The organism is Pseudonocardia broussonetiae (assembly GCF_013155125.1).
Taxonomy (GTDB): Bacteria; Actinomycetota; Actinomycetes; order Mycobacteriales; family Pseudonocardiaceae; genus Pseudonocardia; species Pseudonocardia broussonetiae.
The window spans coordinates 1,751,513-1,807,264 of the sequence record NZ_CP053564.1 but is presented as its reverse complement, the minus strand read 5'-3'; the positions used below and the strand labels follow the sequence as shown (position 1 = coordinate 1,807,264).

The following is a 55,752-nucleotide window of genomic DNA, read 5'->3' as shown; positions in this document are numbered from 1 at the left end:
ACCTGCGCGTCGACTTCGAGGACGGCTACGGCCCGCGCCCCGACGACGAGGAGGACGCCGCCGCCGTCCGGGTGGCGACGACGCCGACCGGCACCCCGTTCCACGGCATCCGGTTCCGCAGTCTGGAGGCGCTGTCGCGGCGGCGCGCGGTGCGGACCCTGGAGGTGTTCCTCGGGGCGCTGGGCCCCGTGCCCGACGGGTTCGTGCTGACGCTGCCGAAGGTGACCGCGCCCGAGCAGGTGACGGCGCTGGTCGCGGTGCTGGAGCGGCTGGAGACCGAGCACGGGCTGGACCCGGTGCGGTTCGAGGTCCAGGTGGAGACGCCGCAGTCGGTGCTCGGGCCGGACGGGACGTCGCCGCTGCCCCGGGTGATCGCGCTGGCCCAGGGCCGCTGCACCGGCCTGCACTACGGCACCTACGACTACTCCGCCTCCCTCGGCGTCTCCGCGCGCTACCAGAGCACCGAGCACCCCGTCGCCGACCACGCGAAGGCCGTGATGCAGGTGGCCGCGGCGGGCACCGGCGTCCGCGTCGCCGACGGCTCCACCAACGTCCTCCCGGTCGGGGGCCGCGAGCAGGTCCGGGCGGCGTGGGCGCTGCACGGGCGGCTGGTCCGCCGCTCGCTGGAGCACGGCATCGCCCAGGGCTGGGACCTGCACCCCGGGCACCTGCCGAGCCGGTTCGTCACCGGTTTCGCGTTCTACCGCGAGTCCTTCCCGGAGTCGGCGGCCCGGCTGCGGGCCTACCGCGAGCGGGCCGACTCCGGCTTCCTCGACGAACCGGCCACCGCCCGCGCGCTGGCCGGCTTCCTGCGCGCGGGCCTGGACTGCGGGGCGCTGGACGAGGCCGAGGTGGGCGCGGCGACCGGGGCCGACCGCGCCGACCTCGACCTCCTCAGTGCTCCGCCGGGACCTCCGGCTCCTGCTGCGTGAAGTGGTTGAACGCCAGGTTGAGCAGCACCGCGACGATCGCGCACGCGCTGATCCCCGACTCCAGGATCTTGTGCAGCCAGTCGGGGATGTTCTCGTAGACCTCCGGCACGGTGATCGGGATCATCCCGATGCCGATGGAGCTGGCGACGATGAGGATGTTGGCGTTGGTGAACTCGACCTTCGACAGCGTCCGGATGCCCGCCGCCGCCACCGACCCGAACAGCACGATGCCGGCCCCGCCGAGCACCGGCAGCGGGATCGCGTTCATGACGCGCCCGAGCACCGGGAGCAGGCCGAGCAGCACGAGGATCGCGCCGCCCGCGGCCACGACGAACCGCGACCTGATCCCGGTCATCGCCACCATGCCGACGTTCTGGGCGAACGCGCTGATCGGGAAGCCGTTGAACACCGGGGCGACCGCGGTGGCGGCCATGTCGGCGCGCAGCCCGGCCGCGATCCGCTTCTGCGGCGTCGGCGTCCCGAGGATCTCCCCGACGGCGAGGATGTCGGCCGTCGTCTCCGCCATGATCACCAGGATCACGACCGTCATCGAGACGATCACGCCGATCGAGAACACCGGCGCGCCGAACAGGAACGGCTGCGGGAGCTGGAAGATCGGGCCGGTGCCCACCCGGCCCCAGTCGACCCGGCCCATCAGCGTGGCGACGACCGTGCCGAACACCAGGCCCAGCATGACCGCGAGCCGCGACCAGGTGCCGCGGCCGAACCGCGCGATCACCAGCGTCGCGACGAGCGTGACCAGCCCGAGCAGCAGGCTCAGCGCCGACCCGAATTCGGGGTTCTCGACCATCGCGCCGGACGCGTCGCGGACCGTCGGGTTGCCCCGGATCCAGCGCAGCGCCACCGGGAACAGCGACAGCCCGATGATCGTGATGACGCACCCGGTGACGACCGGCGGGAAGAACCGCACGAGCCCCGCGAACACCGGCGCGATGACGAACCCGATCAGCCCGGCGACGATCACCGCGCCGAAGATCGTGGCCAGCCGGGTGGCGGGGGCGCCGATCGAGGCGTCCGTGGCGACCGCCGTCATTGTGCCGACGGCCGCGAACGACACGCCCTGCACCAGCGGCAGCTTCGACCCGACGTAGGGCAGGCCCAGCGACTGCAGCAGCGTGCCCAGCCCGGAGACGAACAGCGCCGCGGTGACGAGCGTGGCCGACTCGGCCGGCGTCAGCCCGGCGGCGGAGCCGATGATCAGCGGCGGCGAGACGACGCCCGCGTACATCGCGAGGATGTGCTGGAGGCCGTAGAAGAAGGCGGTGCCGACGGGGACGCGCTCGTCCTCGGGCGCCACCACGACGTCGGTCGCGGCCATCAGACGAACCCCGCGATCCCGGCCCACGCGGCGTCCTCGGCGGGTGCGTCGTCCTGCACGACCGCCGCCTCGATCAGGCCGTAGGGGCGGTCGGCCGCGAACCAGACCTCGTTGGGGTTGTCCATGCCCCACGGCGAGAGGTCGACGAGGAAGTGGTGCTTGTTGGGCATCGAGAACCGGATCTCCGCGATCTCCGGGTGGGCGGCCAGCACCCCCTCGCCCATCGCGTAGAGCGTCTGCTGCAGCGAGAGGCTGTGCGTGAGCGCGAACCGGTCGAGCAGGATCTGGCGGACGCTCCCGTGCGCCTTGTCCCAGTCGACGTCCGTGCCGAGGTAGCGCCAGCGGGCCGTCACCGCCGTGGCGAGGATGCGGTCGTCGGTCTCGACCAGCGAGGTGTACGGGACGTCGGGGAAGCCGTGGAACTCGCTGCCGGTGCTCTTGAGCACGACCAGGTCGGAGATCCCGGAGATGACGACCTCGTGGTCGCCGGTCTTCGTGACGACGGTCGTGCGCGTCTCGCCGGAGCCGCGGTGGAAGGCGTGGTCGTGCTCGCCGCCCTCGCTGGTGACGATCCGCTCCCAGCTGTGCTGCGCCACCTCCTGCCGCGCGCCCGTGACCTGGTCGAACCCGTCGACGAAGTGCCGCGCCATCCGCAGCGCGAAGTCCTCCACCGCGCCGACGCCGCCCAGGCGCGCCAGCGCGTACACGGTGTTCTTCTGGGTGTCGGTGGCGATCACGGCGCTGTTGTCGCCGGTCTCGTGCGTGGCCGCGAAGTCGCCGCGGAGCTGGCTCGTCACCGTCACGTCCGTGATCCGGTGGCGCGGACCGGAGCGGTCGACGTGCACCATGCGCACCTCGGCCTTGCCGTACTGGTTGACCCCGAGCGAGATGCCCATCCCCGTTCCTCCCCTGCCGCGTCCGTGAACGGTAGGTCGCCGACCGCCCCGATCGACCGGATGTCACGAGGTCGTGCCACCTCCGAAACACGGTGATCGGGGAAGATGTAGCGATGCGGCTGGACACGTTCAACGCGCTGCCCGTGACCGAGGCGGTGACCAGGCTGACGGGGTGCTGCGCGTCCCCGGAGTGGGCGGGTGCGCTCGCCGCGGGGCGCCCGTACCCGGATCTCGACGCCCTGCTCGCGCAGGCCGACGCCGAGCTCGCCGTCCTCGACGGGTCCGAGATCGACCTCGCGCTGGCCGGGCACCCGCGCATCGGCGAGCGCCTCGACCCCGACGACGCGACGCACGCGTCCTCGCAGCGCGAGCAGTCGGGCGTGGCCACGGCCGACCCGTCCGTCCTCGCCGCGCTGGCCGAGGGCAACCGCGCCTACGAGGAGCGGTTCGGGCACGTCTACCTGGTGTGCGCCGACGGCCGCTCCGCCGAGGAGCTGCTCGAGGTGCTGCGGGAGCGGCTGCGCCACGACCCGTCCACCGAGCGGCGCACCGTGGTCGCGGAGCTCGCGAGGATCAACGAGATCCGGCTGAGGAGGCTCCTGGAGTGAGCATCTCGACGCACGTGCTCGACGCCGCGCTGGGCCGGCCCGCGGCGGGCGTCGCCGTCGTCCTGGAGCACCCGGACGGGGAGCGGACCACCGGCGTCACCGACGACGACGGGCGCGTCGCGGCGCTCGCCCCGGGCGCGCTGCCGGGCGGGGTCTACCGCGTCCGCTTCGACACCGGCGCCTACTTCGCCGCCACCGGGCAGCAGGGCTTCTACCCGGAGGTCGTCGTGGCCGTGACGATCGACGCCGACCGCGCCCACACGCACGTCCCCCTGCTGCTCTCGCCGTTCGCGTACTCGACCTACCGCGGGAGCTGACTGCGGCCCTCGGCCTCGCCCAGCACGGCGTCCGACCAGCCCGGGTGGGCGGCCACCGCCGTCGCCAGGTCGCGCTGGGCCGTCACGGCGCCGGTGCCGACCGCGGTGGCCAGCGAGCCCCCGCGGGCCAGCGGGGTCAGCGACCACCACGGCCCGGCCGCCGCCTCCTCCGGGTCGGCGCCCCACACCAGCACCTCGGTGCCCAGCACGCGGCGGCCCGCGAGGTGGGCGGGCGAGGTGTCGAGGTCCTGGGTCTGCACCAGCAGCGGCCCGGACGGGCCGGTCACGCGCGTCGCGCCCCGGTAGCGCCCGGCCGCCTCCCCGGTGCGCCCCGCCACCAGCACGTCCCGCGCCCGCAGCCGCGCGGCGTCGTCGAGGACGGCGGTGAACTCGGTCAGGTGGTCGGCGCGGCGGGTCACGACCGTCGGCTCGGGCAGGTACTGCACCGACGCCCCGGCGCCGATCTCCAGGCGCACGGCGAACCGGCTGCCCCCGGGCGCGGCCAGCGCGACCGCCGCGGCCACGCCCGTCAGCACCAGGTGCGCCCCCGCCGCGACGACGACGTCGAGCTCCACGTCGTCGCCGCCCAGCGGCGTGGCCGCGGAGCCCACGAGGTGCACCGTGAGCGCCTGCGCCCGGCCCGCGGCCGTGCCGCGCCGGGGCAGCAGCGTCAGCGGGGCCTGCGAGCGCAGCTCGCGCACCGCACCGTCGGCGGCCACGACCAGCCGCGCCCGGGACCGCACCTCAGACGACCGCCCCGCGCACCGCCGCGACCTGCGCGAGCACCCACTGCGCCACCTCACCCGCCGTGGGGTCGGCCACCAGCGACTGCGTGACGACGGGCAGCGCCCCGCGCACCCGCGCGGCGTCGCCGGTCATCACGGCCATGTCGGCGCCGACGAGCGGGGCGAGGTCGACCTTGTTGATGACGAGCAGGTCGGCGGTGGTGACGCCGGGCCCGCCCTTGCGCGGCACCTTGTCGCCGCCCGCCACGTCGACGACGAAGATCTGCCGGTCGACCAGCCCGCGGCTGAACACGGCGGTGAGGTTGTCGCCGCCGCTCTCGACGAGCACGAGGTCGAGGTCGCCGAAGCGCTCCTCGAGCAGCTCGACGGCGTCGAGGTTGGCGGTGATGTCGTCGCGGATCGCGGTGTGCGGGCAGCAGCCGGTCTGCACGGCCTCGATCCGGTCGGGGGCGAGCACGCCCGCGCGACGCAGGAAGTCGGCGTCCTCGGTGGTGTAGATGTCGTTGGTCACGACGGCGAGGCGCAGCCGGTCGGCGAGGGTGCGCGCCAGTGCCGCGACCAGCGCGGTCTTGCCGCTGCCGACCGGGCCGCCGATGCCGATGCGCACGGCGCGGCCCGCCCCGTCCGGCGGGGTGTGCGGGTCGGGCTCGACGACGGTGGGGTCGAGCGAGTGGCCGTGGCCGTGGCCGTGGTCCTGGTTCTCAGCTGGCAAAGAGACGCACCTGCTCCCGGTGGTGGTGGACGTGAGCCTGGGCCATGAGGTCCAGGACGGGGGCGCCCGGCGCGGGCAGGCCGGACGCGGGGCCGGGCGCGGCGCGCACCGCCTCGTCGACGACGCCGCGCAGCACCGCGCCGAGCCCGACCACCACCGCGTTCACGGCGAACGGGTCGAGCCCGAGCAGCCGGATCGCGGCCGACGCCGGCCCGCTGACGGCGAGGTAGCCGACGCACTGCGCGGCGTCGGCGGGGGTGCCGCCGTCGGCGCCGACCACCGCCCCGGCCAGCAGCGCGTGGTGCGGGCGGGGGTCGACGGCGCACAGCGCGTCGAGGGCGGGCGAGGGCCAGGCCAGGCGTGCGGCCCGCAGCGTCGCCCGCCCCTGCGCCCGGGACGCGGTGCGCTGGGCCGGGGAGGGCGTGCGGGCGTCGAGCTCGGCGTCCAGCTCGGCGAAGGCCGCCCGGGTGGGCTCGACGGGGGTGGGCGCCGCGAGGCAGGCCGCGGCCGCGAACGCCGCCGCCACCAGACCGGCCGTGCGCAGGCGCCCGTCGAGGAGGGCGGCGAGGCCGTCGACGTCGTGCACCAGCCCGCGCGCCACCGCCTCCTCGACGCCGCCGGAGTGCACGTGGCCACCGCCGGGGAAGCGCGCGTCGGCCAGGGTGAGGGCCGCCAGGGTGGCCATCAGGTGGCCCCGGGACGAACGTCACCCCTGTGGGTGCGGAACCTTCCGCGCCCGCGGGACGTCCTCCTGGTGTGACCACCATCGACCTGCCGCGCTCCGGCCGTCTCGCCGTGGTGGCCCTCGTGTGGACGGCGGCCACCCTGTTCGGCCTCGCCGTGGCCGCGACCACCCGCATCGGGCCGACGGTCCTGGAGCTGTCCTACAACCACGGCGTGCACCTGGGCGACGTCCTCGCGTTCGCCGGCGCCTACTCCTTCGCCGCGATCCTCACGGCGCTGGTGCTCGACGGACCCCGTCATCAGGAGCACGGGCATCAGAACAGGCTGGGACATCAGAAGAGGAAGTAGCGCTGCGACATCGGCAGCTCGCTCACCGGGGCGGGCTCCACGAGGTCCCCGTCGATCCGCACGGCGAACGAGTCGGGATCGACCCGCACCGCCGGCGTCGCGTCGTTGCCGATCATCTGCGCCTTCGTGACGCGGCGGGTGTCGGCCACCGGGACGCCGGGCTTGCGCAGCTCCAGGTGGTCCAGCCCCGCCTCCAGGGCCGCGGCGGACACGAAGTTGCGGCTCGTCGCCGACGCCACCGCGGGCGACGCCCCGAACATCGGACGCGCGAGCACCGGCTGCGGCGTCGGGATCGAGGCGTTGGCGTCGCCCATCGCGGCCCAGGCGATGAACCCGCCCTTGAGCACGAGGTGCGGGCGGACGCCGAAGAACTTCGGGTCCCACAGCACGAGGTCGGCGAGCTTGCCGACCTCCACCGAACCGATCTCGTCGGCCATCCCGTGCGCGATGGCCGGGTTGATCGTGTACTTGGCGACGTAGCGCCGCGCCCGCACGTTGTCGGCCGCCCCGTCGCCGGGCAGGGCCCCGCGGGCGGCCTTCATGACGTGCGCGGTCTGCCACGTCCGGATGATCACCTCGCCGATGCGCCCCATGGCCTGGCTGTCGGAGCTCATCATCGAGATGGCGCCCAGGTCGTGCAGGACGTCCTCGGCCGCGATCGTCGTCGGGCGGATCCGGCTCTCCGCGAACGCCAGGTCCTCGACCACGCCGGGGTTGAGGTGGTGGCAGACCATGAGCATGTCGAGGTGCTCGTCGATGGTGTTGACGGTGTGCGGCCGCGTCGGGTTGGTCGACGACGGCAGCACGTTGGCCTGCGCGACGACCTCGATGATGTCGGGCGCGTGCCCGCCGCCCGCGCCCTCGGTGTGGAAGGCGTTGATCGAGCGCCCGCCGATGGCCTCCAGCGTGGACGCCACGAACCCGGCCTCGTTGAGCGTGTCGGTGTGGATCGCCACCTGCACCCCGGACGCGTCGGCGACCCGCAGGCAGGCGTCGATCACGGCGGGCGTGGTGCCCCAGTCCTCGTGCAGCTTGAACCCGCCGGCCCCGGCGCGCAGCTGCTCCCACAGGGCGTCGGCGCTGGTGGTGTTGCCCTTGCCCATCAGCAGCACGTTGACCGGCAGGTGGTCCATCGCCTGCAGCATCCGCCCGATCGCGCGGGGGCCGGGCGTGATCGTGGTGGCCTTGGTGCCGTCGGCGGGGCCGGTGCCGCCGCCCGCGAGCGTCGTCAGGCCGCTGGCCAGCGCGGTGTCGACGAGCTGGGGGCAGATGAAGTGGACGTGGCAGTCGATGCCGCCCGCGGTGAGGATACGGCCGTTGCCCGCGATGACCTCCGTCGACGGCCCGATGACGAGCTCGGGCGTGACGCCGTCCATGACGTCGGGGTTGCCGGCCTTGCCGATGCCGACGATCCGCCCGTCGGTGATCCCGACGTCGGCCTTGACGACGCCCCAGTGGTCGAGGACCACGGCGCCGGTGATCACCAGGTCGGGGGCGCCCTGCGCCGACGTGCGCGCCGACTGCCCCATCGACTCGCGGATCACCTTGCCGCCGCCGAACAGCACCTCGTCGCCGGAGCCGGCGCCGCGGCTGCGGTCCTCGGTGACCTCGATGAGCAGGTTCGTGTCGGCCAGCCGGATGCGGTCGCCGACGGTGGGGCCGAACAGGTCGGCGTAGCGGCCGCGCTCGATGCTCGTCATCGGGTCGGCTCCGCAGGATCGAGGGGGCCGGCCCACTCGGGCCGCAGCCCCGGCACCACGCGCGCCCCGGCCAGCGGCACGAGCACGACCTCCCGCTCGACGCCCGGCTCGAACCGCACCGACGTGCCCGCCGGGATGTCGAGGTGCGTGCCCCACGCGGCCTCGCGGTCGAACTCCAGCCCGGGGTTGACGGCCGCGAAGTGGTAGTGCGAGCCGACCTGCACGGGCCGGTCGGCGGCGTTGACCACGACCAGCGTGGTGCGCTCGCGCCCGGGGTTGAGCGGCACGTCGCCGTCGCCGGGGAGGATCTCGCCGGGGATCACGCGGCTCCTCACGCGACCGGGCTGTGGACGGTGACGAGCTTCGTCCCGTCCGGGAAGGTGGCCTCGACCTGCACCGAGTCGAGCATCTCGGGCACGCCGTCGAGCACCTCGGCCCGGCCGAGCACCGTGCGGCCGCTCGACATGAGCTCGCTGACGGTGCGCCCGTCGCGGGCGCCCTCGAGCACGTGGTCGGTGATCAGCGCGACGGCCTCGGGGTAGTTCATCCGCAGCCCGCGCTCCCTGCGGGCCCGGGCGACACCGGCGGCGACGTGCACGAGGAGCTTGTCCTGCTCCTGCGGGCTGAGGTACATGGCGGTCATCCTCACCGGACGGTGTTACCGGCAGGTGCCGCTGGTGTTGCGCCTACCGGCGCCCCGGCAGCCGGCCCAGCAGCCCGTCCCAGGGCGAGGGGCGCAGCCCGCGGGGCACCCGGGCGGCGGGGTCATCGGTCCCCGAGGTCGTCAGCTCGGGCGGCAGCCAGGTCGCCGGCAGCGTGCCGGCGTCGGGCAGGTCGTCGGACCAGCGGTGCAGCGGGCCGTCCAACCCGAGCGAGCGGGCGACGAGCTTCCGGTACGCGGGCCCGAACCAGCTCCACGCGACGGGCCGCGCCGGCAGCCCGAGCCAGGACCCGCCGAACGCCAGGGGCGGCTCGGACCGGGTGACGTAGAGCTGCCGCCCGGTCCACGTGAGGTCGCGCTCCACCGCCGCGGCGGCGTAGAACGCGCCGGCGGCCTCGGCCAGCGCCACGAACAGGGCGAGCGCCGACGCCCGCAGCGCCGGGTCGGCCAGCGCGTCGCGGTCGAGCGTCAGCGAGTGCGTCCGCACCGGCCCGCGCCCCGCCGCGGAGGCCAGCGCGCCCTCGTAGCAGGGCCGGGCGGCGCGGTAGTAGACCGTGTCGTCGGCGTGCGCGGCGACGAACGCGGCGTCGCCGTCGACGTCCAGGCGCAGCCGCGGCGGCTCGGACGGCCCGAAGCGGACCGGGAGCGCGGCCGGGAGGTGCGCGCGGCACAGGTCGAGCCAGCGCTGCGCGAACCCGGCGGGCAGGGCGTCGCCGCGGCCGTACCAGCGCAGCTGCACGACGTCGACGAGCCGGTCGCGGCCCGGGCGGGGCCGGTGGGTCCGCCCGGCCGACCACAGCCCGTCGGCCGGGTCCTCGACGATCCCGGTGTCCCCGGCCAGCGCCCGGCAGAAGGCGACGGCCCGCTCGACGCCCTCGGCCGCGCTGCCCTGCACCACGACGTCGACGCGCCACCGGCAGGCGTCGAGCACGTCGGCCAGCTCCGGCACGTCCGACGGCTCGACCTGCTGGGGGACGTCCCCGGGCTCCACGGGCTCGGGCCCGACGACGTCCGCCACGTACTCCCCGCCGAGGAGGAGCAGCCCGCCGCCGTCGGCGTCCGGGCCGTCCAGCTCGACGTCCGCGGCCCGCGCGGCGGCGGCGAGGTCGGGCCGCTCCGGGAGGTAGACGCTCAGGTCGTGGGACACGCGGCCATCCTGCTACCCCGCCACGGGAGGTCGCCGGGGCCGTCAGATCGCCATCGCGCCGTCAGATCGCCATGGCGCTGCGGACGTCGCCGACGGCCGCGGTCCCTCCCGACCCGTCCGCGGTGACCCGCCCGGCGGCGAGCACGTAGTAGCGGCCGGCGGCCCCGAGGGCGAAGCCGACGTGCTGCTCCACCAGCAGGACCGACAGGCCGCCGCGGCGGGTCAGGTCGAGGATCGTCTGCTCGATCTCGGCGACGACCGACGGCTGGATGCCCTCGGTGGGTTCGTCGAGGATGAGCAGCCGCGGCTCGGTGACCAGCGCGCGGGCGATCGCGAGCTGCTGGCGCTGCCCGCCCGAGAGCAGACCGGCGCGGCGCCCGAGCAGCCCCCGCAGGGCCGGGAACAGGTCGAGCGCCTCGTCGACCAGCGCCGCTCCCCGCGACCGCCCGTCGGCCACGAGCTGCAGGTTCTCCATCGTCGTCATCTGCCCGAAGGACTGCTGGCCCTGCGGCACGTACGCGAGGCCCCGCCGGACCCGCTGGTGCGGCGCCGTCCCCGTGACGTCCTCACCGTCGAGGAGCACGCGCCCGGACCGGACCGGCAGCAGCCCGACGGCCGCGCGCAGCAGGGTGGTCTTCCCCGCCCCGTTGTGGCCCATCACCGCGGCCACCCCGTCCGGCGGCACCACCAGCGACACACCGTGGATCACGTCGGTCCGGCCGTACCCGACCTCGACGTCGACGAGCTGCAGCACTAGGACACCTCCCCGGCGTCGGCGAACACGATCCCGGCCTCCTCGGCGCTGTGCCCGGGGCCGAGGTACACCTCCTGCACGCGCGGATCGGCCTGCACCTGCGCGACGGTGCCCTCCGAGAGCACCTTCCCCGCGTGCAGCACCGTGACCGAGGTGGCGAACGCCCGCATGAAGTCCATGTCGTGCTCGACGACCACGACCGTGCGGTCGGCGGCGATGCGCTGCAGCAGCCGCCCCGTCTCGTCCTTCTCCTCCGCGCTCATCCCGGCCACCGGCTCGTCGAGCATCAGCAGCCGCGCGTCCTGCACCAGCAGCATGCCGATCTCCAGCCACTGCTTCTGCCCGTGCGCGAGCGTGCCGGCCGGGGCGTCCGCGAGGTCGGTGAGGCCGACGGTGTCCAGCGTCCGCTCCACCTCCTCCGGTACGACGGTGCGGCGGCGCAGCAGCGACAGCGCACCGCGCCGCGACCCGGCGGCGATGTCGAGGTTCTGCAGCACGCTGAGCTCCTCGAACACGGTGGCGGTCTGGAACGTGCGCCCGACGCCGAGCCGGGCGATGCGGTGCACCTTGCGCCCGACCAGCTCCTGGCCGTCGAAGCGGGCCGACCCGGTCGCGGCGACCAGCCCCGACACCGCGTCGATCAGCGTCGTCTTGCCGGCGCCGTTGGGCCCGATCAGGAACCGCAGCTCGCCCGCGAGCACGCTCAGGTCGACGCCGTCGACCGCGACGAACCCGTCGAAGGCGACGGTGAGGCCCGAGAGCTCCAGGTACTCGGCCATCAGCTGCCTCCGGTCGGGACGGGCACCCGGGGGGCGGCCGCGGGTGCGGGGGGCCGGCGCCGCCGGTCGAACCGGTCGCGCAGGTCGCCGACCACGCCGCCCAGCGAGGCGAGGCCGCCCGGCAGGAACGCGATGACGAGCATGAACATCAGCCCCTGGATGTAGGTCCAGCCCGACGGGATCGACTCCGAGAGCGTCGTGCCCGCCCAGGCCACGGCGATCGCGCCGAGCACCGGGCCGAGCAGCGTCGTGCGGCCGCCGATGGCCACGCCGATGAGCAGGCCGATCGACGGGACGATGCCGACGTCGTTGGGCGAGACGATGCCCACGATCGGCACGAACAGCGCACCCCCGACGCTCGCCATCACCGCGGCCGTGACGTACGCGAACGTCTTGACCAGCGCCGGGTCGTAGCCCAGGAAGCGGACGCGCTCCTCGGAGTCGCGGCACGCGACCAGCAGCTCCCCGTAGCGGCTCACCATGAGCTGGCGCGCGACGGCGACCATCACCAGCAGCGCGCCCGCCGCGATGAAGAACAGCAGCCGGCGGTTCACCGGGTCGTTCAGGGAGAACCCGAGGAAGCCCTTGAAACCGTTGAGGCCGGTGGAGCCGCCCGTGCCGGTCGGGTTGCCGATGAGCAGGATCGCGAACGCCGCGGCGAGGGCCTGCGACAGGATCGCGAAGTAGGCCCCGCGGATGCGGCGCCGGAACGTCGCCAGCCCGAGCAGGCCGGCCACCAGCGCGGGCAGCAGCACGATCGCCACCAGCGTGAACGCGGGCGAGCGGAACGGCTCCCACCACCCGGGCACCCCGTTGGAGCTGATCAGCGCCATGAAGTCCGGGACGCCGCCCGGTCCCGCGTCCCCGAGCTTGAGGTGCATCGCCATCATGTAGGCGCCGAGCCCGAAGAAGACGCCCTGGCCCATCGTCAGCATGCCGCCGCGGCCCCAGGCCAGGCCGATGCCGACCGCGACCATCGCGTAGCAGAGGTACTTGCCGAGCAGCCCCAGCCGGAACGACGACAGCAGCGCGGGCGCCACCACGAACAGCAGCACGGCACCGACGACGAAGCCGCCGAGCACCACCCACCGGCTCTCCAGGATCCGCTTCACGCGAGGCTCCTCGTCCGCAGCTTGTAGATGCCCTGCGGGCGGACCTGCAGGAACGCGATGATGAGCGCGAACACGAGCACCTTGGCGATCGAGGCGGTGGTCGTGTACTCGATCCACGACTGCACGACGCCGAGCAGGAACGCGGCGATCACCGCACCCTTGATCTGCCCGATCCCGCCGACGACGACCACCAGGAAGGCGTCGACGATGTAGGACGTGCCCAGGTTCGGCGAGATCGAGCCGACCAGGGTGAGGGCGACGCCGGCCACCCCGGCGAACCCGGAGCCGATGAAGAACGTGAGCCGGTCCGTCGCGCGGGTCGAGATGCCCGAGCTCTCCGCGAGCTGCCGGTTCTGCACGGTGGCGCGGATGCGCCGGCCGAGCGGGGTGAACCGCAGCCCGGCCGCGAGCGCGAGGAACGCGGCGATCGCGAGGCCGAGGATGAACAGCCGCGACCGCGGGAACGCGAAGCCCAGCACCTCGACCGGGCCGGCCAGCCACTCCGGCGCGACCACGTCGACGCCCGCCGTGCCGAACACGTCGCGGGTCAGCTGCTGCAGGACGAGCGAGACCCCCCACGTCACCAGCAGGGTGTCGAGGGGCCGGTGGTACATGCGCCGCAGCAGCGTCGCCTCCAGGACGACGCCGAGCACGCCGCCGACGACGAACGCGACCGGCAGCGAGACGAGCAGCGACACCCCGGCCGAGGAGACCACCTGCTGCACGACGAACGCCGTGTAGGCGCCCGCCATGATGAACTCGCCGTGCGCCATGTTGATGACGCCCATCTGGCCGAACGTGAGGGCCAGGCCGAGCGCGGCCAGCAGGAGGACCGACCCTCCGCTGAGCCCGTTGAACACCTGGGTGACCAGGATCTCCATGCCGATCGCCTTCCGTGCCGGGGAGGGGGACCGCGGCCGGCCGGGGTGCGCCCCCGGCCGGCCGCGCCGGGGTCAGCCGGCCAGTCCCTCCGCCCACGGGTAGGAGGTGAGGTACGGGTCCGGCTCGATCGGGGCGCCGGAGGACCACTCGGTGTTGATCAGGCCGTCCGGCGAGATGCGCCCGATCAGCGCCGTCTTGGCGATGTGGTGGTTCTCCCCGTTGACGGTGACGGTGCCCTCGGGAGCGTCGAAGCTGACCCCGTCGGCCGCGGCCTGGATCGCGGCGACGTCGAACGAGCCCGCGGCCTCGACCATCCCCTTCCACAGGAACAGCGACGTGTAGGCCGCCTCCATCGGGTCGGAGGTGACGCGGTCCGCGCCGTAGAGGGTCTGGAAGTCCGACACGAACTGCTTGTTCACCGGGCTGTCGATGGTCTGGTAGTAGTTCCAGGCGACGAGCTGGCCGGCGATGTTCGACGCGCCGATGCCGCCGACCTCCTCCTCGGCGATCGACACGCTCAGCACCGGCATCGCCTCGGCCGTGAGGCCCAGCGACTGGTACTCCTTGAAGAACGCGACGTTGGAGTCGCCGTTGAGGGTGTTGAACACCGCGTCGGCGCCCGCGTCGCGGACCTTGGCGACGATCGTGCTGAAGTCGGTGTAGCCCAGCGGGGCGTACTCCTCACCCTTGATCTCGATGCCGTTCGCCTCGGCGTAGGCCTTGATGATCCGGTTCGCCGTCTGCGGGAAGACGTAGTCGCTGCCGACCAGGAACAGGCTCGTGACGCCCTGCTCCTTGAGGTAGTCCAGGGCGGGCACGATCTGCTGGTTGGTGGTGGCCCCGGTGTAGAAGATGTTCGGCGAGGACTCCAGTCCCTCGTACTGCACCGGGTAGAACAGCAGCGCGTCGTTGCCCTCGAAGACCGGCAGCATCGCCTTGCGCGAGGACGAGGTCCAGCCGCCGAAGACCGCGGCTACACAGTCGTCGCGGATGAGCTTCTCGGCCTTCTCGGCGAAGACCGTCGGCTCGGAGGCGCCGTCCTCGGCCACGATCGTGAGCTGCTTGCCCAGGACGCCGCCCGCCCCGTTGATCTGGGCGGCCGCCATCTCCAGGGAGTCGTAGACGGTGTTCTCGCTGATCGCCATCGTGCCGGAGCGGGAGTTCAGGAAGCCGATCTTGATCTCGCTCCCCGAGGTGTCGACGCAGGACGCGGCGGCCGCGCCGGAGGCGTCGTCGACGCGTGCGCCGCACGCGGCGAGGAACAGGCCCGTCGAGAGGGCGACGGCGAGGAGCGCGGTGCGACGCGCGCGGACCGTGGACAAGTGAGCCTCCAGAGGCTGAGGTCGGCCGTGGGATCCCCGGAGCCCGGTGGCGGTGACGTGCGGTGGACGGTGCCCGCACTCGTGGAAAACTAGGAATCGGTTGTTTCGCCCACGAACGGATGTCGTGAACACCGGTGTCCCGAACGGGCGGGCCGGGAGGGTCCGCGGTAACGCGATCGTCACCGTGTGACGGTCACGACACCCCGGAGAGTGACCTCGCGGCCGGTCCAGCGCCGCCGCAGCCACCGGTCGTGACTGGCGACCACCACCGCGCCGGGGCTCGTGCGCAGCGCCTCCTCCAGCTCGTCGCACAGGGCCGGGGAGAGGTGGTTGGTGGGCTCGTCGAGCAGCAGGAGCTGCGGGGAGGACGCCACGAGCAGCGCCAGCTCCAGGCGCCGGCGCTGGCCGACCGACAGGACGCCGACGGGCCGGTCGAGGTCGCGCGGCGCGACCAGGCCGAGGTCCTGCAGCGGGACGGCGCCGCCGGCGGCCTCGTAGTAGCGGCGCGGCGTGCGGTCGGGGTCGGGCAGCCCGACGTCCTGCGCCAGCATCCCGATCCGCAGCCCGCGCCGCCGGTGCACGACGCCCGCGGCGGCCAGCCGACCGGCCAGCACCGCCAGCAGCGTCGACTTCCCCGAGCCGTTCGGGCCGCTCACCAGCACGCGGTCGGTGGCGCCGACGTCGAGCGCGTCGATCACCAGCCGCCCCGGCACGCGGACCTCCCGCAGCGCGGCGGCCGGCCCGGGCGCGGCGTCGCCGACGGTCGCGGTGAAGCGCAGCGGCTCGGGCGGGCGGCGCACCTGGTCGCGGTCGAGCTCGTCGAGGCGGCGCCGGGCGTTGCGGACGCGACGGGAGACCTGGCTCTGCACGCGGCCGCGCTTGAACCCGTAGAACATCTTGGGCTGGTTGCCGCGCGGGCGGCCCGGCGCGACCTCGCGGGCGGTCACCGCGACCGAGCGCCGCAGCTCGGCCAGCTCCTCCTGCTCCTCGGCGTAGCGGTGCTCCCAGCGCTCGCGCGCGGCGCGCCGCGCGGCGAGGTAGGCGGAGTAGCCGCCGCCGTGGCGGGCCGGGCCGTCCACGGCCGGGTCGAGGTCGACGACGTCGGTGCACACCGCGTCGAGGAACGCGCGGTCGTGGCTGGCCAGCACGACGACGCCGGGCAGCGCGCGCAGCGTCTGCTCCAGGAACGCGGCGGCGTCGTCGTCGAGGTGGTTGGTCGGTTCGTCGAGCAGCAGGGCGTCGGGCCGCCGGACCAGCAGCGCGGCGAGCCCGACGCGGCTGCGCTGCCCGCCGGACAGGGAGTCCAGGCGGCGGTCGCGGGCCACGTCGGCGAGGCCGAGGCCGTCGAGGGTGCGGTCGGCGCGGCGGTCGGCGTCCCAGGCGTCGTGGTCCTGCGCCCACTCCAGCCGCTCGGCGTACTCGTCGGCGCGCTCGGGCAGGGCGGCGGCGAGGACGTCGAGGGCGGCGAGCGCGGCCCGGGCGTCGCGCAGGGCGTCGTCGAGCACGTCGGTGACCGTGGCCGAGCCCGGCCAGGGCAGCTCCTGGTGGGCGAAGCCGAGGTCGGCGGGCCGCTCGACGGTGCCGGCGTCGGGCTCCTCGACGCCCGCGAGCAGCCTCAGGAGCGTCGACTTGCCTGCGCCGTTCTCCCCGATCAGCCCGATCCGGCGGCCGGGGGCGGCGGTGAGGGAGACGCCGTCGAGGACGACGCGGTCGCCGTAGGCGCGGACGAGGTCGTGGGCGAGGAGGGCTGAGGGCATGGGTGCGCACCACCGGGGAGTTCGGGTGACGGGCAGCCGCCGGGCCGGGCCGCGGGCGGGTGCGGGGTGCGCTCAGCTCTCCATGTCGCGGCCGACGGTGCCCGACGCTCCGGGCCCGGCGCAACGGGTTTCCGCGCCCGGATGCGGCCATCCGGGTGGACCCGCGACCGCTCCGGAACCCGTGTGACGGTCCCCACGTTCCCGGGCCGTGCATCTCCTCGTGCGCTTCCTCCTGGCCCCGCTCGCCCGGCTGCTCTGGCGGCCCGTCGTCCAGGGCGTCGAGCGCCTGCCCGCCCGCGGCCCGCTGATCCTGGCGGCCAACCACCGCGCCGCCGTCGACACCGCCGTGATCGCGCTGACGGCGCGGCGGCCCGTCGCGTTCCTGGGCAAGGCCGAGTACTTCGTCGGGCGCGGGATCCGGGGCCGGGCGCTGGCGCGCTTCCTCACCGCGCTCGGGTACGTGCCCGTCGACCGCGCGTCGGCCCGGGCCGGGCTCGACGCCCTGCACGCGGGCCGGTCGGTGCTGGAGGCGGGCGGCGCGTTCGCGATCTACCCGGAGGGCACCCGGTCGCTCGACGGGCGGCTGCACCGCGGCCACACCGGCGTCGCCACGCTGGCGCTCGACACGGGCGCGCCCGTCGTGCCGGTCGCGCTGCTGGGCACCGAGCGGGTGCAGCCGGTCGGGAAGCGGTTCCCGCGCCTGCGCCGGGTCGTGATCCGCTACGGCGAGCCGCTCGACTTCTCCCGCTACGACGGCCTGCAGAGCGCGCCCGCGATCCGCCGCGCCGTGACCGACCAGATCATGGACGCCATCGCGACGCTCTCGCAGCAGGAGTACGTCGACACCTACCACGAGCGCCCCGCCGCCTGAGCTACCAGCGGACGGCGTCGAACAGGGCGCGCAGGCGGGCGGCACGGGCCGGGTGTCCGGCGCCGGCCCAGGCGATCCGGCCGAGCAGGTGGTCGCGGAACGCCGGGTGGCCCGCGCGGTTCTGCGCCTCCGGGCCGGTCCGGGCGCAGTTGTGCAGCAGGGCGCGCAGGGCGTCGTAGTCGGTGCGGGCGACGGCCGGGTGCGCGTTGACGACGAGTCCGGTGACCCGCTGGCGGTGGTGCGCCGGGGCGATCCGCGTCTTGTCCGGCCGGACCCGGAAGCCCTCCTCGGCGGCGATCGCGGTGACCCGGGCGACGAGGCCGTGCGCGGGCAGCCGGTCTCCGGAGAAGACCAGGTCGTCGGCGTAGCGGCCGTAGCGGGCGCCGAGCGCGCCGGCCAGGCCGTGCAGGCGGCGGTCGAGGGTGTGGGCGAGCAGGTTGGCGACGGCCGGGGAGGTCGGCGCCCCCTGCGGCAGGTGCGGGTGGGCGAGGCGGTCGAGCAGGCGCCGGCGCGCGCCGACGTCGCCCCCGGCCGGGGCCGCCCGCCGGACGGGCGCGGGCGTGCTCGTGACCAGCAGCCCGGCCAGCGCCGACGCCACCGCGTCCGGGTAGCCCGCCGCGCGCAGCAGCCCCGCGACCCGCGCCCCGGACACGTGAGCGAAGAAGCCCTCCAGGTCGAGGCGGACGACGGTCGCGGCCCCGGTGTGCTCCGCGGCCAGCGTGTGCGGGGAGCGGCCGCGGACGAACCCGTGCGCGGCGTCGTGCACGGGGATCCGCGCCAGGACCCTGCGCCCGACCCGGCGCTGGAGCTCCGCGAGCCGCGGGGCGGGCGTCTCCAGCAGCCGGGGCGTGCCGGAGCGGGAGGTGGTCCAGCGGCGGCGGTAGTGGTGCAGCGGGCCGTCAGGGGTGCGGTGCAGCCAGCCGCCGCGGTCGGCGAACCAGTCGAGCTCGCCGGTCCGCAGGTCCAGGCCGCGGGCGAGCGCGTCGAGGCCCGTCCACGGCTCGACGGGCCAGCGCCAGGCGACGTCCGACGGCGGCGACTCCGGGACGACGTGACGCCGCCGGGGGCGCGCGGCCAGCAGCGCGGCCACCTGCGCCCCGACCCGCTCGGGACGCCCGGCGGGGGCGCGCGACCAGCGGGCGAGCAGCGCCGCGACGACGTCGCCGACCTCGTCGGGCCCGCCCCACCCCCGGCACCCGGCGATGCGGGTCGTGAGGGCGTCGACGGTCCACGGCCCGGGCAGGAGCGCGGCGAGGACGTGCGGTTCGGGGGCCACGGTCAGGCGGACCCGGTTCCCCGGGCGATGCAGCGGCCGCGGACGACCGGTGTTCCCGTCGGCCGCGCAGGGGAGGCATGCCGTACCTGCCCGTCCTGCGTGGGACGCCGTGCCGCACTGAGGTGGTGCACCCCGGGGTTGCCCCGGAGCCACGAGACCCGCCGTCGGGGCCGGGTGCTCGCCGTCTCGACCGCGCGCCGCTGCATCGGCGGCGACGCTACCAACGCTGCATGAGAACGGGCTCGCACACAGGCCGCGGGGCTCGCACACAGGGCCGGACCTGTGTGCGAGCCCCGGGAGGTGTGTGCGAGGTCAGGGGCGGACGAGCAGCCAGTCGACGGTGTGGCGGTACCAGGTGCGGCGCTCCAGCGGACGGGGGTGGGCCACGCCGTCCGACACCGCCGTGAACGGCTCGCCGCCCACCTGGACCGCCCGCCCCAGCGCCGCGCCGCGGCCGGAGCGGGAGCCGGGTGGCACCGGGATCGTGGTGCCCGACGGCAGGCCGGTGCCGCGGCCCGCGCGCACCGCGACGCCGCCCGGCCCCGCCGCCACGACCAGCCGGGGGGTGCGCCCGCGCAGGACCAGCACGTCGTCGCAGTAGCACTCACCGGTCAGGTCGCGGATCTCGCCGGCGCCCACGAGCACCCCGCCGGTGTCGTCGCGCACCAGGGGCACGGGCGAGGCGACGCCGGTCAGCGCGAGCGCCGCGGCGTCGCGGGGCAGGCCCCACGCGCGGGCCGCGGCCGAGCGCCGGGAGGCCGGGACGTAGGCGACCTCGACGTCGAGCCGCTCGGTGCGCAGCAGGCGCAGCACGACCGCGGCGAGGTCGGCGTCGGTGCCGTGGACGACGAGCCGGCCCGGGTGGTGCTCGGCCAGCACGGGGTCCAGGGCGTCGCGCCCGGGCCGGGCGGGCAGGGCCACGGTGGGCACCTCGCCGAACGCGGGCACGCGACGACTACCGTGCAGCGGGAGCCGCCGCTCCGGGGCGCAGGTCACCACCAGTGCTGTCGAGTCGATCGTGCCCACGTGATCGGTTACCCTCCCGCCGCCACTCTGCTCGAGATCGTCGCTCGAAGAACTGGAGTCTCACATGCCCGCCATCGTGCTGATCGGCGCCCAATGGGGCGACGAGGGCAAGGGCAAGGCCACCGACATCCTCGGTGATCAGGTCCAGTGGGTGGTGCGCTACCAGGGCGGCAACAACGCCGGCCACACGGTGGTGCTCCCCGACGGCCAGAACTTCGCGCTGCACCTGATCCCGTCGGGCATCCTGACGCCCGGGTGCAAGAACGTGATCGGCAACGGCGTGGTGGTCGACCCCGGCGTGCTGCTCACGGAGCTGAAGGGCCTCGAGGACCGCGGCGTCGACACGAGCGGGCTCCTGATCAGCGCCGACGCGCACTTGATCATGCCGTACCACGTGGAGATGGACAAGGTCACCGAGCGGTTCCTGGGCAAGGCCAAGATCGGCACCACCGGCCGCGGCATCGGCCCGGCCTACCAGGACAAGGTCTCGCGCGTCGGGGTCCGCGTCGCCGACGTGCTCGACGAGAAGATCCTGCACCAGAAGGTCGAGGCGGCGCTCCACCTCAAGAACCAGGTCCTGGTCAAGGTCTACAACCGGCGCGCGATGGACGTCGACCAGGTGGTCGACTCCGTCCTCGAGCACGGCCGCGCCTTCGCCGACCGCATCGCCGACACCCGCCTGCTGCTCAACCGGGCGCTGGAGGGCGGCGAGACGGTGCTGCTGGAGGGCTCGCAGGGCACGCTGCTCGACGTCGACCACGGCACCTACCCCTTCGTCACCAGCTCGAACCCGACCGCGGGCGGCGCGTCCGTCGGCTCCGGCATCGGCCCGACCCGGATCACGCGGGTCATCGGCATCCTCAAGGCGTACACGACCCGCGTCGGCTCGGGCCCGTTCCCGACCGAGCTGCTCGACGCCATGGGCGAGCACCTGCGCAAGGCGGGCGGCGAGGTCGGCGTCACGACCGGGCGTCCGCGCCGCTGCGGCTGGTTCGACGCCGTGATCGGCCGCTACGCCGTGCGCGTCAACGGGATCACCGACTTCTTCCTCACCAAGCTCGACGTCCTCTCCGGCCTGGAGACGGTGCCGGTGTGCGTCGGCTACGAGGTCGACGGCCGCCGCGTCGACGACATGCCGATGACGCAGTCCGACGTGCACCACGCCGTGCCGGTCTACGAGGAGCTCCCCGGCTGGTTCGAGGACCTCTCCCCGTACCGCACGTTCGACGAGCTGCCGGCCACTGCGCGCGCCTACGTCGAGCGCATCGAGGAGCTGACCGGCGCGCCGGTCAGCGCGATCGGCGTCGGGCCCGGCCGGGACCAGACGATCACCCGCGACGTCTAGGTCGTGAGTGCGAACGGGTCAGTTCGCGCAGGCCCCGGTGTCGACCTCGTCGCCGAGGCGGGCCTGCGGGTTCACCGACGCCGCGACCTGCTCGTTGGTGAGCACGAAGCCGGTCTCGCTGTCGTCGAGCGCCGCGCCGAACACCACGCCGATGACCTGGCCGTCGCGGTCGATCATCGGGCCGCCGGAGTTGCCCGAGCGAACCACCGCGCGGACGGTGTAGACGTTGCGCGACACCGTGGCGTCGTCGTAGATGTCGGGGCCGTTGAGCGTGATCTCCTGGCGCACCTTGGCCGGCGACGGCGTGAACGGCCCGTCGAGCGGATAGCCGAGGATGATCGCGTCCTCGCCGACCTGCGCGGGCTGCGGGCGGAAGGCCAGCGCCGGGGCGTCGAGCTCGGGGATGCGCAGCACCGCGATGTCGACGGCCGGGTCGTAGAGGACGACCTCCCCGGCCAGCTCGACCGGGTTGCCCCGCCGCCCGATGACCTCGACCCCGACCTCGTCGGTGCCCGCGACGACGTGCGCGTTGGTCATCACCAGGCCGTCGCCGATGACGAAGCCGGTGCCCTCCAGCGCGCGCTGGCACGACGGCGCCCGGCCGCGGACCTTGAGCACGCTGTCGGCGACCTCGGTGACGACCGGGCTGCCGGCCAGCGCCGGGTCGGGCGGGCCGACCTCCTCGATCGGGGTCTGGTCGAACGAGTCGAGGATCCGCGGGAAGCCCGACGTGTCGAGCAGCTGGCGCAGCTCCTCGGGGAGCGCGCGGGCGCCGGCCGGCATCACCGAGTCGACGACGCGCAGCACCTCCGACCCCCGCACGCCCGACGCGAGGCCCGGGAAGCTCGCCGAGGCCAGCGGCAGCGCCACCAGCCAGGCCGCGATGACGACGGTGATGGCCTGCAGGACCGAGCCCAGCGTGGAGTCGACGCGCAGCGTGTTCTCGCCGGTGATGCGGTCGCGGATGCGGCGGCCGAAGAACACCCCGGTGGTCTCGCCCAGCGCCACGAGGAGCACGACGACCACGATGCTGACGACGATCCGGGTGCTGGTGGACTCGATGCCCGCGGCCAGCAGCGGGGCCAGGCGCACGCCGAGGACCGCGCCGCCCAGCACGCCGACGAACGAAAGCAGGGCGACGGCCATCCCGTGGCGCCACCCGGACACGCCCGCGACGAGCGCGAGCGCGATGACGATGAGGTCGACCCAACTCACGACGGTCTCCTCATGCTTCGGCGCGGGCCCGCAGCCACGCCTCGTCCAGATCCAGCACCCGGGACGGCTCCCAGGGCCGCGCCCAACCACCCAGATCCAACAGCGCGGACAATAGGCCCCCGGTGAAGCCCCACACGAGCAGGCCCGCGACCAGGAAGCCGGGGCCCGTGTAGCCGCTCGGATGGCCCACCTGGATCCGGTTGGCGGGGTCGGCGAGGGTGGCCAGCGGCACGCGGACGACGGCCGCGGTCTCCCCGGCGTCGACGGCGTGCACCGCGCTGGGCCGCTCCCACTGCGCCAGCACCGGCGTGACGACGAACCCCGACGGCGGGATGTAGAGCTCGGGCAGCAGCGCCAGCGGGAGGACGCCGGCGGGGTCGAGGCCGGTCTCCTCCTCGGCCTCGCGCAGCGCGGTGGCCACCGCGTCGGCGTCGCCCGGGTCGGCGCCACCGCCGGGGAAGGCGACCTGGCCCGCGTGCTCGCGCAGCGTGCTCGCGCGCTCGACGAGCAGCACGTCGGGCCCGTGGTGCTCGTCCTCGGCCAGCAGCATGAGCACGGCCGCCCGGCGGCCGCCCTCGGGCGGCGGGATGCGGTGCCGGCTCAGGGTGAAGGCGTCGACGTCGCGGACGGCGTCGACCAGCGGGCGCAGCGACGGCGCGGCCTTCTCGGGCCGCAGCGCCCCTCCCGGCTCGTCCACCCTCACGACAGCGCCGCCACGGCCGCCGCGACGGCGTCGGCGTCGGCGAAGGGCACCGGCGGGTCGACGCGGGCGACCGAGCCGTCGGCGCGGGCCAGGAACGAGTAGGGCAGGCCGGGCGGCACGTCCAGGGCCGTGCGCAGCGCGGAGCCGGTGTCGAGCGCGGACGGCAGCTCGACGCCGAGGTCGGTGAGCAGGCGCAGCGCGGCGCGCGGGTCGTCGTCGACGTCGACGAGCAGCACCGGCACCGACCCGGGCCGCGCGGCGTACTCGGCGAGCGCCGGCAGCTCGTCGCGGCACGGGCCGCACCAGGACGCCCACAGGTTGAGCAGCACGGGACCGCCCGCAGCGACCGACCCGAGGTCGACCGGCCCCTCGGCGCCCAGGCAGGCGACCGTGACACCGGCGAGCGGCCCGCCGGCCGGCGCCGACGCCGGCACCGGGCACGGCGGCAGGGCCGCGGCGGCGCGCAGCGGTGCGAGCTCGGCGTCGGGCACGGCGACGGCCTGCGGGGCGACCGGGCCCCCGGCCGGCCCCCCGGCCGCCGCGGGCGCCTCGGGCGAGCGCGGCCACAGCGCGAACACCGCCAGCGCGACGAGCAGCACGACCACCGCGGTGGAGACCACCTCCGCCCGCCCCGGGCCGGTGCGCGGACGGGTCACGGCACGTCCTGCTCGATCGCCGACGGGGTGGCCGCGGCGGCGTCGAGGCCCGCGGGGGAGTCGGCGGGCGCCGGGGCGGGCTCGCCGTCGTCGGCCAGGCCCACCCGCGCGAGCAGGAACGGCCGCGACGGGCCCTTGACCAGCTTCGCGGCCTGCACCGGGTCGGTGGGGCCCTCGCCGTAGGCGGGGCAGTCGGCGGCCAGCGAGCAGGCGCCGCAGGCGGGCTTGCGGGCGTGGCAGACGCGGCGGCCGTGGAAGATCACGCGGTGCGACGTCATCGTCCAGTCGCGCTTCGGCACGAGCGCGCCGATCGCGTGCTCGACCTTGACCGGGTCCTCCTCCGCCGTCCAGCCCCAGCGGCGCACCAGGCGTCCGAAGTGGGTGTCGACGGTGATGCCGGGGACGTCGAACGCGTTGCCGAGGATGACGTTGGCCGTCTTGCGGCCGATGCCGGGCAGCGCCACCAGCTCGTCGAGCGTGTGCGGCAGCTCGCCGCCGTGCTTCTCCACGACCGCGGCGCCGAGCCCGATCAGCGAGCTGGCCTTGTTCCGGAAGAAGCCGGTGCTGTGGATCATCTCCTCCAGCTCCGCGCGGTCGGCCTCCGCGTAGGCCAGGGCCGTGGGGTACCGGGCGAACAGGGCCGGGGTGACGAGGTTGACGCCCTTGTCGGTGCTCTGCGCCGACAGGATGGTGGCGACGGCCAGCTCCAGCGGCGTCCGGAAGTCGAGCTCGCAGTGCGCGTCGGGATGGGTGTCGGTGAGCTCGCGCAGCATCCGGCCGACGCGGCGCGCCCGGCCCAGCGGCGGCTCGCCCTCCGCCACGCGCTTCGCGAGCGCGGCCGCCTTGCGGGTCGTGGGGGAGGAAGCGGTCACCCGACGAGCCTACGGCGGGCCCCCGACACGCCGACTCGGGTCACCACCACCGAACACCCGGACACGATCGGGTATCGGATACCGCCACACCGACCCCGGTCCCGCGTAACAACGGGCTGTGCGGGAACATCTCTCCTGATATGACTGCCTGGCTCTCCGTCCTCGTTCCGCTGCTCGTGATGTTCTTCGCGCTCGGCATGGAGCGCGTGGAGTCCAAGCTGCGTGAGTCCACCGTGCGTCCGGAAGAGCTCGAGGAACTGCTCGAGCGCCCCCGTCCGGACGAGGTCCGCGCCCTGTTCCGGCAGGGCACCGGACGCGCACTGGAGCTGTTCCGGTTGCGCAACCGCGCCCCTCGCGGCCGCAAGCCGGAGAAGCGCGAGAAGGCCGCCTGACCGTCCTCCGGACACCCCGGACGGGCCATCGGGACGGCGTCACGAACCCCAAGTAGCCCGGACGTGCACGGAAAACGACCATCGCGACGTCACACAGGGTGGGCGCACCCCCTAGACTGGCGCGCCGGTGATCCGCCGCGGGGCAGCGGCCGGGACGAGGAGCGGTGAAGTGGACGAGATTCTGATCCGCGCAGGCATCTTCCAGGGGGTCGAGCCGCACGCGGCCGACGCGCTGGCGCAGGCGCTGGAGCCCGCGGAGTTCCCGCGAGGGCACGTGATCTTCGCGGAGGGCGAGCCGGGCGACCGCCTGTACATCGTCGGCACCGGGAAGGTGAAGATCGGCCGCAAGTCGCCCGACGGCCGGGAGAACCTGCTGATGGTGGCCGGCCCGTCCGACATGTTCGGCGAGCTGTCGATCTTCGATCCGGGGCCGCGCACGTCGTCGGCCACCGCGGTCACCGAGGTGCGGACCTACACGATGGACCGCACGGCCCTGCGCGAGTGGATCGGCAAGCGCCCCGAGATCGCCGAGCAGCTGCTCCGCGTGCTCGCCCGGAGGCTGCGCCGCACCAACAACATGCTCGCCGACCTCATCTTCACCGACGTCCCCGGACGCGTGGCGAAGTCGCTGCTGCAGCTGGCGCGCCAGTTCGGGTCGCAGGAGTCGGGGCTGCTGCGCGTCACGCACGACCTCACGCAGGAGGAGATCGCGCAGCTCGTGGGCGCGAGCCGCGAGACCGTGAACAAGGCCCTCGCCGACTTCGCGCACCGCGGCTGGCTGCGCCTGGAGGGCAAGAGCGTGCTCATCCTGGAGCCCGAGCGCCTGGCCCGCCGGGCCCGCTAGACAGCTCCGCCGAACGGCACTCCCGGGACCCCGGGGGTGCCGTTCGTCGCGTCCGCGGCAATAAAGTAGTACGGGCGTGCCAGTTCGTGCGATCCTGGTCGGCGTGTCCCCCTCCACCGCCCTCGCCGACTACCGCGCCGCCCTGACCGCCCCCGGTGCCCTCGTGCCCGCGCTCGCCTCCGCGCTGGCACGGCTGCCGATCGCCATGACCACGCTCGCGGTGCTGCTCTACGTGCAGCGCACGACGGGGTCCTACGCCGTCGCCGCGGTGGTCTCGGCGGGCACGCTGGCCGGGGAGTCGCTGGGCGCGGTCGCGCAGGGCCGGTGGATGGACCGCACCGGGCCGATGCGCCCGCTGCTGCTGACGGCCGCGCTCTACGCCGTCGCCGCGACCGGGCTGGTCCTCGCGATCGAGGCGGACGCGGCCGTCCCGCTGCTCGTCGGCGCGGCCGCGGTGTCCGGGCTGGTGCGCCCGGCGATGCCGGGGGCGTCGCGCGCGCTGTGGGCGCGGCTCGTCCCGGCCGGCCCGCGCCGCGACGCGGCCTACAGCTACGAGGCCATCAGCCTCGAGACGTTCTTCATCCTCGGCCCGGCGCTGGCCGCGTTCCTGGTGACGGCGCCGTGGCCGGGCACCGCGCTCGCCGTCGCGGTCGCCGGGATGGTCACGGGCACCACGGTCTTCGCGCTCAGCCGCCCGGTGCGCACGCAGGCCCCGTCGGAGGGCGGGCCGTCGATCGGCGTGCTCGGCGCGCTGGCCGGGCGCGGGATGCGGACGGTCGCGATCGCGTCGCTGGGCTTCGGCCTCGTGATCGGCGCGGTCGAGGTGGGCGTCAACGCGGTGGCCACCGAGCAGGGCTCGCCGACGCTGGGCGGCGTGCTGCTCTCGGCCTGGTCGGTGGCCTCGGTGGTGGCCGGCATCGCCTACTCGCTGCGCCCGTGGCCGCGCCCGCTGCACCTGCGGATGCCGTTCCTGCTGGCCGCGTTCGCCCTCTGCGTGGCGGCGATGGCGCTGGTCGGGCCGCTGGCGTCGCTGCCGGTGCTGGTCGTCGCGATGCTGGCGGCCGGGGCGCTGATCACGCCGCAGGTCACGGCCCACTCGCTCGGCGTCGAGGCGACGGCGTCGGCGGGCACGGCCACGGAGGCCTTCGGCTGGATCGTCACCGCCGCGGTGCTCGGCATCTCCGCGGGGCAGGTCGCGGCGGGCGTGGCGGTCGACGTGGCCGGGGCCGCGAGCTCGTTCCTGGTCGGCGGGGTGGCCGGGGCGGTCGTCGCCGCGGTGCTGTGGGTGCGGCGGGGCACGCTGGCCCCCGCCCGGCAGCTCGTGGAGGCCTGAGCCCCTACGCCCGCAGGTAGGCGAGCTGGGCCTCCACCGACCACTCGGCGGCCGGCCACAGCGACTCGTCCACGTCGGCGTACACCAGCTCCACCACCTGCCGGGCCGAGGCGCCGGCCCCGAGCCGGTCCAGCGCGCCGCGCACCTGCTCCAGGCGCTGCTCGCGGTGCGCCAGGTAGGCGGCGGCGACGGCGGGCGCGTCGGGCAGCTCCGGACCGTGCCCGGGCAGCACGGCGGTGCCGGGGGCGAGGTCGGCGATGCGGCGCAACGAGTCGAGGTACGGGCCGAGCTTGCCGTCGGGGTGGTCGATGACGGTGGTGCCGCGGCCCAGGATCGTGTCGCCGGTGAGCACGGCCTGCGCCGCGCCCGGGCCGTCGAGCAGGAACGACACCGAGTCCGACGTGTGCCCCGGCGTGCGGACGACCCGCAGCTCGACCCCCGCCGCGGCCACGACCTCGCCCTCGCCGAGCGCCTCGGAGCCCAGCACGAGCGACGGGTCGAGCGCCCGCACCGGCGCGCCGGTCAGCTCGGCGAAGCGGGCGGCGCCGCCGGCGTGGTCGTGGTGGCGGTGGGTGATCAGGACGAGGGCGACGGGGCCGTGCGCGGCCACCCGCTCCAGGTGCCCGATCTCGTCCTCGCCCGGGTCGACGACCACGCACTCCTCGATGCCCGGAGCCCGCAGCACCCAGGTGTTGGTGCCCTCCAGCGTCATCGGCGACGGGTTCTCCTCGAGCAGCACGGAGGCCAGCGGTGTGACCGCCCGCAGCTGCGCGTAGGTGGGGTGCGTCATCGGCGCGAGCGTCATCGGAGGTCCCCCGGACGCAGGTGCCCGGCCGCGACCTCGAAGCCCTCGTCGCCGGGCAGCACCACGACGACCTCGTCGCCCTCGCGCTTGACCTTCGGGATCACCGGCCGCACCGTCCGCGCCGCGGCCGCCGCCATCACCGACGCGGTGTCGGGGAACTCGGCGATCTCCTGCAGCGTGCGGAACGTCGGCGCCATCAGCTCCATCTCGCCCGCGCGCCAGCGGTCGAGCGCCTCGGCGGGGTACCACCAGGCCGCCTCGACGGCCTCGGTCGTGTGCGCGTCGGCCTCCTGCCCGTGCGGCACCGCGGCGACGAAGAACGCGGTGTCGTAGCGCCGCGGCGACTCCTCCGGGGTGATCCAGCGCGACCACGCGTCGAGCAGGTCGGCGCGCAGGACGAGCCCGCTCTCGACGAGGACCTGGGGCAGCGTCCGGCGCCGGGCGACCAGGTCGGCGCGGGCCTCGGCGAGCACCATCGGGTCGGGCGTGGTCCCGTCGGAGCGGGCGGCCAGCAGCACGCCGCACTCCTCGAACGTCTCCCGCACCGCGGCGTGCACGAGCCGCCCCGCCGCCACGGGCTCGGCCGCGAAGCGCTCGCCCCACCACTCCGGCAGCGGTCCGGCCCACAGCTCGGGATCGGGCACGTCGGCCTGGTCGACGCCGCCGCCCGGGAACACCGTCATGCCGCCGGCGAACGCCATCCCGGCCACCCGCCGCTGCAGGAACACCTGCAGCGGCCGCTCGCCGGGGGTGTCGCGCAGGAGCAGCACGGTGGCGGCGGGTCGGGGCACCGCTGGTTCGGGGGTCACGACTGCACCCTAGAACGTGGCCGCCCGCCGCCCCGGTCCAGGAAAGCCACGTTCCGGTCCGCAGGGGGCGGGAACGTGGCTCTCCTGAACCTCCGGGGAGGGCGATCCGCGGCATGATGTCGCCCCGTGCGGACTCTTCGGGTGGGCCTGGTCGGCGGCGGTCCCTGGGCGAGGCGGGTGCACGGCCCCGCGCTCGTCGCGCATCCCGGGACCGATCTGACGACGCTGTGGACGCGGCGTCCCGAGGTCGCGGCGGAGCTGGCGGGCGCGCTGGGCGGGCGCGCGGTCGGGTCGTTCGAGGAGCTCCTCGACGACGTCGATGCCGTCGCGTTCGCGGTGCCGCCGCAGGTGCAGGGCGAGCTCGCCGTCCGGGCCGCCGCGGCGGGGAGGCACGTCATCTGCGAGAAGCCGCTCGCCGCCGACCTCGACGCCGCCCGGGAGGTGGCCGCGGCGGCGGCCGGCGTCACGTCGGCGCTGGTCCTGACCCTGCGCTACGACCCCGACATCGCCGGGTGGCTGGCGGGCGTCCCGGGCGGGGCCGGGCCCGACACCGTCGGCTCGGTGCGGTGGCTGTCCGGGTCGCTGCTCGGCGGGCCCTACGCGGCGTCGGGCTGGCGGGCCGACCACGGCGCGCTGCTCGACCTCGGCCCGCACGTCGTCGACCTCCTCGACGCCGCGCTCGGGCCCGTCACCGGCGTCGACTGGGCCCACCACGACGAGCCCGACCTCTGGCGCTTCTCCCTGCGCCACGACGGGGGGTCGCACAGCACGGCGACGATCTCGCTGCGGCTGCCCGTCGACCCGTCGGAGATCGAGCTGGCGGTGTTCGGCGGCGCCGGGCGCCACCGCTTCTCCGGGGGCGCCGCCGACGCCCCGACCTGCTACGCGCGGCTGCTCGACGGGTTCGTCGACGCCGTGCACGGCGGCCCGCCGGTCATGCTCGACGCCGCCCGGGGGCTGCGCCTGCAGGAGGTCGTCGACGAGGTGCTGCGGGCCGCGGGCTGATCCCCGGCCCGTCCCGTCAGCCCGTCAGCTCGCCCGGTCGGGCGGCGGGTGCGGGCCGCGCCCGTTCGGCGCCGGCTGCGCGGGCCCGCCGGCGTCGCCGCCGATGCCCGCCCGGCGCGAGACGCGCGGGCGGGGCGCCTCCGGTGCGCCGAGCTCGGCCTGCAGCCGCGCGAGCAGCTCGCGGTCGGCCTCGGACAGGCGCGCCACGGCGTCGTCCTCGGGCCCCGGCTCGGGGGACGGGGCCGCCGAGCGCGACGGCAGCGGCGCGGGCCGGGCCGAGGGCTGCGGCCGGGGCGGCGGCGGGACCGGCGACCCCGGCTCGGACCGGGGGAACGACGACGGCGACGGCGACGGCGACTGCGACTGCGACGGGAACTGCGTCGGGGCCTGCGGGGGCGTCGACCGGGGTGCGGGGCGCGGCGCGGCGAACCCGGCGGCCGTCCGCTCCTCCTGCTGGGGCTCCTCGCGGGCGGGCTCCTCGCGGCGGGACTCCCCGTGACGGGCCTCCTCGCGCCGGGCCTCGTCCTCCGGGCTGCCGGGCACGGGCTGGTCGGGGTCGAGCGGGTCGGTGGCCGACCGGGACATCGCCCAGTCGCCGGAGATCCAGTCGGCGAGCCAGTCGTCGGAGACGGGGGCCTCGGTACCGTTCTCGGCCCGCTCGGCGCGGTCCGGGCGCCCGTCCTCCTCGGCGTGGTCGCCCGTCGTGCGCAGCGGCAGCGTGCCCAGGCCCAGCGGGTCGGCGGCGTCGATCCGCGTCGCGAACCCCGACTCCTCCGGCTCGCGGTCGTCGCCCGGCCCGAACGGGTCGTGGTCCGACGCCCGGGCCGGGGTGTCGGGATCGGCGTGCTGCGCCGGATCGCGCGGGAAGTCGGCGACCGGCGCGAGCGGGCGGTGCCGCGTGAGCGGCGTCGGGGGCGTCGCCGGCCGGGGCAGGGGGGTCACGGCGGACGGACGCGGGCGCGGGCCGTCGGTGCGCGAGCGCAGCGGCGTGACCGCCGCCGGGCGGACGCCGGGCCGCCGCGGGCCGGGGTCGATGCGCTGGTCGGCGGGCGAACCGAAGTCCCAGGAGGGCTCCTCGGCGCGGGCGGGGGCGTCCCGGTCGTCCTCAGGGCGGAGGTCGTCGCCGGGGGCGAGGTCGTCCTCGTCGTCGGACCGGCCGTCGACCCGGCCCAGGGTGTCGGCCCGGCCCGCGGTGTCGACCCGGTCCACGGTGTCGACCCGGCTCACGGCGGCGGCCCGGTCCCCGCTGTCGGTCCGGTCGTCCCCGCGGCCCGTCCCGACCGCGTCCCCGTCGTCCGTCGCGTCCGCGGACGGCGCCGGGCGCCCGGGCTCGTCCCGCGGCGCGGCGGGCGCCCCGGCCACCGGCTGCGCCGGCTCCTCGGCCACCGGCTCCTCGTGCGCGGGCTCCGCGGGCACCGGCTCCGCGGGCACCGGCTCCTCGTGCGCCCGCTCCGCGTGCACAGGACCACCGAACGCCGGCTCCGCGTGCGCCTGGACGTCGTGGGCCCGCGCGTCGGACAGGGGCGCCTCGGACGGGGCCGCGTCGGAGGAGGCTGCATCGGGGACCGGTCCGTCGGACGGCGGCGCCGCGTAGGCGGACGGGTCGTACGCCGGGATCTCGTAGGCGGGGATCTCGTAGGCCGGGATCTCGTACGCCGGGATGTCATAGGCCGGGCGGTCGTAGGCCCGGCTGTCGTGAGCCGGGCTGTCGTAGGCCGAGCTGTCGTGGGCCGGGCTGTCGTAGGCCGGGCTGTCGTAGGCCGGGCTGTCGTAGGCCGGGCTGTCGTGAGCCGGGTCGTCGTAGCCCGAGCCCTCGTGGGCCGGGCCGTCGACGTCGGGACGCTCGTACGCCGGGCCGTCGTACCCCGGCGCCTCCGGGACGTCGGACGACCGCCGCGCCGCCGCCGGCTCGGGCGGCATCACCAGGCTCCCGAGCGTCGGCCAGGCCGTGCCGGAGCCCACCTCGGGCGTGCCGGTGGGGGGCGTGACCGGCTCGGGCTCCCCGACGTCGGATCCGGCGGGGTCCTCGGAGGAGGCCCCGTGCACCGGCAGGGCCGAGCGCAGCGCCGCCTGCTGGTACTCCGGGCGCGGCGCCCCGGCCACGACGACCTCCACGGCCGCCGGCGCGCCGACCCGCGCGCACGCGATGGCGAGCTGGTAGGCGAGCACGTCGACCGGGCGCTGGTCGTCGGCGGCCACCTCGACGAGGACGACCGGCTGCGGCAGCGGGCCGGGGGCGGAGCCGGCGGGGGTCGAGCGGAAGGTCACCCAGGTCCGGCACCCCGCGACGAGCCGCTCGGGCAGCGCTCCCACGGCGGCGGCGAGGTGCTCGACGCCGCGGCCGGCGTCGAAGCGGTGGGGGGTGCCGGCCTCGGCGGCGGGCGGCAGGACCGCCTCGGCGTCGAGGTCGGTGCGGGCCGAACGGGCGGCGGCGACGACGGCGGCGCGCTCGCGCGGCGGCAGCGGCGTGCCGTCGGCCACGAGCGTGCCCGTGATCAGCTCCAGCGCGCGGCCGTCCTCACCGACGGCGACCAGCTCGCGGCACCAGGCCAGCAGGTCGTCGTCGATGCGGCCGGCGAGCGCCAGCAGGACCTCGTGGGGCGAGTCGCCCGTCGTCCGGTCGTCCATCCGGACCTCCCGTTCCATGCGTTGCGTGTCAGCGACCCGCTGCGACGGCCTCCGCCGGGGAGCGGGCGGCGGTCCACAGCGGTGCCGATCCGATGATGGCCGCCTGGTGGTAGGCCGGGGGCTCCCCGTGCGCCGGGAGCACCTCGACGCACGGTGTGCGGTCGCCGTGGGCGCGCAGGACGCGCTGCAGCGTGCCGGTCAGGACCCACCGCCGTTCACCGCCGTGGACGACGACGACGCGCTGCTCCGCGGGGCCCGAGCGCCACGCCTGGCGCAGCTCCACGGAGCCCGGGTGGCCGCGGACGACGCCGAGCACGCTCAGCGCGGCGGCGTCGAGCGCGGCCGGGCCGTCGTCGCCGGGACCCGACCGGAAGACCGCGGTGGAGTGCACCGGACCGTCGAGCGGCAGGACCGCCTCCAGCAGCCGCCGCGACGCCCCCCACACGCCGGCGCTCGCGACGAGCAGCGCGCGCTCGGCGTCGGTGAGGCCCAGGCGGTGGCGCAGCAGCTCACGGGTGAGCACCGCCGCCAGCGGCTCGTGCGCGCCCGCGGCGAGCCAGTCGCGCAGGCGCCACAGCACCTCGTCCGGCAGCCGCCCGGCCAGCGCGACCAGCAGCTCGTGCCCCGACTCCTCGGGGGAGGTCACGGCCGGACCTCGACGACGAGCTCCACCTCGACCGGCGCGTCCAGGGGCAGCACCGCCACCCCGACGGCCGACCGCGCGTGCGCCCCGGCCTCGCCGAAGACCTCGCCGAGCAGCTCCGACGCCCCGTTGATCACCGACGGCTGGCCGGTGAAGTCCGGCGCGGAGGCGACGAACCCGACCACCTTCACCACGCCGACGACCGCGTCCAGGCCGACCAGCGCGTCGACGGCGGCCAGCGCGTTGAGCGCACAGGTCCGGGCCAGGTCGCGGGCGGTGTCGACGTCGACCTCGGCGCCGACCTTGCCGGTGGCGGGCAGCTTCCCGTCGACGAACGGGACCTGGCCCGCGGTGAAGACGAGGTCACCGGTGCGCCGGGCCGGGATGTAGGCCCCGGCGGGGGCGGCGACGGTCGGCAGCGCGATGCCGAGCTCGCGCAGCTTCTCCGTCGGCGTCACGACTGGACCGGGCGCTTGAACCACGCCACCAGCTGCTCGCCGTTGGCGCCGGCCGTGACCGTCACCAGCTCCCAGCCGTCGCGGCCGAAGTTGTTGAGGATCGCCTGGGTGCTGTGGATCAGGACGGGCGCGGTGAGGTATTCCCACCTGGTGTTCGCGGGGGCACTCATGGCCAGGACTGTAGCCAGCGCCTCACCCCGATCGGGCGGCCGGGCGGCGCGCCGGCTCGTAACCTGGCGGACATGACGACACCGGGATGGCCGGACGAGCTCGCGCAGGCGCGGCTGCACGTGGTCACCGGCAAGGGCGGCACCGGCAAGACCACCGTGGCCGCCGCGCTCGCGCTCGCGCTGGCCGCGGGCGGGAAGCGGACGCTGCTGGTCGAGGTCGAGGGCCGCCAGGGCATCGCGCAGCTCTTCGACACCGCGCCGCTGCCCTACGAGGAGCGCCGCATCGCGGTGGCGCCCGGCGGGGGGGAGGTCCGCGCGCTGGCGGTCGACCCCGAGGCTGCGCTGCTGGAGTACTTCGAGCTGTTCTACCGGCTCGGGGTGGCCGGGCGGACGCTGCGCAAGATGGGCGCGATCGAGTTCGCCACCACCCTGGCGCCCGGCCTGCGCGACGTGCTGCTCACCGGCAAGGTCAAGGAGTGCGTCACGCGCACGGGCAAGGACGGCACGCCCGTCTACGACGCCGTCGTGCTCGACGCCCCGCCGACCGGCCGCGTCGTCAGCTTCCTCGACGTCACCAAGGCGATGGCCGACCTCGCGAAGGTCGGGCCGATCCACTCCCAGGCCGCGGGCGTCGTGCGGCTGCTGCACTCCCCGCTCACCGCCGTGCACCTGGTGACGCTGCTGGAGGACCTGCCCGTCACCGAGACGCTCGAGGCGGTCGACCAGCTCTACGAGGCCGAGCTGCGCCCGGGCGCGGTGATCGTCAACCAGGTCCGGCCGCAGTGGCTGCCCGACCGCTCGGTCACCGCCGCCGCCAACGGCCGCGTCGACGCCGAGCGCATCCGCGCCGGGCTGGCCTCGGCCGGGCTCGACCTGCCGCCGGACGTCATCGACGGGCTGGTGGCCGAGACCGTCGACCACGCCGTGCGCATCCACGCCGAGTCGCTCGCCCTCGCCCGCCTGGACGAGGGCAGCGGGCAGCCGCGCCTCGAGCTGCCCACGCTCGTCGACGGCGTCGACCTCGGCTCGCTGTACGAACTCACGGAGGAACTCGTGGCGCAGGGCGTTGGAGCGGGGGTGTCGGTGTGAGGACCGCACCCGACCTGGACGTCGACGCGCTGATCGACGACCCGGGCACCCGCGTGATCGTGTGCTGCGGCTCGGGCGGGGTCGGCAAGACGACGACCTCGGCCGCGCTGGCGATCCGCGCCGCCGAGCGCGGCCGGCGCACCGTCGTGCTGACCATCGACCCGGCGAAGCGGCTCGCGCAGGCCCTGGGCCTGCAGGCGCTGACCAACGAGCCCGGAGTCGTCGCCGACGCCGAGGGCGACCTGCACGCGATGATGCTGGACATGCGCCGCACCTTCGACGAGATGGTGGAGACGCACGCCGACCCCGAGCGGGCCCAGACGATCATCTCCAACCCCTTCTACCAGACCATCTCCTCGTCGTTCTCCGGCACGCAGGAGTACATGGCGATGGAGAAGCTCGGGCAGCTGGCGGCCACCGGGGAGTGGGACCTGATCGTCGTCGACACCCCGCCCTCGCGCTCGGCCCTGGACTTCCTCGACGCCCCGCAGCGCATGTCCACCTTCCTCGACGGCCGCATGATCCGGCTGCTCTCGGCCCCCGCCCGGGCCGGCGGCCGCGGCCTGATGAAGATCGTCGGAGCCGGGTTCTCGCTGTTCGCCAAGGCGGTCTCGACGATCCTGGGCGGGCAGCTCCTGGCCGACGCGTCGGCGTTCGTGCAGGCCTTCGACACGATGTTCGGCGGGTTCCGTGAGCGGGCCGAGGCCACCTATGCGCTGCTGCGCGCCCCCGGCACCGCGTTCGTCGTGGTGGCGGCGCCCGAGCCGGACGCGCTGCGCGAGGCCGCGTACTTCGTGGAGCGCCTCACCGCCGAGCGCATGCCGCTGGCGGGCCTCGTGCTCAACCGCACCCACCCCGTGCGCGCCGCGCTGCCGGCGTCGCGCGCCCGGGACGCGGCCGACCAGCTGCGCGGCGCCCCCCTGGCCACCGCGGTGCTGCGGCTGCACGCCGACCGCGTCGACCTGGCCGACCGCGAGGAGCGCCTGCTCGCACGGTTCGCGAACGCCCACCCGGCGGTGGCCGTGGCGCGGGTGCCGGTGGTGGCCTCGGAGATCTCCGACCTCGACGGCCTGCGCGAGGTGGGCAGCCGCCTCGCCGCCGCGGCCGCGCCCCCGACCGCCCCCACCCCGCTGCGCACGGCGCAGTAGGGACCCGTCAGGCGGCGTCGATCGTCAGGACGCCGACGGTGGAGGGTTCGGGTACCGGGTCGCCGTGGCGGCGGAGGCTCTCCAGGTGCAGCGGGATCGCCTCGCGCATCAGGGCGACGCACTCGTCGTAGGAGTCGGCGGCGGCCACGCAGCCCGGCAGGTCGGGGCTCCACGCCCCGTAGCCGCCGTCGGAGCCGCGCTCCACGATCACCGCGAAACCCGTCACGACCGCCTCCGCTCGATGCCCGCCTGCCTCAGGATGCTCTTCTCGGTCCCCGGCGGCAACGTCGCGCTCAGCTTCCCCGCGACCGTGGCCGTGCCGGGATTCCGTGGATGCCGGAACCGGCGATGGCGCCGGCACGCGACGTCCTCACGCCGACTCGTGCAGCCGCTGCGCGGTGCGCTCGGCGACCGCGAGCTCGGCGGCCCGGGCGAGGCCGTGGGCGCTGTGCTCGTGGGAGCCGGGCTCGTGGGCGCTGTGCTCGTGGGGGTCGCCTGCGTAGTAGGCCGTGCGGGCGCCGGTCAGCAGGTCGTGCCAGGACCCGACGTCGGGCCGGCTGCGCAGCAGGGCGCGGCGCTCGCGCTCGGTCATGCCGCCCCAGACGCCGAACTCGACGCCCTCGTCGAGCGCGTGCGCCAGGCACTCCGTGCGCACGGGGCAGGCGCGGCAGAACTCCCGCGCCTCCCGCTGCTGCGCGCCCGTGACGAACAGCTCGTCGGCGTCGTCCGTGCGGCACCGCGCCGCGTTCCGCCAGTTCCACCGCTCCGCCATGGCCCCTCCCGAGGTCCCGCAAGGTCGACTCGACCCGCTCTAGACGGATCCTGCGGCGTCGCGGTTCCGTCGGACACCGAGCAGAACTACTCGGGTCGGCACCTGACCGGATCCCGACACGGCGGCGCGTAGGCTCGCCCTCCGTGAGCTTCCCGCGCCATCTCCTCCGGCCGGTCGGTCTGCTGCTGGGCCTGTGCGTCCTGGCGGGGGTCGTCACCGCCGGCATCGCGTTCCCCGCCGCGATCGGGCTCGGGCTGGTGGCCAACGACGCGAGCGACAGCGTCGGCAGCGTGTCGACCGAGGTCCTCGACCAGCCGCTGCCGCAGACGACCATCGTCACCGACAACGCCGGCACCACGATCGCGCAGCTGTTCGTGCCCGACCAGAACCGCCGCTCGGTCACCTCCGACGAGATCAGCCCGGCCATGAAGGCCGCGATCGTCGCCGTCGAGGACCGCCGGTTCTACCAGCACCAGGGCGTCGACTGGCAGGGCACGGTGCGCGCCGTCGTCACCAACTCGGTGTCGGGCAGCATCGAGCAGGGCGCGTCCACGCTCACGCAGCAGTACGTCAAGAACTACCTGCTCTACGTCGACGCGCAGACCGAGACCGAGCGGCTCAAGGCCACCGAGCAGACGCCCGCGCGCAAGCTCAAGGAAGCCCAGATCGCCCTCCAGCTCGAGCAGTCGCTGAGCAAGGACGAGATCCTCACCCGCTACCTCAACATCGTCCCGTTCGGCAACGGCGCCGCCGGCATCGCCTCCGCCGCGCGCACCTACTTCGGCGTCACCCCGGCCGACCTGACGGTGCCGCAGGCCGCCCTGCTCGCCGGCATGGTCCGCAGCACCACGGCCACCGACCCGGTGACGAACCCGCAGGCCGCGCAGGAGCGGCGCAACCTGGTGATCCAGCAGATGCTGGAGCAGCAGATGATCGACCAGCCGCAGGCCGACGCGGCGCTGGCCGAGCCGCTGGGCATCGCCTCGCCGCTCAACACGCAGGCCAACGGCTGCATCGGCGCGGGCCCGGCCGGCTTCTTCTGCCAGTACGTGCAGGAGTACCTCACCGAGGCCGGCTTCTCCACCGAGCAGCTGCGACGCGGCGGCTACACGATCCGCACCACGCTGGACCGCACCGTTCTCGACCGGATGCAGGCCTCCCTCACCGCGGAGGTGCCGCCGGGCCAGCCGAACGTCGCCAACGTCATGGCCACGGTGAAGCCCGGCACCGACCGCCACGAGGTGCTCGCGATGGGGTCGAGCCGCGTCTACGGCCTCGACGGCGAGGCCCTGGAGACCAGCTACGGCCTGCCCTACATCCCGGTGCCGCTCGGCGCGGGCTCGGTCTACAAGACGTTCACCGCGGCGACGGCGCTGGAGAAGGGGCTGGGCATCAACTACCAGCTCTCGGTGCCGCCGAGCGGCTACGCGTCCCCGATCTACGTCGACGGCGGCGGCCGCCCGCTGCCCGTGCAGAACTCGGGCGACTACTCCGAGCGCCTCTCGCTCTCCGACGCGCTGGCGCAGTCGCCCAACACCGCGTTCGTGAAGCTGATGGAGTTCACCGGCGTGCCCGACGTCGTCGACATGGCGGTGCGGCTGGGCATGCGGTCGCTGGCCACCGAGCGCTTCGTCGACCCGAACACCGGCCAGGCCACCGACCGGTCGATCGCCGAGGTCACCAAGGCGCAGCGGCAGGCGTCGTTCACCCTCGGCGTGAGCCCGACGAGCGTGCTGGAGCTGTCGAACGTCGGCGCGACGCTGGCCAGCAGCGGGATGTGGTGCCCGCCCACGCCGATCGCGTCGATCACCGACCCCGAGGGCAACCCGGTGACGGTCACCGAGGCGCCGTGCGAGCAGGTCGTCGAGCCGGGCTTGGCCAACGCGATGATGACGGCGATGAGCCGCGACGACCTCGCGGGCGGCACGGCCGCGGGCGCGGCGCGCCAGGTCGGCTGGAACCGGCCGATGGGCGGCAAGACCGGCACGACCCAGGACCACAAGTCGGCGGCGTTCCTCGGCTACCTACCGACCATCTCCGGTGCGGTCATCACCTACGACAACGACAACCGCCCCGACCAGCTCTGCGACGGCGCGGGCGCCCCGTTCGCCTGCCGCAGCGGCAACATCTTCGGCGGCAAGACCCCGGCCGAGACCTGGTTCGGTGCGATGGCGCCGCTCCTGGAGGGCCAGCCGGTCACGCCGCTGCCCGCCGTGGAGGACCGCTACCTCGAGGGCGGCGCGGAGTCGCGCGTGCCCGACGTCGTCGGCCGCGGCCAGAACGACGCGCGCGCCACGCTGGAGTCGGCGGGCTGGGCCGTCACCACCCGTGAGCAGGACAACGCGGCCTCGCGCGGCACCGTGATCGGGCAGAGCCCGCGCGGCACGGCGCTGCCCGGCGAGACGATCGTGCTGACGGTCAGCAGCGGCGAGGTCCCGCCGCCGCCCGCCGCGCCCAGCGAGGCGCCCGCCGAGGGCGAGCCGCCGCCCCCGCCCGCCGAGGGCGAGGGCGGAGCCGGCGAGGGCGACGGCGCCGCACCGCCCCCCGCCGACGGGGGATGAGCTTCCCCCGAGAGGGTGGTCGGGCGCGGCACGTCCGGTGAGCCGACCGGACGCGGCCTAGCATCCCCGTCCATGACGCACGGTGACGCCGACGACGACGCACGGGTACCGCGGCCGCGGTCCGGGGGGCTCGCCGACGCCGTGCCGATCACCTCGCGCGGGGCGTCGCGCTCCCGGTCGGGGGGCACCGCCGTGCTCGACGGCCTGGCGCCGCCGTGGCTGCGCATGCCGACGGCCGGATCGGCGCGCCCCTCGTCCCACCCCCAGGTCCGGCCGGTGACCCTGCTCGCGAGCAGGCGCGCGGCCGCGGTCACGGCCGCGGTCACGGCCCCGGAGCCGGCGCCCGTCCCGCTCGGCGCGCGCCCGCGGATCGTCGAGGAGCCGAGCATCCTCGGGCTGTCGCGCCGCACCCGCAGCCGCATCGGGTCGCGGCTGTTCACGCTGTTCTTCGTCGCCGTGTTCACGCTGATCGCGGTGCAGATGGTGGTGGAGATCCTGTCCGGTTGACCGTCGGCGCCCCCGGATACCCTCGGTACGAGTCCGCCGAGCGCCGAGGAGGTGAGCCACCGTCGTCACGCCGTCCGTGCCCGCCGCGCCCACCGCCCACCGGGTGCGCAGCGTCCTGGCCATCCCCGCGTTCCGCCGGCTGTGGCTCGTCACGGCCGGGTCGGCCACGGGTGAGTGGCTGAGCCTGCTCGCGCTGTCGGCGCTGGCCACCCAGCTCGCGTCGGGCTACCAGGCGCAGAGCTTCGCGCTCGGCGGGGTCGTCGCCACGAAGCTGCTTCCCGCGCTGCTGCTCGGCCCCCTCGCCGGGGCCCTGGCCGACAAGTTCGACCGCCGCCACGTCATGGTCGTGTGCGACGTCCTGCGCTTCGGGCTGTTCATCTCGATCCCGCTCGTCGGGTCGCTGGTCTGGCTGTTCGTCGCGGTGTTCCTCATCGAGCTGTGCGCGATGTTCTGGATTCCGGCCAAGGACGCCGCGGTGCCCAACCTGCTGCGCCGCCCCGAGCAGGTGGAGACGGCCAACCAGCTCGCGCTCGTCGTCACCTACGGGGTGGCGGTGCTGGCCGCGTCCGGCCTGTTCACCGCGCTGTCCAGCGCCGGGGCCGCGTTCGGCGGCGACGCCGGCGAGACGGCCACGCTGCACGTCGCGCTGGCGCTGACCGGGGTGGCCTACCTCGTCATGGCGGTCACGGTCGGCTTCTTCATCCCGGAGATCTCCGGCCGCGCCACCGAGCGGCGCGAGCAGGCCCCGGGCGTGCTGGCGCTGCTGCGCGACGGCTTCCGGTTCGTGGCCGGCACGCCGCTCGTCCGCGGGCTGGTGGCCGGCATCGTCGGGGCGTTCGCCGCGGGCGGCACCGTCGTCGGCTCGGCCACGCTCTACGCCGCGAGCCTGGGCGGCGGCAACGCGGCCTACGGGATCCTGTTCGCCGCGGTGTTCGTCGGGCTGGCGCTGGGGATGGCCGTGGCGCCGGGGATGGCGCGGCGGATCCCGCACAACCGGCTGTTCGGGGCCGCGATCGTCGCGGCCGGGGCGGCGCTGGTGCTGGTGGCGCTGGCCCCGCACCTGTTCGTCGCGATCACGGCCGTGGCGCTGGTGGGCGGGTTCGCCGGCATCGCCTTCCTCACCGGGCTGACGATCATCGGCACCGAGGTCGCCGACGACGTCCGCGGCCGCGTCGTCGCGTTCGTGCAGTCGATCGTGCGGCTCACGCTGCTGGGGTCGATGGCGCTCGTGCCGCTGGTGGTGGGGCTGGTCAGCGCGCAGCGCGTCGAGCTGCTCGGGCGGGCCTTCCTCGTCGACGGCACCCGGATCGTGATGCTGGCGGGCGGGCTGGTGGCCGCGGTCGTCGGCACGGTCGCCTACCGGCAGATGAACGACCGGCGCACCGAGCCGATGCTCCCCGACCTGCTCGCCGCGCTGCGCCGCGGCGTGCCGCGCACCGGGTCGGGCGTGCTCGTCGCGGTCGAGGGCGGTCCCGCGGAGGAGACGGCCGAGCAGGCGGCGCTGCTGGCCGCGCGGCTGCGGGAGGCCGGGCACGCGGTCGTGGAGCTCGACGACTCCGGGCGCGACCGCGAGCGCTGGGAGGCCGCCGTCCGCGAGGCCGCGCTCGGCGGGGCGCGGGCGCAGGTGCTGGCCGCCGCCGCGGTGCGGGCCGACCTCGTCGAGCGCGTCATCCGGCCGGCGCTGGCGCAGGGCGCGGTCGTCGTCGTCGACCGGTTCCTGGCCGGGCTGGTGCAGTACGGCGTGGCCGCGGCCGAGGTGGAGCCGCGCGAGCTCGACAGCCTCGTCCTGTGGGCCACCGGGCGCCTGCGGCCCGACGTGTCGGTGCTGCTCGACCGCGACGGCTCCGGGACCACCGCCCCGAGCCTGCCCGGCGAGGAGCACATGCGGGTGCAGCGGCTGCTCACGCGGATGGCGGCCGCCGAACCGCACCGCTACGTCGTCGTCGACGCCGCGGGGCCGGCGTCGGTCGTCGCCGAGCGCGTGTGGGCCGGGCTCGCGCCGATGCTGCCCTCGCCGGGCGCCGCGTCCGCCCCGGTGGTGGCGCCGTGACGGTCTGGGACGAGGTGGTCGGCCAGCCCGCCGCCGTCGAGGAGCTGGGGAAGGCGGCGCGCGAGCCGTCGGCGATGACGCACGCGTGGCTGTTCACCGGGCCGCCCGGGTCCGGCCGCTCGGTGGCGGCGCGGGCGTTCGCGGCGGCGCTGCAGTGCCCCGACCACGGCTGCGGCCACTGCGCGGCTTGCCACACTGTGATGAGCGGCACTCATACGGACGTTCGTGAAATCGTTCCGGATGGTCTCTTTATTAGCGCGGCTACGGTCCGCAAGGTCATCCCGCTATCGATACGTCGGCCAAGCATGGGCCGGTTTCAGATTCTAATTCTTACTGACGCGGATCGTCTCAGCGAGAGTGCGGCAAATGCACTGCTCAAGTCCATCGAAGAGCCGCCACCCAAGACCATCTACCTGCTATGTGCCCCCTCAGAACATCCAGATGACGTACGGGTCACCATTCGTTCGCGTAGCCGCGTTGTTCGCCTGCGCGCGCCATCGATGCAGTCAATCGCCGATGTACTAGTCAAACGAGACGGTTTCGGCGCCGATGTCGCAGCGTGGGCCGCCTCTGTTTCAAATGGTCACATCGGCCGGGCCCGGCACCTCGCCCGCGACGCCGACTCCCGCGCCCAGCGCGAGGCCGTCCTCGCCATCCCGCTGCGCACCCGCTCCCTCGGCGACGCCTTCGCCTTCGCCGCCGACCTCGTCCGCGGCGCGAAGGCCGAGGCCGGCGCCCTGAGCGAGGCCCGCGACGGCGCCGAGCGCGAGGAGATGAACATCGCGATGGGCGGCGGCGGCGTGGGCAAGGGCGTCGCCGGGGCCGCCCGCTCCGCGAAGGCCGCCGAGCGCGACCTGGAGCGCCGCCAGAAGCTGCGCAACACCCGCAACCAGCGCGACGCCATCGACCGCGCGCTCGTCGACCTCACCTCGTTCTTCCGCGACGTCCTCGTCGCCTCCAGCGGCGCCGACGTCCCGCTGGCCAACCCCGACCGCGCCGCCGACGTCCGCCGCGCCGCCGCCGAGTGGACGCCCGAGTCCACCCTGCGCCGCCTGGAGGCCGTCCTCGCCTGCCGCGAGGCGCTCGACCTCAACGTCAAGCCCGAGATCGCCGCCGAGGCGATGATGACGGCGATCCACACGGGCTGAGCCGGACCACGGCGATCCGGCGCCGCACGCCGGCCTGGTAGTCGTCGTAGGCGCCGAGCACCGCCACGAGCCGGTCCCAGAGCGCGGCCCGGTCCGCGCCGTCGACCTCGGCGGCCACGACGGGCACCGACACGCCGTCCACCTCGACCACGGCGTCCGGGGCGGCCTGCAGGTTGAGCCACCACTGGGGCTCGCGGTCGATGCCGCCGTTGGAGGCCGCCACGACCCAGCCGTCGCCGTCGCGCAGGTGCAGCAGCGGCACGGTGAACTCCCGTCCGGACCGGCGGCCCGTGACCGTCAGCAGCAGCACCTCACCACCGCGGAAGCGGCCTCCGACCCGGCCGGAGGTCGCCCGCAGGAGCGCGGTGTGCGCGGCGGCGACGTGGCGGCTGACCACGGTCAGCGCCCGGTCGGCGCGTGTGGGCCCGGTGTCGAGGTGCCGGAAGGTGCGCCGCTCCGACCGGTCGAAGCGGCGCACGACCGGACCGGCGAGCCGCATCCACGGCGACGCCGCGCGCAGGGCCCGGGCCTCCTCGGCGGGCAGGTCGTGCAGCACCCAGCCGAGCACGGCGAGCAGATCGCGCGGACCGTAGGCGGGGGCGAAGTGCTCGCGCTCGACCCGGGCCCAGTCGTCCTGCGTGAGGTGGGTCTGCACCAGCGCCAGCGCGTCGGCCTCCTCGTGGTCCAGGTGCGCGCCGAGGGCGTCGGCCAGTGCCGCGATGTCGACGGCCAGCCGGTCGCGCGCCGGGCCGCCCCGGGCGAAGCCCGCCGCGCACGCGGCGAGGAGCGGGTCGACCAGGTCGTGCTCGGCCTCCATCGCGTCGAGGGTCGCGCGGGCGGCCGGGTCCGTCGCGCGCTCGCGCAGCAGTGGCCAGAGTCCGGCGTCCTCGCTCGCGTGGTGCTTGTGCAGCACCGAGGCGAACAGCCGCCAGCGCCGGCCGAGGCGCTCCCAGGCGTCGCGGTCGCCGGGCGGGGTGGCGGGGACGGCGACGGCGAACCGCGCGAGGTCGCGCCGGAAGGCCCGGTGCATCACGTGCATCGCGGACACGTCGACGGGTCCGGCCGTCAGGGTGGTGGTCATCGACTGCTCCTCATTGACTAGAGCGCAGATACTACGAATTGATGGGTGATACGGTCAAGGCATGGCCGACGGGAAGCGCGTCTACCGGTCCTCGCTGCGGGCCGAGCAGGCACGCCGCACGCGGGCGCTCGTGGTCGACGCGGCCGCCACCTGCTTCCTGCGCAGCGGCTACGCGGGCGCGACGATGAAGGAGATCGCGGCCGAGGCCGGCGTCGCCCTGCAGACGGTGTTCGCGCAGGGCGGCAAGTCGGCGCTGCTGCTCGCCGTCGTCGACCGGGCCGTCGCGGGTGACGACGACGACCGGCCCGTCCTGGAGCGCGACCCCCTCCGCGATCTCCTCGAGATCCGCGACCGCGCCCCCAAGCTCGCCCTGCTGCGCGACCTGACGCTCGCCTGGCAGCCCGTCGCGGCGCCGGTGCTGCGGGTGTTCCGCGACGCCGCGGCCACCGATCCCGAGGTCGCGGCGGCCTGGACCGAGTACGAGGACCGCCGCTACCGCGACCTCACCCGGCTCGTGGCGTCCTTCGCGCACCTGCTGCGCGACGGCCTCGGGGTGGAGCGAGCGACCGACGTCCTCTGGTCGGTCGCGTCGACCGAGACCGCCGACAACCTCGTGGTCGCGCGCGGCTGGACCACCGAGGCCTACGCCGACTGGTTCGCCGACACGGTCGACCGGCTGCTGCTGCGGGTTGAGAACGGCCCGCGCGGGTAGCCCCGGGGCATGGAGGACAACCACATCACCGACGACCGCGCCCGCCGCTTCGCCGCCGGCCTGCGCAAGTTCGAGCAGGACTCGGACGTCGCCCCGTTCGCCGCGCTCTTCGCCGACGACGCCGTGGTCGAGCGCCTCGACGCCCGTGGCGAGCGCCAGGGCGAGGTGGAGCAGTTCTGGACCGAGTACCGCGAGCAGTTCGGCGAGATCCGCACCACGTTCTTCAACGTCGTCGAGGGGCAGGACCAGTTCGCCCTGGAGTGGACGAGCAAGGGGACGCTGCGCGACGACCGCGCCATCGACTACCGCGGCGTCACCGTGATCGACCTCGACGGCGACACGATCATCCGCCTCCGCACCTACTACGACTCCGCCGCGTTCGTGCTGGTCCCGGCCGAGACGACCTGAGTCCGGGGGCGCCGGGGCCCGTCGCTACACTGGCCCCTGCACATCGCCGCCTTAGCTCAGTCGGTTAGAGCGACGCACTCGTAATGCGTAGGTCTGGGGTTCGACTCCCCAAGGCGGCTCCATCCCCCACTCCTCCACACCCACTACGCAGGCCGTGCCTGCCGGGCCCGTCGCAGCAGCGCCGCGAGGACCGCGATCGTGTGGGTCTCCCAGGAGTCGACCGGTGCAGCCGCGTCCACAGGCCTGTGGATCGGTGCCCCCGTGCTGCCAGCTGGTGCGCTGGAGCTGCCACCGGACCTCGAGGTCGCCGCACTGCAGACGCTGCGAGGGAAGTACTCGGTCACATCGCACCGCGGGCCATGTGGCAGACGAGCGGGACAGCGACGGGTTCGACGCTCGGGAGCGTCCGACGACCCGCGGCGGCTCACGCGGGGACGGTTGGTTCGAACGGGTGGACCTCCTGCTGACCTCGCCGGATGAGCGCCCAGGAGGCCTCTGGGACGTCGGTCCATGCTCCGGGCAGGTCGCGCAGTGGTTCCGAGACGATGAACCGGGTGTCGGTGCCGAGCCGCTCGAGGGACTGCAGGTCCGGGTAGAGGCGGCGGACCTGCGCCACGTCGTTGGAGAAGTAGAGCGAGCTCGTCGCCTTCTCACTGGAGTAGCGGAAGACCCAGATCGACTCGCCGTCGGTGGCGGCCGCGGTCATGTGCACGGGGTGTTCGATCTCGTGGCGCGACCCGACCTGTTCGACGAAGCCGACCGCACGGGCGACCGCCGCGGGCGGGTCGTCGGTCAGGCCGAAGGTGAGCGCCAGGAAGAAGAGGGTCTCGGTGTCCGTGTTGCCTTCGAGCAGCGGGTACAGCGACGGGTCCACCGCCATCTGGAGGTCGTGCCTGACCCGCGGGAACTCGGCGAGCGAGCCGTTGTGCATCCACAGCCACCTGCCGGACCGGAAGGGATGGCAGTTGCTGCGCTGGACCGGGGTTCCGCTCGACGCACGGACGTGCGCGAACAACAGCGGGGTGCGGATCCGGGGAGCGACCTCGCGCAGGTTCTCGTCGTTCCAGGCCGGGTGGGTGCTCTTGAACACCGCGGGGGAGGAGTTGTCGGGGGAGTACCACCCGATGCCGAAGCCGTCCCCGTTGGTCGTGATCCCTCCTCCGAGCCGGGGGTGCAGGCTCTGGTCGATGATCGAGTGCTCCGGTCGGAACAGCAGGTCGTCGGCGAGGATCGGGTCGCCGAGGTACGCCATCCATCGACACATCGTGGTCACGTCCTTTCAGCGGAACGACAGGGACCACCGAACTTCCCGGGAGGGGCCACGGCGTCACCCGAGAAGGGCGGTTCCGGGTGCCCGTAGCGCAGACGGAGATCGGCGAGGACCTCGAGGTCGAGCAGCTCACCGCCGTTGATGCGGTTGTCGTAGTTCTCGCTGCCGAGGAACAGTGCGAACCGTCGCCGAGCGGCGGGTTTCCAGCTGTCGTCGAGTACGCCGGTGTAGAAGCCCCGTCCCGCCATCAGCGTCTTGAGCTCGACCGCGAGCTCGGGACCGATCGGGACGAGCTTGTCCGGGTCGCTCGGGAAGTAGGAGAGCCTGTGCAGCGCGTAGCACCTGACCAGCTCGTCGATCGGCCGGGGGTGGTCGTAGATCGAGATCACGACGTGGCGGTCGTCCAGTGATCCGTAGCCGCCGTCGCGCCTGACGACCAGCAGCGCGGCGGACTGTTGCCCGCGTATGTCGCCGCCCGCCCGCTCGCCCGATTCGAGGGCCGCGATGAGTCGTTCGGCCAGGCAGCCGTGCGAGGCGTCGAACGTAGCGACCATCCGCTCGACGACGCCCCCGCCGGCGAGCCCGTTGCCGAGGGCGAGGCAGTCGCGACCGCGGGCGCTGCCTGCCCAGCCGTCCCAGGAGTGCAGCTCGGCGCCTGTGTGGCCGGCGGCGCCGCCGTGTCTGTCGATCAGCGCGAACTGCCTCCGGCGTTGTTCGGGATCGCCGCCGAGCAGGACGTCGAGGGCCTGAGCGGGAGTGGCACCGCATCGGAGGAGGGCCAGCCCCACGGTGCCGTGCCGGGGATTCCCGAAAGCCTGGGTCGCCACCACGCCGACGTCTGCGTCACCGTACGGGACGAGGCCTCCGACGCCGGGGAACTTCGACTGGACGGCGACGCCCAGGTCGCCGTTGGCGGGGTCGAGGCCGAGGATCGTGTAGGTCATCGTCGTTGTCTCGCAAGCGGGTAGCCGAGCAGGAACGACGCCTCCGTGAGTGCCATGTCGGCGATCTCCTCAGGGGCGACGCTCTCGTTGGGAGCGTGGATCCGGCAGGACGGTTCCTCGACCCCGATGAGCAGGATCTCTGCTTCGGGGTAGGTCGTCGCCAGGACGGTGCAGAGCGGGATCGAGCCGCCTTGGCCCAGCTGCGAGACGGGCGCACCGTAGGCGGTGCGCATGGCCTCGGCCATGGCACGGTGGGCGGGCCCGTCCGTGGCCGCGCGGAAGGGATGGCCGGTCGCGTCGATCTCGACCGTGACCTCGACCTGCCACGGGGCCACCTGAAGCAGGTGCGAGACGATGGCCCGGCCGGCCTCGTCGGGGGTCACCCCCGGTGGGACGCGCAGGCTCAGGCGGGCCCTGGCCCGCGGCACGAGCGCGGCGGCGGAGCCGACGACCGGGGGGCAGTCGATACCGAGCAGCGAGAGCGAGGGGCGGGCCCAGAGCATGTCGGCGATGGTGCCGTTGCCGAGCACCGGCGTCCGTCTGCGCAGGCCGCCGTCGACGCGCAACTGCGTCTCCGGGTAGGGCGTCCCCGGCCAGACCTGGGTGTTGGGCAGGCCCCGCACGGTCGTGTTCCCGTGCTGGTCGTGCAGGGTCGCCAGCATGGCGACGAGGGCGGTGAGGGCATCGGGGACCGCCCCGCCGAACACGCCGGAGTGCAGCTCCGAGTCCAGCGCGTCCACGGTCACGACGAGATCGACCACACCCCGCAGGCTCACCGTGACCGCGGGCGCGCCGACCGCCGCGTTCCCGGTGTCGGCCACGATGATCGCGTCGGCGCTCAGCAGGTCCGGATGCTCGGGGACGAACGCCTCGAGCCCGCCGGTGCCCTGCTCCTCGGAGCCCTCGACGACCAGCTTCAGGTTGACGGGAACCTCGTCGCCCAGGGCTCGCAGCGCGGTGAGGTGCATGAGGATGTTCCCCTTGCAGTCGGCTGCGCCCCTCCCGTACAGGCGGCCGTCGACGTTCGTGAGCCGGAACGGCGGGGTGCGCCACGATCCTTCGTCCAGTGGCGGCTGCACGTCGTAGTGCGCGTACAGCAGCACCGTCGGTGCGCCCGGGACACCGCACGGCCGCGAGCCGACGACCGCGGCACTGCCGTCCGGTGTCTCGGCTGGTCGTACGTCGTCGAAGCCCACATCCCGGAAGGCGTCGGTCACCCAGTTCGACGCCCGGGTGCACTCCTCCTGTGGGAACTGGCGCGGATCGGCGACCGACGGGATCGCCACGAGCTCGGCCAGCTCCGAGAGCGTCCGCGGCATCAGATCGGAGACGCGGGCCCGCAGGGTCATCTCGTCACCGTCCCGCCATGAGCAGCAGGACCTGGTCGGTGTCGGCGAGGACGAACCCGCCCCGGCCCAGCGCGGCGACCGACACCAGCGTCACCGGGCCCCTCCCACACGGTTCCAGCCGAGCAGGAACAGCAGCGCGGCCACCGGTCCCGCCCCCACGGTCCGTCCGGCTCGTCGAGGCGCTCGCGGTTCGCCCGCGGCGATGCCTCCGGTCATGTCGGTCCTCGTCCGGGAGGCAGGTGCGCCGAGCGGCGACGGCTCGAGGGCAGGGCCACACGTCGGTCCGCCGGTTCGCTGATCAGGTGCCTCGCCACCTCGGCCCATGGTGGTCGCGCGGTGGGCGGGCCACCCCACCTCGTCCGGGTGGTCAGGCTGAACAGGTGCGAGCTGCTCGGTACCGCGACCGTGTGTGCCACGTCCGGTACACGACGCCGTCGTTCCGCAAGCCGCCAGGCGGAGAGCCGACGTCGGATCCGAACGAGCAGTTCGGCGTCGAGTACCAGGCACGGTGTTGCCGACCACGCGCTGGCAGGAGAGCGGACCCCTGCCGGGCTCCGGCCGAGGAGCCGCATCGCGGCAACCGGTCGCCGCACCGCCCCCGAAAGGACACCGCGCCGCACCCGAGGACGTCACCCGACCGGGGTGCGACGGCGCGGTCGATGCCGTGATCACCCTCCGGGGGTGACGGGACCCGTTCCGGGAGGACCGACACTCCCACGGTGGACTGCGGCGGTACCGCAGGGAAGCGATGAGACAGGTGACGACACAGGAGGCGGCCATGGCGAACACCAGCAGGCCCGGGCCGAACGAGCTCGCAGGCCGGGCGGCGCTCCGCGCGGTGGTCGCGGGCGTACTGGGCCTCACGGTCGTCACCGGCTGCTCCTCGCAGCCGGCCGCGCCCCCGTCCGCACCACCCGGGGTGAACACGGCACCCGCACCCCCCGCGTACTCGCCCGAGCTGTGCAGCGCCGCGACGCAGTTCCAGACCGCGGCCAACGCGCTCGTCCAGCTCGACGCGACCGAGGTCGGCACGGAAGGCGTCAAGGCCGCGCTGCAGGACCTCGCCGACGCCGGGCGGAACCTCGCCACCGCGGCCCGCACCCAGTTCGGCCCTCAGGTCGACGCCCTCGAGCAGGCGGTGGACTCGCTGCAGGCCACGGTCGCGAGCATCGGGGACCAGGCGTCGCTGTCCGCGAAGCTGGGCGCCCTGACCGCGTCCGTGGCGCAGGTCGAGGCGGCGGCGAAGCCGATCGTCGACAGCGTCCGGACGGGCTGCACGGGTGTGCCAGCCGTACTGCTGCCCCCGGCGTCCTGACTCCGGCGGTCCGGGGTTCAGCCACCTCACCGCCTGCTGCTCGGCGTCGTCGCGGCCGGACTGAACATCATCGTCCACCTCGCGTCCGTCCCGCACCTCCCGATCCGCGCTCACCCTGTTCGCGATGGTCATGGGGCCCATCTGCACGGCGTATCGACCCGCAAGGTCGACGACCTGGTCACAGCCCTCGTCCTCCTCCCCGAGGACGGCCTGCGCGCCCGCCGGGTGGTGACGTCGTCGTGGGAACCCCGCTGCGCCGGCAGGAGGCTCCCGCCGGAGGAAGGGTCCGCGGAGGCGGCGGCCGTCGGAAGAACTCCGGGTCGGGGTCGAGCCGACGGCGCAGCCACCATCGCAGGCGCACCTCGCACGTGGTCCACCCTCGGGCTCCACCGCATCGCACGGACGTATCGCGGACTGCCGGCTCCTGCCCCTCGGCCCGGTAACGTTCGACGAGGTCCGGGCATGACCGGGAAGCGCGGCCGACCGCCTCGCCGACCCTCCGTGTGGCCCGGTTCGTGGCACGGGACGACAGCTCAGCACGAAGGATGGTGGGGATGGTGTGCACCGTGCACTCGGCGGCGTGCACGGACGGTGCCGGGTGTAGACGGTGTAACCGGTGACGAGGTCTCCCGTGGTGCGCAGGTCCGGGGTTCGACTCCCCGAGGCGGCTCCATCGCCCACCACAGCGAGATCGCTTCCGGTCGCTGCTCGACCACGAGCCGCGCCGCCATGACCCGGGTCGAGGCGATGGCGTTCGCCCTTCCGCGCCCCGACCTCCTGCGGGCGCGGGCCGCGGCGTCGTCGTTCGACCTGCACCTGCACAGCACCTGCTCGGTGGTCGCGCTCCGGAGCGGGGCGGCGGAGGTGCGCTCGCGGCGGTGGAGCGGGACCGTCCGGGCCGGTGACGTGTTCGTCGTCAGCCCGTTCGAGGTGCACGCGGCCACGAGCACCACCGAGGCCACCGGGTACGAGGTCCTCTACCCGTCGACGGAGTTCGTCGCCGGGTGCGTCCCCGTGGTCCGGACGCAGGTGGTGTCGCGGAGGCGCGAGTCGCGGGACCTCATCGACGCGCTGTCCACGCCCGGTGCGGACGACGCCTCGGTCGAGGCGTGCCTCCGCGCGCTCCTGCAGACCTGCGAGGCCCCGGCCGGAGCGGTGCCTCCGACGGACGGGGCGGTGGCCCGCGCGGCCCGCTCGCTGATCGAGGAGGACTGCACGCGCACCCTGCGCACGGAGGATCTCGCGCGCGCGATCGGTGTCCACCCGAGCCACCTCACCCGGGCCTTCACGAGCGCGACCGGCGTCGCCCCGCAGACCTACGCCCGGCAGGTCCGGGTGGCGAAGGCCCGGGAGCTCATCTGCGCCGGTGTCGCACTCGGCGAGGTCGCGCAGGTGCTCGGGTTCTCCGACCAGCCGCACCTCACCCGCGAGTTCAAGAAGGTGTACGGCGTGCCGCCGGGGGCACTGGCCCGCAGCATCGGTCCCGTGTAGACGCACATCCTGTTCAAGACCCCGCCCCGTCGGGGTGCCTACGGTCGGCACCCGAACGGAAGGGTGGACCACGATGCCGCACCTCGGGCCCCGTCACGACCAGCGCTATCCCGACGCCGACGGGTACTTCGGCGAGTTCGGTGGCAACCACTACCCGCCGGGGATGCGGGCGGCGCTCGACGAGCTGGCCGCCGGGTACCGCGCGCTGCAGGCGTCACCGGACCTGCAGCGCGAGCTCGCCGCCGTCCGCACCGGGCTGCAGGGCCGGCCCACCCCCGTGCACCACCTGGCGAACCTCTCGGCGCAGGTCGGCGGAGCGCGCATCCACGTCAAGCGCGAGGACCTCAACCACACGGGCGCGCACAAGATCAACCACTGCGTCGGCTTCGCGCTGCTGGCCAGGACGATGGGGAAGCGGAAGGTGATCGCGGAGACCGGGGCCGGGCAGCACGGCGTCGCCCTGGCCAGCGCGGCCGCGTACTTCGGCCTCGAGTGCGAGGTCCACATCGGTGCGGTCGACCTCGAGAAGATGAGTGCGAACGTCGGGCGCATGCGCCTGCTCGGAGCGCAGGTCGTGCCGGTGGCGGCCGGACAGGCGGCCCTCACGGAGGCCAGCGGGTCGGCGTTCCAGGCGTACGTCGAGCAGCACGGGCACGCGCTCTACGCGATCGGGTCGGCGATCGGGCCCCATCCGTTCCCGCAGATCGTGCGGGACTTCCAGTCGGTCGTCGGGCGGGAGGCCCGCGAGCAGTTCCTCGCGATCACGGGCGGCGCCCTGCCCGACCACGTCGTCGCGTGCGTCGCGGGCGGCTCGAACGCCCTGGGTCTGTTCTCCGGCTTCCTGGACGACCCCGGCGTCGCCCTGCACGCGGTCGAACCCCTCGGGACGGGCGGACGGCACGCCGCCACCCTGACGTTCGGGCGCCACGGGACGCTGCACGGCGCCCGCACCGTCGTCCTGCAGGAGGACGACGGTGCGACCGCCCCGGTCTCCTCGGTGGCGTCGGGGCTGGTCTACCCCGGCATCGGCCCGGAGATCGCGATGCTGCACGCATCGGGTCGGATCTCCGTCGACGCCGTCTCCGACGACGAGGCCGTCGGTGCGTTCTTCCGCCTCTCGCGGTCCGAGGGCATCATCCCGGCGCTCGAGAGCGCGCACGCCCTCGCGTTCGCCGTCCGCCTGGCCGCCGGACGGCCGTCGTCGGAGCGGGTGCTCGTCAACCTCTCCGGCCGGGGCGACAAGGACGTCGACGTCGTGCTCGCGAGGTACGGCGCCGACCACCTGCCGCCGTAGGGGCCGGTCAGGGCCGCCCGGCCGGCGGGGTCCACGACCGCTCCCGCCGCCGCTGCCCGGTCCGCGCCCTCGGCAGGGGGACGGGGTCCACCCCGGCGACGACCGTGTTGGACAGCGAGCCGATGCCCTCGGCGACGAGCGTCACCACGTCGCCCGGCCGGAGCGGGGGGACCCGGTCGGTGTCGAGGCGGGCCCAGTACTCGAGCAGGCAGCCCCCGCCGCACGTGCCCGACGCCAGCACGTCACCCGGCCGGAGATCGGTGCCGCGCGAGGCGAACGCGATCATCTCCTCGAACGACCACACCATGTTCACCGAGTTGTCCCCGCCCGCCGGGAGCGGGACGCCGTTGAGCTCGACGTGCAGCTCCAGGGCGAGCCTGCCGTCGCGCCGGTGGGGCTCGAGCTCGTCGGCGGTGACGATCCACGGGCCGAGGGAGTGCGCGAAGTCCTTGCCCTTCATCGGCCCCATGCCGAACGGGATCACCGGCGCCATGAGGTCGCGCGCCGACCAGTCGTTGAGCAGCGTGTACCCGGCGATGTGCTCGCCGGCCTGCTCGGGGGTCAGGTCCCGGCCCCCCTCGCCGATCACCACGGCCAGCTCGAGCTCGAAGTCGAGCAGCTCGCAGCCGGGCGGCACCGCCACGGGATCGCCGGGCCCGACCACCGCGTTGCTGTTGCCGAACAGGAAGACCGGCACCTCGTACCAGACCGGGTGCGGCTCGGTCGCGCCGAGGATCGCCAGGCTGCCCTCGAGGTGCTCCTCGAAGGTCAGGAAGTCCCGCAGCGTCGTGGGCTCGATCGACGCCCGCAGCCGGACGTCCGACAGCGCCAGCGGCGGGCCGTCGCCGCTGCGCCCCACGATCTCCCGGCGCTGCCCCGGGTCGGCCGTGAGCAGGTCCACCAGCTCGACGCCGGCGGCCAGCGGCTGGACGCGGTCGGCGTCCACGATGCCCAGCCGGGTCGCCCCGTCGACGTCGATCCGCGCGATCCTCACGCCTGCACCCGGAGCTCGAGGGCGGCGATCCGGCCGAACTGCTCCAGCCGGCCCGACCGCGGCCGCGCGGGGTCGAGCTCCTCGTACACGTTCAGCACGTTGGCGGCGATGCGCCCCCGCTCGGACATGTCGTCGAAGGGGGTCATGTCGATCGAGTCGACGGCCTCCTCCACGGTCAGACCGGCCCGGAAGCGCGCCGTCGCCTCCGTCGCCACGTGGTCGAGGTAGTCGCGGACGCGGCGGACGCCCGCACCGTCGGTCAGCGGCCCGTGCCCGGGTACGACCACGGCGGGCTCGAGGCCCAGGATCTCGTCGCAGGCGGCGATGCACCGCGAGACCGGTCCGGTCCAGACCAGCGGGGCGCCCCCGACGAAGACGATGTCCCCGGTGTAGACGACGCCCGCCTCCGGCACGTGGACCAGCACGTCCCCGGCGGTGTGCGCGGGTCCCACCTCGACGAGCCGCACCTCGCGACCGCCGACGTCGAGGTCCAGGCGGCCGCTGAACGTGCGGGTCGGCGGGGCCGGGACGATCCCCCGGAGGTCGAACTTCGCCGCGATGGGCCGGATGAACTCCCCGACCTGGTCCTGGCGGTGGGGCAGGGCCGCCATCTCGTCGACGGCGTGCTGCGTCATCAGCCCGGCGGCGGCCCGGGAGGCGATGATCTCCACGCCCTCCCCGGCGACCAGCTGGTTGCCGAACCAGTGGTCACCGTCGGAGTGCGTGTTGACCAGGGTGCGGATCGGGTGGTCGGCCGTCAGCGGCGCGTAGGCCGCGAGCATCTCCCGGGTGTGGCCGAGGTCGTAGAGCGTGTCGACCAGCAGCGACTCGCCGTCGCCGCGCACGAGACCGGTGTTGCTCTCCGCCCAGCCGCCCTCGGGCAGCAGCCACGCCGAGCAGCCGGCGCCGAGGTCGTGGGGTCCCCTGTCGTAGGTCATGCCGGTGCGCCGTCCGCCCGGACGACGCGGACGGGCAGCGTCGCGAACTTGCGCACGGTCTGGCTGGGGCTGCGCAGCGCCTCGCCGGCGCGCTCGAACCGCGCCACACGGCGGGTGAGCTCGGTCAGCAGCGACGCGACCTCCATCCGGGCCAGGGGCGAGCCGAGGCACACGTGCAGCGCGTGGCCCAGCGCCACGTGCTGCCGGGCGTTCTCCCGCGTGACGTCGAGCCGGTGCGGGTCCGGGAACCGCCGCGGATCGCGGTTGGCCGCCGCCAGCAGCACGCCGACGCGCGCGCCCGCGGGGACCTCGACGCCCTCGATCTCCGTGACGGCCCGGGTGCGGCGGAAGAAGGCCTGGAACGGGGTGCCGAAGCGCATGAGCTCCTCGACGGCGTTGGGGATGAGGTCCGGGCGGCTGCGCAGGAGGTCCCACTGGTCGGGGGCCTCGACGAACGCGTCGATGGCGTTGCCGAGCAGCGCCCCGGTCGAGTCGATGCCGGCCAGCCAGATGGACGCCAGCGTCATCAGCCGCTGCGAGCCCTCCTCCAGGCCACCGCCTGCCCCGCCGTCGTCGACGATCGACCGTCCCAGGCAGTGCGCGGGCATGGCCGGCAGTCCCTCGCCGGCGAGCCACGTCAGCGCCTCCATCACCTGCGCGGCGTGCTCCTGGGTCCCGGAGGGCTCCTCGCCGCGGCTGGTCGCGTCGCTCCAGTCCGCCAGGGTCTGCGCGCTCGGCGGGGTCAGACCCGTCAACAGGGTCATCGCCCGGTCGGGCATCTCCTGCGCGACGACCTGTACGGCGTCGAACTCCCCGCGCTCGACCGCGTCCTGCGCGATCGCCGCCGCGGCCGCCTCGACCCCGGGCCGCAGCCTCTCGATCGCGTTCCGGGTGAACGAGGGCTGCACCGCCCGGCGGACGCGGTCGTGCACCG

At 74.9% G+C, this 55,752-nt stretch carries 56 protein-coding genes, 1 tRNA gene and 2 pseudogenes (2 of these 59 only partly in view); 22 read left to right on the top strand and 37 right to left on the bottom strand.

Features of this window, described 5'->3' with window-relative positions; all coding sequences use genetic code 11:
* Positions 1-932, top strand: the 3' portion of a protein-coding gene (locus HOP40_RS08920; protein ID WP_172156574.1) for a DUF6986 family protein. 286 nt of this gene lie to the left of the window's left edge; the window shows 932 of its 1,218 coding nt (coding positions 287-1,218); its start codon lies off the left edge, out of view; the stop codon is at positions 930-932.
* Here HOP40_RS08920 and HOP40_RS08915 read toward each other — a convergent pair.
* Together HOP40_RS08915 and pucL are read right to left on the bottom strand one after the other, a co-directional pair.
* Positions 895-2,271 carry a nucleobase:cation symporter-2 family protein gene (locus HOP40_RS08915; RefSeq protein WP_172156572.1) on the bottom strand — a complete coding sequence of 459 codons (1,377 nt, stop codon included), beginning with the start codon at positions 2,269-2,271 and terminating at the stop codon, positions 895-897. The genes HOP40_RS08920 and HOP40_RS08915 overlap by 38 nt on opposite strands.
* Positions 2,271-3,167: a factor-independent urate hydroxylase gene (gene pucL, locus HOP40_RS08910; protein ID WP_172156570.1), complete on the bottom strand. Its 897-nt coding sequence runs from the start codon at positions 3,165-3,167 to the stop codon at positions 2,271-2,273. The genes HOP40_RS08915 and pucL overlap by 1 nt, the downstream gene beginning before the upstream one ends.
* Before the next feature lie 113 nt (positions 3,168-3,280).
* Between pucL and uraD the strand changes: the two genes are divergently transcribed.
* A complete protein-coding gene (gene uraD / locus HOP40_RS08905) occupies positions 3,281-3,775 on the top strand; it encodes a 2-oxo-4-hydroxy-4-carboxy-5-ureidoimidazoline decarboxylase (protein WP_172156568.1) in 495 nt (164 codons plus the stop codon).
* On the top strand, positions 3,772-4,092 hold the full coding sequence (uraH, locus tag HOP40_RS08900) for a hydroxyisourate hydrolase (RefSeq protein WP_172156565.1): 321 nt from the start codon (positions 3,772-3,774) through the stop codon (positions 4,090-4,092). Before uraD ends, uraH begins: the two co-directional genes overlap by 4 nt.
* On the opposite strand, the gene HOP40_RS08895 is transcribed toward uraH, so the two are convergent.
* Genes HOP40_RS08895 through HOP40_RS08885 form a run of 3 tightly spaced genes read right to left on the bottom strand, consistent with a single transcriptional unit; the run spans position 4,077 to position 6,235 of the window.
* On the bottom strand, positions 4,077-4,835 hold the full coding sequence (locus HOP40_RS08895) for an urease accessory protein UreD (protein WP_172156554.1): 759 nt from the start codon (positions 4,833-4,835) through the stop codon (positions 4,077-4,079). The genes uraH and HOP40_RS08895 overlap by 16 nt on opposite strands.
* A gap of 1 nt (position 4,836) precedes the next feature.
* On the bottom strand, positions 4,837-5,550 hold the full coding sequence (ureG, locus tag HOP40_RS08890) for an urease accessory protein UreG (RefSeq protein WP_172156552.1): 714 nt from the start codon (positions 5,548-5,550) through the stop codon (positions 4,837-4,839).
* Positions 5,540-6,235, bottom strand: a complete 696-nt coding sequence (locus tag HOP40_RS08885; protein WP_172156550.1) for an urease accessory protein UreF — start codon at positions 6,233-6,235, stop codon at positions 5,540-5,542. Before HOP40_RS08885 ends, ureG begins: the two co-directional genes overlap by 11 nt.
* A gap of 71 nt (positions 6,236-6,306) precedes the next feature.
* Here HOP40_RS08885 and HOP40_RS08880 point away from each other — a divergent pair, with 71 nt between their 5' ends.
* Entirely contained in the window at positions 6,307-6,582 is a 276-nt protein-coding gene (locus tag HOP40_RS08880) for a hypothetical protein (protein WP_172156548.1), read from the top strand.
* Here the strand turns inward: HOP40_RS08880 and HOP40_RS08875 are convergent.
* The 10 genes from HOP40_RS08875 to HOP40_RS08830 form a co-directional block, all read right to left on the bottom strand.
* Complete coding sequence (locus HOP40_RS08875; protein WP_172156546.1) at positions 6,567-8,282, bottom strand: urease subunit alpha; 1,716 nt, start codon at positions 8,280-8,282, stop codon at positions 6,567-6,569. The two genes, HOP40_RS08880 and HOP40_RS08875, sit on opposite strands and share 16 nt — an antisense overlap.
* Positions 8,279-8,605 (bottom strand): urease subunit beta, encoded by a 327-nt coding sequence (locus tag HOP40_RS08870; protein WP_172156544.1) that lies wholly within the window; start codon positions 8,603-8,605, stop codon positions 8,279-8,281. The genes HOP40_RS08875 and HOP40_RS08870 overlap by 4 nt, the downstream gene beginning before the upstream one ends.
* A gap of 8 nt (positions 8,606-8,613) precedes the next feature.
* Positions 8,614-8,916: an urease subunit gamma gene (locus HOP40_RS08865; protein ID WP_172168098.1), complete on the bottom strand. Its 303-nt coding sequence runs from the start codon at positions 8,914-8,916 to the stop codon at positions 8,614-8,616.
* A gap of 52 nt (positions 8,917-8,968) precedes the next feature.
* Positions 8,969-10,090, bottom strand: a complete 1,122-nt coding sequence (locus HOP40_RS08860; protein ID WP_172156533.1) for a hypothetical protein — start codon at positions 10,088-10,090, stop codon at positions 8,969-8,971.
* Between the two features lie 61 nt (positions 10,091-10,151).
* Entirely contained in the window at positions 10,152-10,844 is a 693-nt protein-coding gene (gene urtE, locus HOP40_RS08855; RefSeq protein WP_172156531.1) for an urea ABC transporter ATP-binding subunit UrtE, read from the bottom strand.
* Positions 10,844-11,623: an urea ABC transporter ATP-binding protein UrtD gene (urtD, locus tag HOP40_RS08850; protein WP_172156529.1), complete on the bottom strand. Its 780-nt coding sequence runs from the start codon at positions 11,621-11,623 to the stop codon at positions 10,844-10,846. The genes urtE and urtD overlap by 1 nt, the downstream gene beginning before the upstream one ends.
* Positions 11,623-12,735, bottom strand: a complete 1,113-nt coding sequence (urtC, locus tag HOP40_RS08845; protein ID WP_172156527.1) for an urea ABC transporter permease subunit UrtC — start codon at positions 12,733-12,735, stop codon at positions 11,623-11,625. Before urtC ends, urtD begins: the two co-directional genes overlap by 1 nt.
* On the bottom strand, positions 12,732-13,616 hold the full coding sequence (gene urtB / locus HOP40_RS08840) for an urea ABC transporter permease subunit UrtB (RefSeq protein WP_172156525.1): 885 nt from the start codon (positions 13,614-13,616) through the stop codon (positions 12,732-12,734). Before urtB ends, urtC begins: the two co-directional genes overlap by 4 nt.
* A 72-nt stretch (positions 13,617-13,688) precedes the next feature.
* The gene (gene urtA, locus HOP40_RS08835; protein ID WP_205347131.1) at positions 13,689-14,939 is read right to left on the bottom strand and encodes an urea ABC transporter substrate-binding protein; all 1,251 of its coding nucleotides are present in this window, start codon (positions 14,937-14,939) and stop codon (positions 13,689-13,691) included.
* A gap of 179 nt (positions 14,940-15,118) precedes the next feature.
* On the bottom strand, positions 15,119-16,696 hold the full coding sequence (locus HOP40_RS08830; protein WP_172156523.1) for an ABC-F family ATP-binding cassette domain-containing protein: 1,578 nt from the start codon (positions 16,694-16,696) through the stop codon (positions 15,119-15,121).
* 208 nt (positions 16,697-16,904) lie between these two features.
* Here HOP40_RS08830 and HOP40_RS08825 point away from each other — a divergent pair, with 208 nt between their 5' ends.
* Positions 16,905-17,567: a lysophospholipid acyltransferase family protein gene (locus HOP40_RS08825; protein WP_172156521.1), complete on the top strand. Its 663-nt coding sequence runs from the start codon at positions 16,905-16,907 to the stop codon at positions 17,565-17,567.
* A gap of 1 nt (position 17,568) precedes the next feature.
* On the opposite strand, the gene HOP40_RS08820 is transcribed toward HOP40_RS08825, so the two are convergent.
* Both HOP40_RS08820 and HOP40_RS08815 read right to left on the bottom strand, forming a co-directional pair.
* Positions 17,569-18,843 carry a reverse transcriptase family protein gene (locus HOP40_RS08820; RefSeq protein ID WP_240157590.1) on the bottom strand — a complete coding sequence of 425 codons (1,275 nt, stop codon included), beginning with the start codon at positions 18,841-18,843 and terminating at the stop codon, positions 17,569-17,571.
* Between the two features lie 312 nt (positions 18,844-19,155).
* Positions 19,156-19,869, bottom strand: coding sequence for a hypothetical protein (locus HOP40_RS08815; protein ID WP_240157589.1), 714 nt, complete (start codon positions 19,867-19,869; stop codon positions 19,156-19,158).
* Positions 19,870-19,933: 64 nt separating this feature from the next.
* On the opposite strand from HOP40_RS08815, the gene HOP40_RS08810 reads away from it, so the two are divergent.
* A complete protein-coding gene (locus tag HOP40_RS08810) occupies positions 19,934-21,214 on the top strand; it encodes an adenylosuccinate synthase (RefSeq protein WP_172156519.1) in 1,281 nt (426 codons plus the stop codon).
* Between the two features lie 18 nt (positions 21,215-21,232).
* Here the strand turns inward: HOP40_RS08810 and HOP40_RS08805 are convergent, their stop codons facing one another.
* From HOP40_RS08805 to nth, 4 genes are read right to left on the bottom strand one after another with little or no spacing between them, the layout of a single operon-like run.
* Positions 21,233-22,429 (bottom strand): MarP family serine protease, encoded by a 1,197-nt coding sequence (locus HOP40_RS08805; RefSeq protein ID WP_172156517.1) that lies wholly within the window; start codon positions 22,427-22,429, stop codon positions 21,233-21,235.
* Between the two features lie 10 nt (positions 22,430-22,439).
* Entirely contained in the window at positions 22,440-23,126 is a 687-nt protein-coding gene (locus HOP40_RS08800) for an NUDIX hydrolase (protein ID WP_240157588.1), read from the bottom strand.
* A gap of 2 nt (positions 23,127-23,128) precedes the next feature.
* Positions 23,129-23,788 (bottom strand): TlpA family protein disulfide reductase, encoded by a 660-nt coding sequence (locus HOP40_RS08795; protein WP_172156506.1) that lies wholly within the window; start codon positions 23,786-23,788, stop codon positions 23,129-23,131.
* Positions 23,785-24,561, bottom strand: coding sequence for an endonuclease III (nth, locus tag HOP40_RS08790; RefSeq protein WP_172168088.1), 777 nt, complete (start codon positions 24,559-24,561; stop codon positions 23,785-23,787). Before nth ends, HOP40_RS08795 begins: the two co-directional genes overlap by 4 nt.
* A 239-nt stretch (positions 24,562-24,800) precedes the next feature.
* Here nth and HOP40_RS08785 point away from each other — a divergent pair, with 239 nt between their 5' ends.
* The 3 genes from HOP40_RS08785 to HOP40_RS08775 all read left to right on the top strand — a co-directional run bounded on the left by HOP40_RS08785 (position 24,801) and on the right by HOP40_RS08775 (position 27,229).
* Positions 24,801-25,052, top strand: coding sequence for a hypothetical protein (locus tag HOP40_RS08785; RefSeq protein ID WP_172156504.1), 252 nt, complete (start codon positions 24,801-24,803; stop codon positions 25,050-25,052).
* Positions 25,053-25,221: 169 nt separating this feature from the next.
* Positions 25,222-25,896, top strand: a complete 675-nt coding sequence (locus HOP40_RS08780; RefSeq protein WP_172156502.1) for a Crp/Fnr family transcriptional regulator — start codon at positions 25,222-25,224, stop codon at positions 25,894-25,896.
* Positions 25,897-25,999: 103 nt separating this feature from the next.
* Complete coding sequence (locus tag HOP40_RS08775; RefSeq protein WP_172156500.1) at positions 26,000-27,229, top strand: MFS transporter; 1,230 nt, start codon at positions 26,000-26,002, stop codon at positions 27,227-27,229.
* Positions 27,230-27,233: 4 nt separating this feature from the next.
* Here HOP40_RS08775 and HOP40_RS08770 read toward each other — a convergent pair whose 3' ends face one another.
* Together HOP40_RS08770 and HOP40_RS08765 are read right to left on the bottom strand one after the other, a co-directional pair.
* The gene (locus tag HOP40_RS08770; protein ID WP_205347130.1) at positions 27,234-28,019 is read right to left on the bottom strand and encodes an MBL fold metallo-hydrolase; all 786 of its coding nucleotides are present in this window, start codon (positions 28,017-28,019) and stop codon (positions 27,234-27,236) included.
* A gap of 11 nt (positions 28,020-28,030) precedes the next feature.
* Positions 28,031-28,843 carry an NUDIX hydrolase gene (locus HOP40_RS08765; protein ID WP_172156496.1) on the bottom strand — a complete coding sequence of 271 codons (813 nt, stop codon included), beginning with the start codon at positions 28,841-28,843 and terminating at the stop codon, positions 28,031-28,033.
* 126 nt (positions 28,844-28,969) lie between these two features.
* Here HOP40_RS08765 and HOP40_RS08760 point away from each other — a divergent pair, with 126 nt between their 5' ends.
* A complete protein-coding gene (locus tag HOP40_RS08760) occupies positions 28,970-29,848 on the top strand; it encodes a Gfo/Idh/MocA family protein (protein ID WP_172156494.1) in 879 nt (292 codons plus the stop codon).
* 24 nt (positions 29,849-29,872) lie between these two features.
* Here the strand turns inward: HOP40_RS08760 and HOP40_RS08755 are convergent, their stop codons facing one another.
* From HOP40_RS08755 to HOP40_RS08740, 4 genes are read right to left on the bottom strand one after another with little or no spacing between them, the layout of a single operon-like run.
* Positions 29,873-32,476, bottom strand: a complete 2,604-nt coding sequence (locus tag HOP40_RS08755) for a hypothetical protein (protein ID WP_172156492.1) — start codon at positions 32,474-32,476, stop codon at positions 29,873-29,875.
* A gap of 28 nt (positions 32,477-32,504) precedes the next feature.
* Positions 32,505-33,122, bottom strand: coding sequence for a hypothetical protein (locus HOP40_RS08750; protein WP_172156490.1), 618 nt, complete (start codon positions 33,120-33,122; stop codon positions 32,505-32,507).
* Complete coding sequence (locus HOP40_RS08745; RefSeq protein WP_172156488.1) at positions 33,119-33,577, bottom strand: RidA family protein; 459 nt, start codon at positions 33,575-33,577, stop codon at positions 33,119-33,121. The genes HOP40_RS08750 and HOP40_RS08745 overlap by 4 nt, the downstream gene beginning before the upstream one ends.
* Positions 33,574-33,747 (bottom strand): Sp36 family protein, encoded by a 174-nt coding sequence (locus HOP40_RS08740; protein WP_172156486.1) that lies wholly within the window; start codon positions 33,745-33,747, stop codon positions 33,574-33,576. The genes HOP40_RS08745 and HOP40_RS08740 overlap by 4 nt, the downstream gene beginning before the upstream one ends.
* A gap of 72 nt (positions 33,748-33,819) precedes the next feature.
* Between HOP40_RS08740 and bagA the strand changes: the two genes are divergently transcribed.
* Positions 33,820-34,836: an ATPase BagA gene (gene bagA, locus HOP40_RS08735; protein WP_172156484.1), complete on the top strand. Its 1,017-nt coding sequence runs from the start codon at positions 33,820-33,822 to the stop codon at positions 34,834-34,836.
* Positions 34,833-35,984: an ATPase BagB gene (gene bagB, locus HOP40_RS08730; RefSeq protein WP_172156482.1), complete on the top strand. Its 1,152-nt coding sequence runs from the start codon at positions 34,833-34,835 to the stop codon at positions 35,982-35,984. The genes bagA and bagB overlap by 4 nt, the downstream gene beginning before the upstream one ends.
* Before the next feature lie 7 nt (positions 35,985-35,991).
* Here the strand turns inward: bagB and HOP40_RS08725 are convergent, their stop codons facing one another.
* The 3 genes and pseudogenes from HOP40_RS08725 to HOP40_RS36580 form a co-directional block, all read right to left on the bottom strand.
* A complete protein-coding gene (locus HOP40_RS08725) occupies positions 35,992-36,210 on the bottom strand; it encodes a type II toxin-antitoxin system HicB family antitoxin (protein ID WP_172156480.1) in 219 nt (72 codons plus the stop codon).
* Positions 36,207-36,326: pseudogene (locus HOP40_RS36750) on the bottom strand (type II toxin-antitoxin system HicA family toxin); the annotation flags it as partial. The pseudogene HOP40_RS36750 and the gene HOP40_RS08725, both read right to left, overlap by 4 nt.
* A 139-nt stretch (positions 36,327-36,465) precedes the next feature.
* Positions 36,466-36,756, bottom strand: a pseudogene (locus HOP40_RS36580) (WhiB family transcriptional regulator); the annotation flags it as partial.
* A 143-nt stretch (positions 36,757-36,899) separates the two neighbouring features.
* On the opposite strand from HOP40_RS36580, the gene HOP40_RS08710 reads away from it, so the two are divergent.
* The 4 genes from HOP40_RS08710 to HOP40_RS08695 all read left to right on the top strand — a co-directional run bounded on the left by HOP40_RS08710 (position 36,900) and on the right by HOP40_RS08695 (position 43,022).
* Positions 36,900-39,317, top strand: coding sequence for a penicillin-binding protein (locus HOP40_RS08710; protein WP_240157587.1), 2,418 nt, complete (start codon positions 36,900-36,902; stop codon positions 39,315-39,317).
* Positions 39,318-39,389: 72 nt separating this feature from the next.
* Positions 39,390-39,824 (top strand): hypothetical protein, encoded by a 435-nt coding sequence (locus tag HOP40_RS08705; protein WP_172156476.1) that lies wholly within the window; start codon positions 39,390-39,392, stop codon positions 39,822-39,824.
* A gap of 76 nt (positions 39,825-39,900) precedes the next feature.
* A complete protein-coding gene (locus HOP40_RS08700; RefSeq protein ID WP_240157586.1) occupies positions 39,901-41,874 on the top strand; it encodes a bifunctional MFS transporter/dTMP kinase in 1,974 nt (657 codons plus the stop codon).
* Positions 41,808-43,022 (top strand): DNA polymerase III subunit delta', encoded by a 1,215-nt coding sequence (locus HOP40_RS08695; protein WP_476705427.1) that lies wholly within the window; start codon positions 41,808-41,810, stop codon positions 43,020-43,022. The genes HOP40_RS08700 and HOP40_RS08695 overlap by 67 nt, the downstream gene beginning before the upstream one ends.
* On the opposite strand, the gene HOP40_RS08690 is transcribed toward HOP40_RS08695, so the two are convergent.
* Complete coding sequence (locus HOP40_RS08690) at positions 42,970-44,103, bottom strand: nitroreductase/quinone reductase family protein (protein WP_172156472.1); 1,134 nt, start codon at positions 44,101-44,103, stop codon at positions 42,970-42,972. The genes HOP40_RS08695 and HOP40_RS08690 overlap by 53 nt on opposite strands.
* A 61-nt stretch (positions 44,104-44,164) precedes the next feature.
* On the opposite strand from HOP40_RS08690, the gene HOP40_RS08685 reads away from it, so the two are divergent.
* From HOP40_RS08685 to HOP40_RS08675, 3 genes are all read left to right on the top strand, one after another.
* The gene (locus HOP40_RS08685) at positions 44,165-44,815 is read left to right on the top strand and encodes a TetR/AcrR family transcriptional regulator (RefSeq protein WP_172156461.1); all 651 of its coding nucleotides are present in this window, start codon (positions 44,165-44,167) and stop codon (positions 44,813-44,815) included.
* Between the two features lie 9 nt (positions 44,816-44,824).
* Positions 44,825-45,223 (top strand): nuclear transport factor 2 family protein, encoded by a 399-nt coding sequence (locus HOP40_RS08680; protein WP_172156459.1) that lies wholly within the window; start codon positions 44,825-44,827, stop codon positions 45,221-45,223.
* 45 nt (positions 45,224-45,268) lie between these two features.
* Positions 45,269-45,345, top strand: a tRNA-Thr gene (locus tag HOP40_RS08675).
* Positions 45,346-45,647: 302 nt separating this feature from the next.
* Here HOP40_RS08675 and HOP40_RS08670 read toward each other — a convergent pair.
* From HOP40_RS08670 to HOP40_RS08660, 3 genes are read right to left on the bottom strand one after another with little or no spacing between them, the layout of a single operon-like run.
* Entirely contained in the window at positions 45,648-46,475 is an 828-nt protein-coding gene (locus HOP40_RS08670; protein WP_172156457.1) for a class II glutamine amidotransferase, read from the bottom strand.
* 17 nt (positions 46,476-46,492) lie between these two features.
* Positions 46,493-47,437, bottom strand: a complete 945-nt coding sequence (locus HOP40_RS08665; protein ID WP_172156454.1) for a DUF1028 domain-containing protein — start codon at positions 47,435-47,437, stop codon at positions 46,493-46,495.
* Positions 47,434-48,786: a dipeptidase gene (locus tag HOP40_RS08660; protein WP_172156452.1), complete on the bottom strand. Its 1,353-nt coding sequence runs from the start codon at positions 48,784-48,786 to the stop codon at positions 47,434-47,436. Before HOP40_RS08660 ends, HOP40_RS08665 begins: the two co-directional genes overlap by 4 nt.
* Positions 48,787-49,564: 778 nt before the next feature.
* Between HOP40_RS08660 and HOP40_RS08655 the strand changes: the two genes are divergently transcribed.
* The 3 genes from HOP40_RS08655 to trpB all read left to right on the top strand — a co-directional run bounded on the left by HOP40_RS08655 (position 49,565) and on the right by trpB (position 52,886).
* The gene (locus HOP40_RS08655) at positions 49,565-50,101 is read left to right on the top strand and encodes a hypothetical protein (protein ID WP_172156449.1); all 537 of its coding nucleotides are present in this window, start codon (positions 49,565-49,567) and stop codon (positions 50,099-50,101) included.
* Positions 50,102-50,830: 729 nt separating this feature from the next.
* Positions 50,831-51,592, top strand: coding sequence for a helix-turn-helix transcriptional regulator (locus tag HOP40_RS08650; protein ID WP_172156446.1), 762 nt, complete (start codon positions 50,831-50,833; stop codon positions 51,590-51,592).
* Positions 51,593-51,665: 73 nt separating this feature from the next.
* Entirely contained in the window at positions 51,666-52,886 is a 1,221-nt protein-coding gene (gene trpB, locus HOP40_RS08645; RefSeq protein ID WP_172156443.1) for a tryptophan synthase subunit beta, read from the top strand.
* Between the two features lie 7 nt (positions 52,887-52,893).
* On the opposite strand, the gene HOP40_RS08640 is transcribed toward trpB, so the two are convergent.
* The 3 genes in view from HOP40_RS08640 to HOP40_RS08630 are tightly spaced (each overlapping or abutting the next) and all read right to left on the bottom strand, a layout consistent with a single transcriptional unit that may run on beyond the window.
* Positions 52,894-53,880, bottom strand: a complete 987-nt coding sequence (locus HOP40_RS08640) for a fumarylacetoacetate hydrolase family protein (protein ID WP_172156440.1) — start codon at positions 53,878-53,880, stop codon at positions 52,894-52,896.
* The gene (locus HOP40_RS08635) at positions 53,877-54,818 is read right to left on the bottom strand and encodes an MBL fold metallo-hydrolase (protein ID WP_172156427.1); all 942 of its coding nucleotides are present in this window, start codon (positions 54,816-54,818) and stop codon (positions 53,877-53,879) included. Before HOP40_RS08635 ends, HOP40_RS08640 begins: the two co-directional genes overlap by 4 nt.
* Positions 54,815-55,752: the 3' portion of a cytochrome P450 gene (locus HOP40_RS08630; RefSeq protein ID WP_172156425.1), read on the bottom strand. It continues 268 nt past the right edge of the window; only the last 938 of its 1,206 coding nucleotides appear in the window; its start codon lies beyond the right edge, outside the window; the stop codon is at positions 54,815-54,817. Before HOP40_RS08630 ends, HOP40_RS08635 begins: the two co-directional genes overlap by 4 nt.

Bases quoted from the DNA above. Each gene is read 5' to 3' on its own strand.
- HOP40_RS08635 (WP_172156427.1), bottom strand. From the start codon at position 54,818: ATGACCTACGACAGGGGACCCCACGACCTCGGCGCCGGCTGCTCGGCG.
- urtD (WP_172156529.1), bottom strand. From the start codon at position 11,623: ATGGCCGAGTACCTGGAGCTCTCGGGCCTCACCGTCGCCTTCGACGGG.
- urtB (WP_172156525.1), bottom strand. From the start codon at position 13,616: ATGGAGATCCTGGTCACCCAGGTGTTCAACGGGCTCAGCGGAGGGTCG.
- uraD (WP_172156568.1), top strand. From the start codon at position 3,281: ATGCGGCTGGACACGTTCAACGCGCTGCCCGTGACCGAGGCGGTGACC.
- HOP40_RS08865 (WP_172168098.1), bottom strand. From the start codon at position 8,916: ATGTACCTCAGCCCGCAGGAGCAGGACAAGCTCCTCGTGCACGTCGCC.
- pucL (WP_172156570.1), bottom strand. From the start codon at position 3,167: ATGGGCATCTCGCTCGGGGTCAACCAGTACGGCAAGGCCGAGGTGCGC.
- HOP40_RS08665 (WP_172156454.1), bottom strand. From the start codon at position 47,437: ATGACCTACACGATCCTCGGCCTCGACCCCGCCAACGGCGACCTGGGC.
- HOP40_RS08650 (WP_172156446.1), top strand. From the start codon at position 50,831: ATGACCCGGGTCGAGGCGATGGCGTTCGCCCTTCCGCGCCCCGACCTC.
- HOP40_RS08885 (WP_172156550.1), bottom strand. From the start codon at position 6,235: ATGGCCACCCTGGCGGCCCTCACCCTGGCCGACGCGCGCTTCCCCGGC.
- HOP40_RS08690 (WP_172156472.1), bottom strand. From the start codon at position 44,103: ATGACCACCACCCTGACGGCCGGACCCGTCGACGTGTCCGCGATGCAC.
- nth (WP_172168088.1), bottom strand. From the start codon at position 24,561: ATGCTGCGCGAGCTCACCGACACCCATCCCGACGCGCACTGCGAGCTC.
- HOP40_RS08685 (WP_172156461.1), top strand. From the start codon at position 44,165: ATGGCCGACGGGAAGCGCGTCTACCGGTCCTCGCTGCGGGCCGAGCAG.
- HOP40_RS08755 (WP_172156492.1), bottom strand. From the start codon at position 32,476: ATGGACGACCGGACGACGGGCGACTCGCCCCACGAGGTCCTGCTGGCG.
- HOP40_RS08785 (WP_172156504.1), top strand. From the start codon at position 24,801: ATGACTGCCTGGCTCTCCGTCCTCGTTCCGCTGCTCGTGATGTTCTTC.
- trpB (WP_172156443.1), top strand. From the start codon at position 51,666: ATGCCGCACCTCGGGCCCCGTCACGACCAGCGCTATCCCGACGCCGAC.
- HOP40_RS08830 (WP_172156523.1), bottom strand. From the start codon at position 16,696: ATGCCCTCAGCCCTCCTCGCCCACGACCTCGTCCGCGCCTACGGCGAC.
- HOP40_RS08810 (WP_172156519.1), top strand. From the start codon at position 19,934: ATGCCCGCCATCGTGCTGATCGGCGCCCAATGGGGCGACGAGGGCAAG.
- HOP40_RS08875 (WP_172156546.1), bottom strand. From the start codon at position 8,282: ATGACGAGCATCGAGCGCGGCCGCTACGCCGACCTGTTCGGCCCCACC.
- HOP40_RS08770 (WP_205347130.1), bottom strand. From the start codon at position 28,019: ATGACGCACCCCACCTACGCGCAGCTGCGGGCGGTCACACCGCTGGCC.
- HOP40_RS08655 (WP_172156449.1), top strand. From the start codon at position 49,565: ATGGCGAACACCAGCAGGCCCGGGCCGAACGAGCTCGCAGGCCGGGCG.
- HOP40_RS08660 (WP_172156452.1), bottom strand. From the start codon at position 48,786: ATGACCCTGCGGGCCCGCGTCTCCGATCTGATGCCGCGGACGCTCTCG.
- HOP40_RS08915 (WP_172156572.1), bottom strand. From the start codon at position 2,271: ATGGCCGCGACCGACGTCGTGGTGGCGCCCGAGGACGAGCGCGTCCCC.
- HOP40_RS08670 (WP_172156457.1), bottom strand. From the start codon at position 46,475: ATGGCGTACCTCGGCGACCCGATCCTCGCCGACGACCTGCTGTTCCGA.
- HOP40_RS08680 (WP_172156459.1), top strand. From the start codon at position 44,825: ATGGAGGACAACCACATCACCGACGACCGCGCCCGCCGCTTCGCCGCC.
- HOP40_RS08705 (WP_172156476.1), top strand. From the start codon at position 39,390: ATGACGCACGGTGACGCCGACGACGACGCACGGGTACCGCGGCCGCGG.
- HOP40_RS08740 (WP_172156486.1), bottom strand. From the start codon at position 33,747: ATGAGTGCCCCCGCGAACACCAGGTGGGAATACCTCACCGCGCCCGTC.
- bagA (WP_172156484.1), top strand. From the start codon at position 33,820: ATGACGACACCGGGATGGCCGGACGAGCTCGCGCAGGCGCGGCTGCAC.